Origin of the sequence: Flavobacterium rakeshii (assembly GCF_009741375.1) — a bacterium.
GTDB classification, from domain to species: Bacteria; Bacteroidota; Bacteroidia; order Flavobacteriales; family Flavobacteriaceae; genus Flavobacterium; species Flavobacterium rakeshii.
This window is the reverse complement of record NZ_WOWP01000016.1, coordinates 114,131-171,801: the sequence shown is the minus strand read 5'-3', so window position 1 is coordinate 171,801 and position 57,671 is coordinate 114,131. Positions and strand designations below refer to the sequence as shown.

General features: G+C 37.4%; 58 protein-coding genes (2 of these 58 running past the window's edge). 28 read left to right on the top strand and 30 right to left on the bottom strand.

The genetic code is table 11. From position 1 onward, the window contains the following. The 14 genes from GN157_RS06235 to GN157_RS06170 all read right to left on the bottom strand — a co-directional run. Positions 1 to 33, bottom strand: the 5' portion of a protein-coding gene (locus GN157_RS06235; protein ID WP_157482233.1) for an OmpA family protein. Its footprint begins 1,827 nt before the window's first position; the window shows 33 of its 1,860 coding nt (coding positions 1-33); the start codon lies at positions 31 to 33; its stop codon lies beyond the left edge, outside the window. A 24-nt stretch (positions 34 to 57) separates the two neighbouring features. After that, positions 58 to 993, bottom strand: coding sequence for a PorP/SprF family type IX secretion system membrane protein (locus tag GN157_RS06230; RefSeq protein WP_157482232.1), 936 nt, complete (start codon positions 991 to 993; stop codon positions 58 to 60). Positions 994 to 1,072: 79 nt separating this feature from the next. Then, on the bottom strand, positions 1,073 to 8,161 hold the full coding sequence (locus tag GN157_RS06225; RefSeq protein WP_157482231.1) for a choice-of-anchor J domain-containing protein: 7,089 nt from the start codon (positions 8,159 to 8,161) through the stop codon (positions 1,073 to 1,075). A gap of 167 nt (positions 8,162 to 8,328) precedes the next feature. Continuing rightward, positions 8,329 to 9,453: a tetratricopeptide repeat protein gene (locus GN157_RS06220; protein ID WP_197429407.1), complete on the bottom strand. Its 1,125-nt coding sequence runs from the start codon at positions 9,451 to 9,453 to the stop codon at positions 8,329 to 8,331. Positions 9,454 to 9,484: 31 nt separating this feature from the next. Beyond that, positions 9,485 to 11,065: a helix-turn-helix domain-containing protein gene (locus GN157_RS06215; protein ID WP_157482229.1), complete on the bottom strand. Its 1,581-nt coding sequence runs from the start codon at positions 11,063 to 11,065 to the stop codon at positions 9,485 to 9,487. Positions 11,066 to 11,282: 217 nt separating this feature from the next. After that, a complete protein-coding gene (locus GN157_RS06210; RefSeq protein WP_157482228.1) occupies positions 11,283 to 11,591 on the bottom strand; it encodes a rhodanese-like domain-containing protein in 309 nt (102 codons plus the stop codon). Between the two features lie 8 nt (positions 11,592 to 11,599). Next, positions 11,600 to 12,991 carry an MBL fold metallo-hydrolase gene (locus tag GN157_RS06205; RefSeq protein WP_157482227.1) on the bottom strand — a complete coding sequence of 464 codons (1,392 nt, stop codon included), beginning with the start codon at positions 12,989 to 12,991 and terminating at the stop codon, positions 11,600 to 11,602. Positions 12,992 to 13,081: 90 nt separating this feature from the next. Further along, a complete protein-coding gene (locus GN157_RS06200) occupies positions 13,082 to 13,879 on the bottom strand; it encodes a sulfite exporter TauE/SafE family protein (protein WP_157482226.1) in 798 nt (265 codons plus the stop codon). Positions 13,880 to 13,955: 76 nt separating this feature from the next. Beyond that, positions 13,956 to 14,588 (bottom strand): Crp/Fnr family transcriptional regulator, encoded by a 633-nt coding sequence (locus tag GN157_RS06195; protein ID WP_157482236.1) that lies wholly within the window; start codon positions 14,586 to 14,588, stop codon positions 13,956 to 13,958. 37 nt (positions 14,589 to 14,625) lie between these two features. Then, positions 14,626 to 15,039, bottom strand: coding sequence for a DUF6691 family protein (locus tag GN157_RS06190; RefSeq protein ID WP_157482225.1), 414 nt, complete (start codon positions 15,037 to 15,039; stop codon positions 14,626 to 14,628). 12 nt (positions 15,040 to 15,051) lie between these two features. After that, on the bottom strand, positions 15,052 to 15,609 hold the full coding sequence (locus GN157_RS06185) for a YeeE/YedE family protein (protein ID WP_157482224.1): 558 nt from the start codon (positions 15,607 to 15,609) through the stop codon (positions 15,052 to 15,054). Between the two features lie 133 nt (positions 15,610 to 15,742). Next, a complete protein-coding gene (locus GN157_RS06180; RefSeq protein ID WP_197429406.1) occupies positions 15,743 to 16,651 on the bottom strand; it encodes a leucine-rich repeat domain-containing protein in 909 nt (302 codons plus the stop codon). Between the two features lie 67 nt (positions 16,652 to 16,718). Further along, positions 16,719 to 19,262: an alkaline phosphatase PhoX gene (locus GN157_RS06175; protein WP_157482222.1), complete on the bottom strand. Its 2,544-nt coding sequence runs from the start codon at positions 19,260 to 19,262 to the stop codon at positions 16,719 to 16,721. A 170-nt stretch (positions 19,263 to 19,432) separates the two neighbouring features. Further along, complete coding sequence (locus tag GN157_RS06170; RefSeq protein ID WP_157482221.1) at positions 19,433 to 21,268, bottom strand: cytochrome-c peroxidase; 1,836 nt, start codon at positions 21,266 to 21,268, stop codon at positions 19,433 to 19,435. A 241-nt stretch (positions 21,269 to 21,509) separates the two neighbouring features. Between GN157_RS06170 and GN157_RS06165 the strand changes: the two genes are divergently transcribed. The 10 genes from GN157_RS06165 to GN157_RS06120 all read left to right on the top strand — a co-directional run bounded on the left by GN157_RS06165 (position 21,510) and on the right by GN157_RS06120 (position 28,503). Further along, positions 21,510 to 22,205 carry a sterol desaturase family protein gene (locus GN157_RS06165; protein WP_157482220.1) on the top strand — a complete coding sequence of 232 codons (696 nt, stop codon included), beginning with the start codon at positions 21,510 to 21,512 and terminating at the stop codon, positions 22,203 to 22,205. A 133-nt stretch (positions 22,206 to 22,338) separates the two neighbouring features. After that, positions 22,339 to 22,680 (top strand): hypothetical protein, encoded by a 342-nt coding sequence (locus GN157_RS06160; RefSeq protein WP_157482219.1) that lies wholly within the window; start codon positions 22,339 to 22,341, stop codon positions 22,678 to 22,680. Between the two features lie 48 nt (positions 22,681 to 22,728). Then, on the top strand, positions 22,729 to 23,667 hold the full coding sequence (locus GN157_RS06155; protein WP_157482218.1) for a ring-cleaving dioxygenase: 939 nt from the start codon (positions 22,729 to 22,731) through the stop codon (positions 23,665 to 23,667). 11 nt (positions 23,668 to 23,678) lie between these two features. Continuing rightward, a complete protein-coding gene (locus GN157_RS06150) occupies positions 23,679 to 24,305 on the top strand; it encodes an alpha/beta hydrolase (protein WP_157482217.1) in 627 nt (208 codons plus the stop codon). Continuing rightward, positions 24,305 to 24,661, top strand: coding sequence for a cupin domain-containing protein (locus tag GN157_RS06145; RefSeq protein ID WP_157482216.1), 357 nt, complete (start codon positions 24,305 to 24,307; stop codon positions 24,659 to 24,661). Before GN157_RS06150 ends, GN157_RS06145 begins: the two co-directional genes overlap by 1 nt. Before the next feature lie 78 nt (positions 24,662 to 24,739). After that, entirely contained in the window at positions 24,740 to 26,068 is a 1,329-nt protein-coding gene (locus tag GN157_RS06140) for an AAA family ATPase (protein ID WP_157482215.1), read from the top strand. Then, entirely contained in the window at positions 26,052 to 26,798 is a 747-nt protein-coding gene (locus GN157_RS06135) for an RloB family protein (RefSeq protein WP_157482214.1), read from the top strand. Before GN157_RS06140 ends, GN157_RS06135 begins: the two co-directional genes overlap by 17 nt. A 34-nt stretch (positions 26,799 to 26,832) precedes the next feature. Further along, complete coding sequence (locus GN157_RS06130) at positions 26,833 to 27,729, top strand: pirin family protein (protein WP_157482213.1); 897 nt, start codon at positions 26,833 to 26,835, stop codon at positions 27,727 to 27,729. Positions 27,730 to 27,733: 4 nt separating this feature from the next. Then, positions 27,734 to 28,009, top strand: a complete 276-nt coding sequence (locus GN157_RS06125; protein ID WP_157482212.1) for a GNAT family N-acetyltransferase — start codon at positions 27,734 to 27,736, stop codon at positions 28,007 to 28,009. Positions 28,010 to 28,080: 71 nt separating this feature from the next. Then, complete coding sequence (locus GN157_RS06120) at positions 28,081 to 28,503, top strand: DUF3995 domain-containing protein (protein WP_157482211.1); 423 nt, start codon at positions 28,081 to 28,083, stop codon at positions 28,501 to 28,503. Here GN157_RS06120 and GN157_RS06115 read toward each other — a convergent pair whose 3' ends face one another. Continuing rightward, entirely contained in the window at positions 28,504 to 28,890 is a 387-nt protein-coding gene (locus tag GN157_RS06115; RefSeq protein ID WP_157482210.1) for a rhodanese-like domain-containing protein, read from the bottom strand. It abuts the gene before it with no gap. Between the two features lie 71 nt (positions 28,891 to 28,961). After that, complete coding sequence (locus GN157_RS06110; protein WP_157482209.1) at positions 28,962 to 29,480, bottom strand: thioredoxin family protein; 519 nt, start codon at positions 29,478 to 29,480, stop codon at positions 28,962 to 28,964. A 176-nt stretch (positions 29,481 to 29,656) separates the two neighbouring features. Between GN157_RS06110 and GN157_RS06105 the strand changes: the two genes are divergently transcribed. After that, positions 29,657 to 30,088, top strand: coding sequence for a response regulator (locus GN157_RS06105; protein WP_157482208.1), 432 nt, complete (start codon positions 29,657 to 29,659; stop codon positions 30,086 to 30,088). Positions 30,089 to 30,120: 32 nt separating this feature from the next. Here GN157_RS06105 and GN157_RS06100 read toward each other — a convergent pair whose 3' ends face one another. Genes GN157_RS06100 through GN157_RS06090 form a run of 3 tightly spaced genes read right to left on the bottom strand, consistent with a single transcriptional unit; the run spans position 30,121 to position 31,673 of the window. After that, complete coding sequence (locus GN157_RS06100; protein ID WP_035130569.1) at positions 30,121 to 30,435, bottom strand: rhodanese-like domain-containing protein; 315 nt, start codon at positions 30,433 to 30,435, stop codon at positions 30,121 to 30,123. A 22-nt stretch (positions 30,436 to 30,457) separates the two neighbouring features. Further along, the gene (locus GN157_RS06095; protein WP_157482207.1) at positions 30,458 to 31,078 is read right to left on the bottom strand and encodes a thioredoxin family protein; all 621 of its coding nucleotides are present in this window, start codon (positions 31,076 to 31,078) and stop codon (positions 30,458 to 30,460) included. A 13-nt stretch (positions 31,079 to 31,091) separates the two neighbouring features. Next, complete coding sequence (locus GN157_RS06090; protein ID WP_157482206.1) at positions 31,092 to 31,673, bottom strand: TlpA disulfide reductase family protein; 582 nt, start codon at positions 31,671 to 31,673, stop codon at positions 31,092 to 31,094. Between the two features lie 141 nt (positions 31,674 to 31,814). Here GN157_RS06090 and GN157_RS06085 point away from each other — a divergent pair, with 141 nt between their 5' ends. Genes GN157_RS06085 through GN157_RS06075 form a run of 3 tightly spaced genes read left to right on the top strand, consistent with a single transcriptional unit; the run spans position 31,815 to position 33,522 of the window. Then, positions 31,815 to 32,270: a MarR family winged helix-turn-helix transcriptional regulator gene (locus tag GN157_RS06085; protein ID WP_157482205.1), complete on the top strand. Its 456-nt coding sequence runs from the start codon at positions 31,815 to 31,817 to the stop codon at positions 32,268 to 32,270. Between the two features lie 21 nt (positions 32,271 to 32,291). After that, positions 32,292 to 32,924, top strand: coding sequence for an NAD(P)H-dependent oxidoreductase (locus GN157_RS06080; protein ID WP_157482204.1), 633 nt, complete (start codon positions 32,292 to 32,294; stop codon positions 32,922 to 32,924). 28 nt (positions 32,925 to 32,952) lie between these two features. Continuing rightward, on the top strand, positions 32,953 to 33,522 hold the full coding sequence (locus GN157_RS06075) for a YceI family protein (RefSeq protein WP_157482203.1): 570 nt from the start codon (positions 32,953 to 32,955) through the stop codon (positions 33,520 to 33,522). An 84-nt stretch (positions 33,523 to 33,606) separates the two neighbouring features. Here GN157_RS06075 and cysK read toward each other — a convergent pair whose 3' ends face one another. Next, the gene (cysK, locus tag GN157_RS06070; protein WP_157482202.1) at positions 33,607 to 34,515 is read right to left on the bottom strand and encodes a cysteine synthase A; all 909 of its coding nucleotides are present in this window, start codon (positions 34,513 to 34,515) and stop codon (positions 33,607 to 33,609) included. A 12-nt stretch (positions 34,516 to 34,527) separates the two neighbouring features. Next, positions 34,528 to 35,343: a serine O-acetyltransferase EpsC gene (gene epsC, locus GN157_RS06065; protein WP_157482201.1), complete on the bottom strand. Its 816-nt coding sequence runs from the start codon at positions 35,341 to 35,343 to the stop codon at positions 34,528 to 34,530. A 283-nt stretch (positions 35,344 to 35,626) separates the two neighbouring features. Between epsC and GN157_RS06060 the strand changes: the two genes are divergently transcribed. After that, positions 35,627 to 36,196, top strand: coding sequence for an anthranilate synthase component II (locus tag GN157_RS06060; RefSeq protein WP_157482200.1), 570 nt, complete (start codon positions 35,627 to 35,629; stop codon positions 36,194 to 36,196). On the opposite strand, the gene GN157_RS06055 is transcribed toward GN157_RS06060, so the two are convergent. Together GN157_RS06055 and GN157_RS06050 are read right to left on the bottom strand one after the other, a co-directional pair. Then, a complete protein-coding gene (locus GN157_RS06055; RefSeq protein ID WP_157482199.1) occupies positions 36,193 to 36,825 on the bottom strand; it encodes a hypothetical protein in 633 nt (210 codons plus the stop codon). The two genes, GN157_RS06060 and GN157_RS06055, sit on opposite strands and share 4 nt — an antisense overlap. A 238-nt stretch (positions 36,826 to 37,063) precedes the next feature. Then, positions 37,064 to 37,261 (bottom strand): hypothetical protein, encoded by a 198-nt coding sequence (locus tag GN157_RS06050; protein ID WP_157482198.1) that lies wholly within the window; start codon positions 37,259 to 37,261, stop codon positions 37,064 to 37,066. Positions 37,262 to 37,356: 95 nt separating this feature from the next. On the opposite strand from GN157_RS06050, the gene rmuC reads away from it, so the two are divergent. From rmuC to GN157_RS06025, 5 genes are all read left to right on the top strand, one after another. After that, complete coding sequence (gene rmuC / locus GN157_RS06045; protein ID WP_157482197.1) at positions 37,357 to 38,760, top strand: DNA recombination protein RmuC; 1,404 nt, start codon at positions 37,357 to 37,359, stop codon at positions 38,758 to 38,760. A gap of 16 nt (positions 38,761 to 38,776) precedes the next feature. Further along, positions 38,777 to 39,322 carry an acyl-CoA thioesterase gene (locus GN157_RS06040; protein ID WP_157482196.1) on the top strand — a complete coding sequence of 182 codons (546 nt, stop codon included), beginning with the start codon at positions 38,777 to 38,779 and terminating at the stop codon, positions 39,320 to 39,322. 62 nt (positions 39,323 to 39,384) lie between these two features. Then, positions 39,385 to 40,476: a hypothetical protein gene (locus tag GN157_RS06035; RefSeq protein WP_157482195.1), complete on the top strand. Its 1,092-nt coding sequence runs from the start codon at positions 39,385 to 39,387 to the stop codon at positions 40,474 to 40,476. A gap of 115 nt (positions 40,477 to 40,591) precedes the next feature. Next, positions 40,592 to 41,686 carry a hypothetical protein gene (locus tag GN157_RS06030; RefSeq protein ID WP_157482194.1) on the top strand — a complete coding sequence of 365 codons (1,095 nt, stop codon included), beginning with the start codon at positions 40,592 to 40,594 and terminating at the stop codon, positions 41,684 to 41,686. A gap of 34 nt (positions 41,687 to 41,720) precedes the next feature. After that, positions 41,721 to 43,736, top strand: a complete 2,016-nt coding sequence (locus GN157_RS06025; protein WP_157482193.1) for an FG-GAP-like repeat-containing protein — start codon at positions 41,721 to 41,723, stop codon at positions 43,734 to 43,736. A 95-nt stretch (positions 43,737 to 43,831) separates the two neighbouring features. On the opposite strand, the gene GN157_RS17815 is transcribed toward GN157_RS06025, so the two are convergent. From GN157_RS17815 to rpmH, 5 genes are all read right to left on the bottom strand, one after another. After that, entirely contained in the window at positions 43,832 to 44,413 is a 582-nt protein-coding gene (locus tag GN157_RS17815) for a T9SS type A sorting domain-containing protein (protein WP_197429405.1), read from the bottom strand. A 146-nt stretch (positions 44,414 to 44,559) separates the two neighbouring features. Then, positions 44,560 to 45,531: an ion channel gene (locus tag GN157_RS06015; protein ID WP_157482192.1), complete on the bottom strand. Its 972-nt coding sequence runs from the start codon at positions 45,529 to 45,531 to the stop codon at positions 44,560 to 44,562. A gap of 109 nt (positions 45,532 to 45,640) precedes the next feature. After that, positions 45,641 to 47,683, bottom strand: a complete 2,043-nt coding sequence (locus GN157_RS06010) for a CotH kinase family protein (protein WP_157482191.1) — start codon at positions 47,681 to 47,683, stop codon at positions 45,641 to 45,643. A 160-nt stretch (positions 47,684 to 47,843) separates the two neighbouring features. Next, complete coding sequence (gene carB, locus GN157_RS06005; protein ID WP_157482190.1) at positions 47,844 to 50,696, bottom strand: carbamoyl-phosphate synthase large subunit; 2,853 nt, start codon at positions 50,694 to 50,696, stop codon at positions 47,844 to 47,846. A gap of 172 nt (positions 50,697 to 50,868) precedes the next feature. After that, positions 50,869 to 51,030 (bottom strand): 50S ribosomal protein L34, encoded by a 162-nt coding sequence (rpmH, locus tag GN157_RS06000; RefSeq protein ID WP_026979292.1) that lies wholly within the window; start codon positions 51,028 to 51,030, stop codon positions 50,869 to 50,871. 169 nt (positions 51,031 to 51,199) lie between these two features. Here rpmH and GN157_RS05995 point away from each other — a divergent pair, with 169 nt between their 5' ends. The 5 genes from GN157_RS05995 to GN157_RS05975 all read left to right on the top strand — a co-directional run bounded on the left by GN157_RS05995 (position 51,200) and on the right by GN157_RS05975 (position 54,669). Next, the gene (locus GN157_RS05995) at positions 51,200 to 51,739 is read left to right on the top strand and encodes a hypothetical protein (protein ID WP_035130507.1); all 540 of its coding nucleotides are present in this window, start codon (positions 51,200 to 51,202) and stop codon (positions 51,737 to 51,739) included. Positions 51,740 to 51,832: 93 nt separating this feature from the next. Continuing rightward, a complete protein-coding gene (locus GN157_RS05990) occupies positions 51,833 to 52,294 on the top strand; it encodes a GyrI-like domain-containing protein (protein WP_157482189.1) in 462 nt (153 codons plus the stop codon). 7 nt (positions 52,295 to 52,301) lie between these two features. Beyond that, on the top strand, positions 52,302 to 52,823 hold the full coding sequence (locus tag GN157_RS05985; RefSeq protein ID WP_317163507.1) for a Crp/Fnr family transcriptional regulator: 522 nt from the start codon (positions 52,302 to 52,304) through the stop codon (positions 52,821 to 52,823). Between the two features lie 68 nt (positions 52,824 to 52,891). Beyond that, positions 52,892 to 53,851, top strand: coding sequence for a quinone oxidoreductase family protein (locus GN157_RS05980; RefSeq protein ID WP_157482188.1), 960 nt, complete (start codon positions 52,892 to 52,894; stop codon positions 53,849 to 53,851). 119 nt (positions 53,852 to 53,970) lie between these two features. Continuing rightward, positions 53,971 to 54,669, top strand: coding sequence for a TlpA family protein disulfide reductase (locus GN157_RS05975; RefSeq protein ID WP_035130501.1), 699 nt, complete (start codon positions 53,971 to 53,973; stop codon positions 54,667 to 54,669). 26 nt (positions 54,670 to 54,695) lie between these two features. Here GN157_RS05975 and GN157_RS05970 read toward each other — a convergent pair whose 3' ends face one another. Beyond that, on the bottom strand, positions 54,696 to 55,601 hold the full coding sequence (locus GN157_RS05970) for a lytic transglycosylase domain-containing protein (RefSeq protein WP_157482187.1): 906 nt from the start codon (positions 55,599 to 55,601) through the stop codon (positions 54,696 to 54,698). A 48-nt stretch (positions 55,602 to 55,649) separates the two neighbouring features. Next, a complete protein-coding gene (locus tag GN157_RS05965) occupies positions 55,650 to 56,318 on the bottom strand; it encodes an alpha/beta hydrolase (protein ID WP_157482186.1) in 669 nt (222 codons plus the stop codon). A 118-nt stretch (positions 56,319 to 56,436) separates the two neighbouring features. Here GN157_RS05965 and GN157_RS05960 point away from each other — a divergent pair, with 118 nt between their 5' ends. The 3 genes in view from GN157_RS05960 to GN157_RS05950 are tightly spaced (at most 19 nt apart) and all read left to right on the top strand, a layout consistent with a single transcriptional unit that may run on beyond the window. Next, a complete protein-coding gene (locus GN157_RS05960) occupies positions 56,437 to 57,159 on the top strand; it encodes a pirin family protein (RefSeq protein ID WP_157482185.1) in 723 nt (240 codons plus the stop codon). A 5-nt stretch (positions 57,160 to 57,164) separates the two neighbouring features. Further along, on the top strand, positions 57,165 to 57,452 hold the full coding sequence (locus GN157_RS05955) for a GNAT family N-acetyltransferase (protein ID WP_157482184.1): 288 nt from the start codon (positions 57,165 to 57,167) through the stop codon (positions 57,450 to 57,452). Positions 57,453 to 57,471: 19 nt separating this feature from the next. Then, positions 57,472 to 57,671: the beginning of a 3-ketoacyl-ACP reductase gene (locus GN157_RS05950; protein WP_157482183.1), read on the top strand. Its footprint extends 517 nt past the window's final position; the window shows 200 of its 717 coding nt (coding positions 1-200); its start codon is at positions 57,472 to 57,474; the stop codon falls past the right edge of the window.

Sequence of the window (57,671 nt, the reverse complement as noted above, 5' to 3'; positions counted from 1 at the left end):
TAAAAGCCCTGCTGCGATATATATTTTTTTCATATTAAAAGAGTCTCATTTATCTGGTTAGAAGAATCTTGGTGAAACAGATACTTTTTTCCTTTTGTTCAAATCAAATAAAAGCATTACCTCGTGTGATGCCGGTGTAGTAACATTAAGATCAGACGTTACATGATCGTAAGCATAACCTATCCTGATACTTGGTGTAACAGCATAATTAACCATAACACCAACCGAGTCGTCAAGCCTGTAAGTACCTCCTACTTCAAACTTATCGAAGAACAGGAAGTTTAACGATAAATCAAGTGAAGTAGGCGCTTTGAAAGCCGACTTAAGCATTGCAGAAGGTTTCATTTTTGTGTTAGCCGATAAATTGAACACATAACCTCCTGTTAGGAAATAATGCTGTACTTCAGACCCGAATTGTCTTTCGCTACCGTCTTCTCTAACATCAAGGTGCTTTGTTTTTAACATGTTTGGCACCGAGAAAGCCAGGTAATATTTGTTTGTATAATAAAACAAACCTGTACCTATGTTAAAGTAAGTGTTACTTGTATTTTCTTTAAAAGCAACATCTGATGTTGATGGTACATACCCATCACCAATATCGCTAAACAGTCCTACATTCTGGAAAGTAAGCCCTGCTTTTAAACCTAAGGCAAGCTTGTGCTCTCCTCCTAAATCAAGTGTATAAGAGAAATCTCCGTAGACATTGTTTTCCTCTACCGGACCAATTTTATCGGTTATGGCAGATAGCCCTAAACCTACATTTTTACCCACAGGGCTATGTAATGAAAGTGTTCCTGTTTTTGGAGCCCCTTCGATATCTACCCACTGTGCCCTGTACAGTAATCCTCCGGAAAGACCTTCCTTAGAACCCGCGTAAGCCGGGTTTACCACATTCATATTATACATGTACTGTGTATAATGAGGATCCTGCTGCGCTTTTGCACTAAATACAGCGGCAAAAGCAATAGCCATTGTTATATATATTCTTTTCATTGAAGTGTGTCGATGTGAAATGAAGATTAATAAAAGCCTGCCTGCCTTAAACAGACAGACAGGCTGCCTTTACTAAATATTAATATTCCCTGCTTATGTAAACCCAACCGGTTAATTGCTCACCGTTAGATTTTGTTAGGCTATAGAAATATGTACCGTCAGGAAGGTCGTTACCTTTTTTATCCTGACCATGCCATTGGTTAGTGTATCCGTTACCTTGCTCGAATACCTGCTTACCATAACGGTTGAAGATAACGATCTCACTAACCCCAAGGTCAGTTAAGTCAAATGTATCGTTATCTCCGTCACCGTTTGGAGATATACCACGTGGTATCTGGCACATCATTGTTTCTACTGTGTAAGCTGCCTCACCTGTACATGAACCTGCAGTTACTGTTAGGATAAAGCCTAACGGAAGTTCAAGTGTGCTGTTTGAAGTAAAGTATTCAGACACGTTAAATTCTGCGCTGTCTGAACCTACAGCTATACCGTCTTCATTTCTCCATACATAAGTTACATCGTTACCAAAAGTACCGTTTGCTGCAGTAGCAACCAGCCAGGTGCTGCTGCCTCTACACTCCTGATCTATACCTACCGAAAGATCTCCTACAACAGTTAAAGTTGCAGTATGAGTTCCGCCTACATTACATGTAGCTTCATCGGCCTCAATAGTATAAGTAACTGTATATGTACCGGCTGTACTAGCCATAGTATCAATCTCACCCGTTACAGGGTCAATCACAAGTCCTGCTTCTGCTGTAAACACACCACCGGTTGTGAAGCCTGTTTCGGTTTCCGGCAATACATTTCCATTGTCATAACAGTAAACACTGTTGTAGCTAAATTCAACTACCGGAGTAATTGCACCTACAAGCTCTACGGTAGCTGTATATGTACCGGCAGCTATACAGGTTACAACATCGTTCTCAAAAGTGTACACAATTTCGTGAGTACCTTCGGTAGCAGTTGTAAGATCTACAATACCTGTTTCAGGATCTACAGTAAGTGTTGCAGATGTAAATGTTCCTCCAAAAGTGAAGTCTGCACCAATATTCGGGATTAGCTCATCACCAGAGTTAATACATGAAGGAGAGTCATAACTAAACTCAACCACAGCAGCAACCGGTTCATTGATAACAACATCAATTTGTGCTCTCTGTCCTTCACAACCTTCAGCATTTACATAAGCCACATAGTATGATGTTGTGCCTACATTCTCTGTAGAAGGTACAGGTGCCTCAGTTTCGGCAGTACCCTCAGTTGGTACAGTATACCAGACTAAAGTATAACCTTCAATCTCTGCAGCAGTTAATGCCTCAGCAGTTGCTCCCTGGCAATACTCTACAGGAGAGGTTACCTCAGGAACATCATCAACAGCGATGTTTGTAATCACTAAACTGTTTTCACAGTAACGTGTGTTCCAGTAGAATGTATAATCACCCGAAGCTATAAGTCCGTTAACGGTTGTAGTGCTGTTCGCAGCATCTTCAAACACAACCTCTGTAGGGTTATTTTCATCGGCACTCCACTCACCTACACCTTTTGCTTCAAGTGTAAGAGTATCTTCGGTACAATCTAAAGTTTGAGGCTCTGTAACAATCTCGTTGTTTGCCGTAATGCTTACTGCATCGATAATGTTACCAATTGCGTTGTCTTTAGATCTGAATATAAATCTTGTTACATCCTGTCCTGCAGGAACATTGTATTCACCTTCATATACCGCCCATGTTACTGTACCTGCCTGCTCTACAAGAAGCTCAAACGGACCTGCAGGAGGACCTGCATACAGTTGTACTACTGTACCGTCTGATCTTGAAAGGTGAGCAAAGCTATAGTTATATGTCACTACTTCAGAACTATCGAAGTCCTGGTATGTACCTTTAATATTTACTAAATCATCAGGGTTTGTTGGTTCAGAACTGTCAGCAGACATTAACTGGATTGACTGACCTCCTTCATAAGGGGTATAACCAATTACGCCAAATGTATCACTAAAGAAGATTACATTGTAAAGAGATGTATCTTCCTCTGTAAGGTTGTTTCTCCATCCCGGTACTACATGCTGATCGTAGAAGTTATTGATACCAAAGTTTGCTGAAGGAGTTTCAAATCCGCCATTAACAGCATCTAAAGCACATAAATCCTGCGGAGTAGTTATACACACATCAAAAGTATGCTCGTTTGGAGCCGTACCGTTAAGTGTTAATCTAACTTTATAAGTATCACCTACTATAAGTTCAGAACTGTATGCTGCAACAATAACATTGTTTTCAGAACAAGCCAGTTCTTCAAGCACAGTACCGTTTACATGGTAAAGTGTCATTGTTACATTTGCATGAGGCGGGTTACCACCACTATAGTAGTATGAACCTGAGAAGTTTGTTAAACTAATTGTATGAACTTTAGCAACAGCATCAAACTGTAACCAAACATCACCATCGTTAGCACCTGCACAGGTCATTGGCTCAGGTGATACAGTAGCATTGATAAAGCTTATTTTACTTACTGATTCTTCACAAGTCTCAGTACCGTTTACAGGAACTACAAGTGCTGTATCGGCAGAATCGTTTCTAACAAATTCCTGCGGACCAGACCAGAAGCTCTCATCTCCTTCTCCACACACGGCTCTTACAAAGAACTCATAAGTCCCTTCTTCAGGCATGTTGAAATCGGCTGCCGATGGAGTATATGATGTTGTATTTACTAAAATACCTGATTGTGGTAATGTACCGTTATCTAATGGCTGAAGGTAAACTTCCCATTGTGTTTCGCTACCTCCTGCTGTCCATGAAAGCACACCGTTTGCATCTACAGTAAGTGCTGTAGGCTGCGGACATGTAACTGTACTACATGAAGCAAAACCATTGTAAAGAACAGTGTTCATTTGATCTAGTGGAGACGGGCTTGTCCAGATTGTTGAACCACTCTGCGCTATTGTAATTACTGCACTTGAGCTACTACCCGGAACATACGATCCTAAACCATCCCAGTACACAGAAAATTCAACTCCGTCACATAAGAATACAGGAACCGTAATAGTACCTGCACCCGTACCAGGTAAATCAATAGTAGCTACTACAAGTTCATTCTGGATAATATGAAGCTCTCCAGAGAATCCTCCGGCATCGTTAGTAAGTGTAAATGTATATTCACAAGCTGTGGCAAAAGGACATCGTGTGGTAAATACATAAGGTCCTACCCACTCGCTTTCTTCTGTATCACTACATACTGCTCGTACATAGTACTCGTATTGAGAAGCAGCTGTAAGTCCGTTAACCGTTGTTGGGTTAGCAGTAACTGTAGATAAATATTCCGGATCACCATCTCCTACAGGAGTCCCCATACCTGCCGGTTGCACATAAATATCCCAAGCTGTTTCATCTCCATTCGTATTCCAGGATAATTGTGCAGACACATCGGTAATAAAATTAACCGCAAGGTTATTTGGAGCTGCACATGTAGGAATATCTTCTATAACCACATTGTCAATAAGTAATGTTTGACCTCTGTACCCCAGTGGGCTAGGTTCTCTTTGAGGTATTACCCATGCAATATTAATATCTCCCGTTATACCTGCCGGAAGGTTAAATATCATTTCCTTCCAATATGGATTATTTATAGGAGTTGTATCGTCATCACTATTATATAGTACTGTAGTAAATTCAGACAGTTCGTTACCGTTTACAGAAAGTCTTATTTCTAAATCTTCCTCAAAATACTCGCTGTATGTTCTGTACTGAAATCTTAAACGCTGACCTGCCGTAACAGTAATAGTTGGTGAAATTAAATAATCATCATTATTACCGTTTGAACCTGAGAAAATACCTGCCGAATGAATTCCTTCAAAAGCATCTAATGTAGCATCTAGTGTCCAGGCAAATGAATCAGAGTTTTCGTTTACAGATCTCCAACATTCTTCAGATTCTGATGATGCTTCAAAAGTTTCAAGGAACGGAGTAGTAAAGGCCTCACATAATGTTGTGAAAGTATATGGCCCTACCCATTCACTTTGATCTGTATCATTACAATATGCCCTTACATAATATTCGTAAGTTGTGTTTGGCAATAAGTTATCTGCCGGATAAGCAGTATTGTTACTGGTTTGATCACCGGTATCAGTATCTGCCGGAACACCTGTTCCCTGCTGCTGAACGATTACCTGCCATTCGGTCTCCTGGAATCCCGGAGTCCATGCAAGTACAGCATCTGTTTGAGTTATGTTTGAAGCAGTTAGCTCACCATAGTTAGGCATAGGACAAGCCGGAGCTTCGTCTATCCTTACATCTTCCAGTTGGAATACCGAAGTACCTCCTACTGTTGAGAATGTAGGCGGAACCCTAAACGCAATGTAAACAGGACCGTTTGCATTAATGTAAAGTGATTTCTCAATATAATCAGTATTAGTGAACTCCATTAAAGGCATAATCTCTGTAAAACTCGCAGGATCAGTGTCTGTAGTAGACATTAATACCTGTACCCCAAATCGTGGATTAGGGAAGAAGAATGAGAATGCAGCCCTGTATTTGAATTTAAGCTCTTTAGTTCCAACTACATTAATAGCAGGAGAAATTAACCAATCGTCAAATACCGGTGTCCCAAAAAACGGGTTACCCTGTATTGCAGCCTCTGTAGTAGTAAAATTCCACTGTGCTCCATCTTCATTAGCATCAAGTATAGTCCAGCAGAATTTGTGAGAGTTCTCAGTATCTGCGGTATCAAAGTTCTCAAAATAAGGAGTATCAAATATACCGCACTCTGTAATAAAAACGTACGGACCTACCCAGTTACTCTGGTCGGTATCATTACAGTAAGCCCTTACATACACATCATATTGTGTAGAATGTTCAAGATCTGAAACAGGATAGTTAACATTATTTGTTGTAAGATCGCCCGAATCAGTATCTGCCGGTGCAGCAGTACCGGTAGGCTGTACAATTACTTCCCACTGTGTTTCCTGGAAACCTTGTGTCCATGATAATGTAGCCGATTCTGTAGTGATATCAGCAGCAGCTATATTAAGCGGATCCGGACATGCAGGAACGTCTTCAATAAACACATCGTCTATAGAGATTCTTGTAGCAACACTACCTGTACCCGGAGTCACAACAAACGCAATGTTTACTGCACCCGTTACTGTAGTTGGAATATATATAATTTTTTCTTCAAAACCTGTATTCGTAATTTGAGTTTCCGGCATAATAACAGTAGTGAACTCATCACCACCAATACCTGTAGTAGAAACTTTTATAGAATAACTTGAAATACCATTTGTAGTTCTGTCTTTAAAACGAAGTCTTTTTTGAGCTCCCGTAAAGTTGATTTGAGGAGTAACAAGCATATCGTTATTAAAATCAGCATAAGTACTGGTTTGTAAAGTAGCATAACCGCCAAGGTATGTCCATTTTAAACCATCTGCATTAACATCTACAGATGTCCAGCACACCTGTGGTACACTAGATGAAGTACCTGCAAAGTTTGTAGTATAAGGAGTATCAAACACATCACATTGTGTAGTGAACTTATATGGATTGCTCCACTCACCCGGAGTACCTCCGCATACAGAACGCACATATAAATCGTATGCAGTACCTGCTGTTAAGCCGGTTAATGCATTATCAATATTTGTAGTTGTACTGTTAAGTCCTGATGTTGGTGCAGGCGACCCCGTAGGAACCGCAGCATATTCCCAGTTTGAAACTAAGTTAGCTTCGTTATCCCATGAGAAAGAAACAGAGTTTTGTAACAAATGAGAATACGTAAATGATGCAGGTGGTGCACAGGTAGAAAAATTTGCTGTGAAATCAAAACACACACTTCCACCAGAAGCGTAAGTTGAAGAAATTACAATTACATAGGTTTGCCCCGCCTGTACAAATAAGTTAGAAATGTAAGCCGGAGTTGCTGTAGCAGTTGTTATGGTACCACCTATACATTGTACTCCAACATTGGCACAACTTTCATAAACAAATACTCCCGAAGCTGAATTACCAAAACATCCGGTACCCGAAGCAAAAGGTAATGTAGTTTGCGACAGGGTAAGTAAACCATCCTGAGACGGTGTGAAAGTTAAAAATGCCTTATCACCATTAAGGTAGTTTTGAGTTACTCCTGCAGGCACACAGTCTGTACCTGGTGTAGTATACACTAAATCAGGATTTACATATGCATTAAGGTTTGAAGACAGCGTAAATGTATTACCGTCGTCCGGTATAACAATAGGCGCCTCACAAGATGTACCTAAAATAGCAGTAGTCAGGTCAAACGGACCTGCCCATGTACTTTCTGTAGTGGTACATATAGTTTTAATATATACGTCATAATCAGTTTCTGCTGTAAGTGTACCTGCCGAATATGTATTATCGGTTGGTGTACCTACAGTACCTGGTGTAGCACCATCGGCAACAATCTGGATTTCAAAGTTAGTAGCCGTTGGGTGTGTCCATGTAAGCTCTGCCGTTTCTGTAGTTACAGAAGTAACTGTAAAATCGGCAGCTAAAACAGGATCACATACCTCAGCCGACTGTATACCTATATTATCAAGGTACCAGGTATCGGCATCCGGTGTAGCACCCGGCTGGTCGTTAACCAAAACAAAAGCTATATAAATACTTAAACCGGGAGCAATAGACCCCGGGATGGTTACAACCTTCTCTTCATAAGTTGTAGAAATTTGACTCTCTGTCCACGTGGCTAAAGTAGTTGTAAAACCCGAAATATCGGTTTGACCCGCAGTGGATAGTTTTACCTGGTAAACATTTCCATGTTCTGCCGCATCACCCTGCTTAGTGAAAAAGCGAATCTCACCATTTGCAGGAACGGTAACCAATGGCGTTACCAAATAATATTGTGCCGTGTTACCCGCACCAATGTTCTCGGCTGTCGGATCAATAAAAGCAGCTCCTGTGCTTGAATTGTATCCGTCTGTAGAAATACCAAAAGTAGATGTACCTACTGTGTTGTTTGCCTGTCCCCAAGCTGTAGGTATACCACTTTCAAAATCTTCGGTAGCTAATTGCGCATTTGCATTAATGGCAAATAGGACAAAAAACATCAAAAGGGATACTTTCCCAAAAGTGTTTTTTGGAACTACCGGATGGAAAATCCCCGAGATTAATTTCGGGAACTTAACCAATAATAACCGTGACGTTATTAGTAGTTTTTGATTCATAGTTAATAGTGTTTAGAATAGTTAATAGCTTGTGTTAATCACGTAAACAAATATTAACAAAAAGAAAACACCATTATAATAGTATCCTTTTAGAATTCAGTAATTTACAAAGTAAAAATAAAGAGTTAAAACATTAAAAAACAGCATTTTAACTTAAAAATAAGATTTTACAGAATACCCATCCCTTTTCGGGCTTTTTTAACCTCTTCAAACCTTAATTTAAGGTTATTTAATGATTTTTTAGCTTTTTTATGATAGCGCAAAATAACAAAAACAGCGAGTAAAATAAGTAGTATTATTATACCTGTACAGATGTAATATCTATTGGTAAGATTAGCTGTTTTTTGCTCATAATTTGCAGTAAGTTCATCTATGGAATCACTAATGGATCTTCTCTCAGATTCCTTAATGATGTATTGATTTTCCAGAAACAGTTTACGGTATTCCTTATATTTTTCCCAGTTGTTTACAGCAAGGTAATTATCGGCTAATGCCAAATAAATTCCCCTGTTCAGTATAAGGTCTCCCACGTCTTCTGCTAACTGACGTGCCTCCTCTAAAACCCCTATTGCTTTTTCATATTCTTTCTCGTGGGTATACACTTCCGAAAGTCCTTTTAATGAAAAAGCTTTTAGGCTCTTTGCATTTGTATGTTCGGCATATACTATAGAAAGTTCAAAACTCTCCTTGGCTTCCTCATAACGTTCCAATGCCAAAAAACAATAAGCCCTGTTATATAATGTTATACTGATATTAGGCTGCTCGTTAGTCGTGTTAAGTTTTTTATACTGCTCAATAGCCTTATTGAAAAACGGAATGGCCAGTTCGCAACTCAGGTCCTCTTTATAAACAAGCCCTCTAACCACATTGTTTGTTGCCCTAAGGTATATTGAGTCCTTCACCGGATTAGTATCTAAATACCTGTCATTTTCATCCAGGTATTCCATAGCTTTATCATACACCTTTAACTGCTGATAGATAACCGCAATACTATTTAAAAGATTAGCCTTTAAATTAGGTTCATCCAGTTTTTTAGAAATACTATCAGCTCTCAAACAGTATTTTAATGCCTGCTGATAGTCCCTTTTGGATGAATAAGCATTTGAGATAAGAATAAGTCCCCTTATTTTATCACCCGAACTTTTACTGGCTTCATAAATGGAGTCCCCTATTCGTATGGTCTCATCAGGGTTTTTATAAATGGTAAGTCTGTTAGCCTTTATTATACTGTCTATTTTTCGTGATTGTTGGGCAAAAGCCGATACCGCACTCATTACTATAAGTGCTAACATTATCACTACTCTTTTTAAAACAACTAACATATTAAGCTTTCTTATTATGTATTTCCTTACCCAATAAGTCTATAAAAACAGTTGGGGCAATGCCCGTAATCGATTTAAATACCGTTGCAAAACTACTGTGTGATGAAAAGCCACTCTCTTCTGCCAGGTAACTGATTTTATAATTCAGGTATTCCGGCTCGTTTTTAAGTTTCTCAATTATATAGTTAATGCGGAGCTTATTGATATAAGTATTATAATTATCGTTATAATGCTTATTAATAATCTCCGACAGGTATTTTGTATTAACATCCAGTTGGGCTGCCAGTGTTGCTAGCGACATATCCTTATTAGTAAACTTGGTTGTCCCTTCAAACTTTTTAAGGCTCGCCAGTATATTCTGTTCGGTTTCGGTAGGGATAGAGAGTTTTTTGGGCGCCATTTTCTTTACCTTATCGGTCGACTCTACCAATAGTTTATTGGTCACTTCTAAATAACCTATAATTTCTTTTAATCTTTTCTTTTGCGCCCTGTTTGAAAAATACAACAAACTACCAAATAACAGTATTAAAAATAATAATCCCAGTGCACTGTACATATATAACTTTAGAGTGTTTTCCCTTGAGGTATAGTTTATTGCCTGCTGTTCTCCTATAAGACTATAACATTCGTTCACCGAAGCGATTTCCAAATCGTATACTTTTCTATTATAGCTTAAAAATGCTTTGTTGTACAGATTATGATTCTCTTTATCATTAAGAGCAAGATAATTTAAAGCTAAAAGATTATTGATGTCCTCCAGTGCATAAATATTTTCAAGTTTTTCGGCTTTTTGAAGTGCAATTGTTAAGTTAGCAATAGACTTTGCATAATCCTTATTATGAAACTGAAGTTCTGCCTGTCCCTTTACCAGTGCAATCTCTGTAAGCCTGTTGGTTTTAGAATGATTTTTTAAATAATCATTAAGAGCCTTAACATAATAGTCATTGCTTTTTTCATATTCGTCAAGACCTTTATAAGCAATAGCTTTTACCAAATAAAATTTATCAAGGTAGGAATATGCCTTTATTTCCGGAAAATGATTTTCCTCCAGAGTGTTTAAAACATCCAAACCTTTAGCATATTCATTTTTACCGAAAAGAATAAAAGCTTTTTCAATATCCAGTTTAATTGTAATAAGCGAAGATAATGATGCCTGATCCTGATTTTCGGACAAACTGATAAGACCGGCAGCGTAATTATCAAACTGATTGTATAAACGGAGTGTTCTGGCTAAAAAGATTTGCCTGAAAAGAATCTCTGCCTTTAAGGAGTCGTTTACTTTTTCGCGATACTGATTAGCATTAAAAACATTATTAGCACATTTACTGTACTCCCCTTTAGCTCTGTAAGCATCGGCTTCTATAAGATATGCCTGAACAAATTGAGACGGAGTTTCGGCCTTTTTTAAAAGATGCTGAGTTAACTTAACACTTTCATCAGGACTGTAAAAAGAAAGTTCGATAGCCTTGTTTACAATATGCCTGTCTTTTTCCTGACAAAATAAAGTTTGGGTAAAAACCAGTAGAAGCACCGGCAGTAATACCCTTATATTATTTTTTAGCTTATTGTTTTTACGTTTCATCAATCCCAAACCCTATGATACATCATATAAATCTAATCAAAATTTTTGTAAGATTTATTAGTCGGCACAAATATACTTTTAATACAAAAGATAGCCCTATCTATTTAGTAAAATACAGGTATTATAACAACAAAAGCAAAAAAGGCAGCCTTAACAGCTGCCTTTTCAAATCAATCACAATTTAATCACAATAGTATAAAAATATAACTTAAAACTCTTATACCAGTTCTCCCTTCCAAAGGAGCAAACCTCCTGCAAGGTTTATAGTATTTTTAAACCCTAAACTTTCCATCGACTGGCAAGCCATACCACTCCTGTTTCCGCTTCTGCAATACACGTAGTAGTTTTTGTTACGATCCATTTTTTTTATCTCATCAAAAAAACGTTCTGTTTCAAAAAAGTTTATGCAAACAGCATTAGGCATAGTACCATCGGCACACTCACCCTCTGTCCTTACATCCAGTATAACCGCATTTGGATCCTGAGCTACCAGCTCTTCCCATTCATTTTGCCTTACATTTTTCATACGCTTACTTATTTAGTCACTGTTAGGTTATTGTTCTTTTTCCATTCTGCCATACCTCCCGAAAAGTTTTTGACCTTTACTCCGTTTTTATGAAGTAATGATGCCGCGATAGCGGCCCTGTCCCCACTCTGGCAGTGTATTACTACTTGTTTGTTTTTATCAATTTTATCAAGGTTATCTTTTAAAGTTCCTACAAAAAGATTCTCTGCACCTTCCACATGTCCTGTTTCATATTCGGCAGCTCCCCTTACGTCCAGCACCTGTACGTTTGGTTTACCCAAGTAGGTTTTAAACTCATCGATATCAATCACATCTGCTTTTTCAAGTTCAAAGCCAAAATCATTTACGTTATCTACAAAACCATAAATGTTATCCAGACCAATACGCATCAGTTTTCTGGTCAGGTCGTCCATTTGCGATTCATCGGCTACCAGTATAAACTGTTCGTCATAAGTAAGCATCCATCCGCACCAAGTAGCAAATGAGTTATTACCCTGTATATTTATACTCCCCGGAATAAATCCCTGAGCAAAGTCGGCCTTATTACGGGTATCTATTACTTTAATCCCTTTTTCATAAGCGTCTAAAAATTCGGCTTTAGAAAGTTTTGCATGCTTAGGCACTTCAATAAGTAATGGTCTGTCCACCTTATTAAGCTTTTTCATCATAGCAAAATACTTAGGTGGCTCGGGCTGATCGGCAAGCAGAAAATCAGTAAAACCTTTTTCGTTATCACCGAACTGGAAAGCCCAGTTTCTAATTTTTTCATATCCTACCGTAGAGCTTGGTACTGCTCCAAGAGCCTTACCACATGCCGACCCGGCCCCATGCCCCGGCCATACCTGAATATACTCCGGTAGCGAAGCAAACTTCTCTATGGATTTGTACATCTGCTTAGCTCCCGCATCCTGAGTACCTGCCAGTCCGGCTGCTTTTTCAAGCAAATCGGGTCTGCCTATATCACCTACAAAAACAAAGTCTCCGGTAAATAGCATCACAGGCTCGTTTGTAGCAGGATGATCGGTTAACAAAAAGCTGATACTCTCGGGTGTATGCCCCGGTGTATGGATAACTTCCAGTGTAAGGTTACCTACCTTAATTACATCACCGTTTTTAACCCCTACATGATCAAACTCATACTGCCAGCCTTCACCACCTTCGTCAGACAGGTACATTTTAGCACCTGTTACCTTTGCAAGTTCCCTTGACCCGGTTAGGAAATCGGCATGAATATGGGTTTCTGCAATATGGGTAATGGTCATATTGTTTTGTTTGGCAATTTCAAGATAGGTATCTATATCCCTTTTTGCATCTATTACTATTGCCTCCCCTTTTGCCTGACAGCCTATAAAGTAGCTTGCCTGGGCTAAAGTTTTATCATATACATGTTGAAAATACATAGCTTACTCTTTTATTAATTTATACTCCAAAATTACTTTAACCGTAAATAATGTGCAGTAACAAAAGTTACACAAACCATTTATTTTCAGTTACATAAAAAATTCTTTCAGCAGGATATATATACCCATTGCCAACACAAACCAACCAAACCCCTTTTTAAGGCTCTCACCCGGTATTTTTTTGGAAAGTCCTATCCCGATAAATATCCCGATAACCGACATAAGTGAAAATAATAGTAGAAACGGCCAGTTTATTTCTGCCTGACCCACATCTCCCATAAACCCTGCAAGCGATTGTATGGCAATAATGAAAAGTGAAGTTCCAACTGCCTTTTTCATGGGCATGTGAGCTATAAAAACCAAGGCCGGAATGATAAGGAATCCGCCTCCGGCACCTACCGCACCTGCTAAAACCCCTATAAACACACCCAAAACGACCAGTTTGGTATAGGAAATCTCAACATTAGCGGCAAGGGCACCGGTTTGTCCGGATCGTATCATGCGTACCGATGCTGTAAGCATTACCACAGCAAAGAGTACCATTAACAATAAAGATTTTGTTATTATAAAGGAACTGACTGAAAAAACCACATCGGGTATGGCAGGGATAACAAATGCCCTAACAAGGTATGCCGCTATTAACGACGGAATACCAAACACCCATACTATGGAAAAGTCTACATTTTTCTGAAAAGCGTTTCTAAGTCCCCCAACAAGTGCCGTACTCCCTACTACAAATAAAGAATAGGCTGTTGCTAATACCGGGTTTACCGTAAGTATATAAACCAGTATAGGCACTGTTAATATTGAGCCTCCGCTCCCTATTAATCCCAGAGAAACCCCTACTAAAAGGGCCAAAAAATAGCCTGAAACCATTGTTACATCCATAAGTGTATGCTTTAATAATTTCAGGCTAAATTAGTGCTCAGTTAAGAGCCTTGCAGTAACAAAAGTTACACTGCGGTTATTTATTTAAAAGAACAATATTATTTCTGTTCAGTTTGATTTTACCCTCATTCTCAAAAGCTTTTAAAAGCCTTGAAACCACCACTCTTGAGGTATTAAGCTCATATGCGATTTCCTGATGGGTATTGTTTATAATGTCAGAATTGTTCACCTTAGCTTTTTCATTAAGGTAGTTAAGCAAACGCTCATCCATTTTCATAAAGGCAAGGTTATCTACCGCATTAAGCATTTCACTAAGGCGTTTATTATAACTTGTAAATACAAAGTTGCGCCAGCTTTTATACTTGCCCAGCCATTCTTCCATTTTATTTACCGGAATCATGGCAAGGGAGCCACTGTTTTCGGCAATCGCCCTTATTTCGCTTCGGGTATCTCCCATACAACAGGCAAGCGTCATGGCACAGGTATCACCTTTTTCAAGAAAGTAAAGCAATAAATCGCCCTCATCCCTGTCTTCCCTTAATATTTTGATGGCACCTGTAAGCAATAAAGGCATCCTTCGTATGTATTCCCCAATATCTATAAGTTTATCCCCCTCTTCAAACTCTACAAGGGTAGATACTTCTGCAATTTCTTTTATCAATGCTTCCTCAAATACCGACCCATAGGCCTGTTTTATCAGCTCTTCCATGTTTAATTCCATAAGGTTGATTGGTTAAATATACGAATTAATGTGGCAGCTTATTCTTAATTAGTCCGTATACCCAAGTACCTGCAATGGCTCCTCCTATAACAATAAGTATAGGATAAAAACCGGCTCCTGCCAGTACAAACATAGGCCCCGGGCAGGCACCAGCCAACGCCCAGCCTAACCCAAAAAGGATTCCGCCAAACATATATCTAGAAAAACTCCTGTCTTTAGGCGGAATCATTATAGGGTTGCCAGACATATCTTTCAATCTCTTTCTTTTAATAAGCTGAATCAATAGTACTCCCAGCACTAATGCCGAGCCTATTATTCCATACATATGGAACGATTTGAACTGGAACATCTCATAAATACGAAACCATGAAGCGGCTTCTGATTTAAACATTACTATCCCGAAAAATGTTCCTACAACTAAAAAAACTATATTTCTCATACTCTTATGCCTTTAAAAAATTAATGGGAATAACAGGTGAACCATAATTAGTCCGCCTACAAAAAAGCCTACCACAGCTATTAGTGAAGGTAACTGAAGATTACTTAACCCCGAGATTGCATGACCCGAAGTACAGCCACCGGCATAACGTGCTCCAAAACCTACCAAAAACCCTCCAATAATAAGTATTGCTATTGTTTTTACCGAAGTGAAAGCACCATCACCAAAAAGCTCTGTAGGCACATAGGTTTTACCTGCACTATCAAAACCCAGTGAATGCAGTTGGGTTATCACCTCATCATTAAGCTGAGGCACCTGATTAACCGACAGGAAATTGAAAGCTATAAAGCCTCCTAAAACAGCACCAACCATAATAAGAAGGTTCCATTTTTGTGATCGCCAGTCAAAACAAAAGAAATCACAGGTACTACCGGCACCACACATGGTACACAACGTACGCAGGTTAGACGACATCCCAAAATTCTTTCCTAAAAATAAAAGTAACGCCATTGTTAGCGTAATTAACGGTCCGGCCACATACCACGGCCACGGTTCTAAAATCCAATCCATCGTTTGTTCTTTTTTATGCAAAAAAACAAAATGGATATAAGCCCGTCAGTAGCTTTTGTTACATAACAAAAAAAGCAGCTCAAAAAGCCGCTTTTTTAACGTAAAATAGTATACACCTATTTAAGATAACCTATCAGAAATAGACTTTGCAGTTGGGTAATGCCTTTTTAATCCTTTCTTTTTCCGAATTACTTATGGGATTACCGTTAAGTAGAAGTGTTTTAAGTTCCGTTAGGTTTTCAATTCCTTCCGGTAATGTTTTTAATTTATTGTTAGCAAGCGATAAAAGCCTTAATTCTTTAAGGTTAGTAATACCTTGCGGCAATACTTCCAGTTTATTATTGGCAAGCATTAAAGTACGTAGCTTTTTTTGTTTCTCTATTTCCTGAGCAAGGTAACTAATACTGTTAGATTCCATATTCAGTATCTCGAGATTAGGAAAATTTAGCCAACTCCCGTCAAACTCATGAAACTGATTGAATCCCAACTGTAGGTTTTTCAGTTTTTTAAGTTTCGTGATATTTTGCGGCAGGTAGCTTAACTGGTTATTATCGAGCTCAAGCACCTCAAGATCTTTACAATTCCCTATTCCCTCTGGTATGGAGATAAGTAAATTAAACGAAAGATGCAGGTATTGCAGTTTAGTGAGTGCTTTTATTTCCTGCGGAAGGTAAGATATGCTGTTATCTGAAAAATCAATACGTATAAGCTTTTTAAGATTAGCTATATCCTCCGGCACATACTTAATACCATTAAGTTTAAAGTTAAGTACTTCCAGCTCAGTAAGGGTAAAAATTTCCTTATCCCAGTACTCTAAATTATTCCTCATAAGATTTAAAAACTCTAAATGCTTTAGTTTGCTTAAATCTTTTGGTACATAAAACAGCTTTTGGTCCCTTAAGTTTAACTGTTTTGCCTTTTTATCAGCCAGAGCCTCTTTAACACTATAATAAACAGGTATGTTAATAGGATCGGCATATTGTGCTTTTGCTGCAAAACTGCCGGCTATAAAAAGTAACGCTGCTAAAAATCTTCCTTTCATGTGTGTAAAACTGAAAAAAAGGACCGGCAGCATTTTGCCGGTCCTGTATTATGTTGTGAAAAAAGTATTAGTTTACTTTTATCATTTTGTAAGTACCTGTTTTCTCACCAACTGTAACATTGATGATAAATACCTGCTCACCATTAAGCTGAGTAAGGTTTAGGTCAATTTTTTGAGTTCCGCCAAGAGACTGAGTCTCTTTTACAACTACTTTTCTTCCAAGCATATCATATACTTCAACAAGTACATTGTTACCAGCCTCATCGTTAAGCTCTAAAGTAACCTGACCTTTTGTTGGGTTAGGATAAAGGCTAACAATACCTTTAAGCTGATTTGGAGTATCTATACCTAAAGCTTCTTCTACAATAATGTACTCTTCTTTAAGTTCTGCCTCACTGTCACCAGCTACGTTAGTAGATACAAGAGTTACATTGTAAGTACCAGCCTCAGCATAAGTTACTACCGGGCTAGCATCTGTAGATGTAGCAGGCTCACCACCTTCAAATGTCCACATCCACGAAGTTGGGTTGTTTGTACTAAGGTCAGTAAAGGTTACTACTTCACCTTCTTCAACAGTTACTTCGTTAGCAGAGAAATCTGCAACAGGAGCCTGGATACCAAGCTGAGATCTGTTAGCAATAACTACCGAAGCAGAAGCATTAAAGTTTACTTCACCAAAAGTAGCATCAACCTGAGCTGTATTACCATTATCAGGATGCTGTACAGAGAAGAAACCATATTTAAAATCAGGAGTAAATGTTAAACCTGTTGGCTCAGAACCTGCAGGCATAGAAGAGTGTAGTAACACCTGTGGAGCTCCCTGAGAGTGGTTAGGACGGATTACCCATATGTAGTTTAATCCACCATCCTGAAGTACCCAAAGGTTACCTTTATCATCAAAAGTAAGGTTATCATTACCATCACCCCATTGTTCTGTAACAACTCCGTTTGCAGTTTCGATTTCATAAGACATACCTCCTACAAAAGTTTCAAAATCAGAAACAGTCTCACCGTTATCTGTAAAACGGTATACACGATCTAAACCTTTTGCAGTAAAATAAATTTTACCGTCAATAGGGCTTATTTCACAGTCTTCAACACCTGAAAAAGCTGTTCCGCCTGCAGTAGCAGCGTTTGCTGTTAAGTTATTTCTGTCTTCAGCTGTTTCATTAGCAACTTCAATCCATGTAGCAGTACTTGAAGTAGGTTCATTACTTGAAAGACCGGTATCTAAAGAAAGTACATATACAGTACCTGAAGTAAGATCACCAGGAGTATCGGCAACAAACTTGTAAACACAGTTTGTACCACCATCTTCACCATAGTAAGCAGTAGTTCCATCGGCAGAAACCACAACGTTCTCATGGTTCATTCTACCCATAGCCCAAAGTTTTTCCTGCTTATTATTACCATAGTCTTTTACAGCTGCAGTTACAGGATCAATTTCTACTAACCATCCCACATCCTGGTATCCGTCAGAGTTAGCATCACCACCGGAAGTGTTTTCTTCAGCAGTTATGATAGTTCCCCATGGAGTAACACCACCCGAACAGTTTCTGATAGTAGTTACAAGGTCGTCATTTTGGAATTCAACCGGTTGAGAGTTATCAATAACCCAAAGGTTAGTATCAGTATCAAGGTGCATATCTACAATAGATACACCACCAGGGTTGTTTTCGTGGTTTACCGAAAGGTAACCTTGCTCACTGCTACCTTCAATAGCAATATAACCTGTAAAATCGTGGTTACCCGGTACGTTACCTGAACCATCCATATAAGCATCTCCCTGTTTAAATAATAACTGGAATTTGTGCTCTGTAGGTATAATTAAGTTTGTAGTTTGAGCAGTTGGATCAATAGAAGTAAAACAACCTATGTGACCTTCTTCACAAACAAATTCAGCCGGAGCATCTTTAATATACATATCAAAACCAAGGTCAGAACTCTGTCCGTCACGGTTGTGCATTTCAACAGCGATTCTGTTTACACCTTCGTTAAAGATAGTTTTTGAAAGGTGGAATACCTGGAATCTTTTCTCATCGGCACCATCAACGATACCAGACGAATGAGTAAGGTAGTTAACATCACCTGCAGGCATGTTATCTCTTATTACCTCAACACCGTTAACATATACGATAACACCATCATCTCTTCTGATACCGAATTCTACCATATCAGCAACTTCAGCAAGAGTAACGTTTAAGTCTCTTACAAAGTAACTTGTAATGTATTTATTACCTGAATCAGGACCGTAAGAAATTACAGTTTTAGTAGCATCTCCATATCCTAGTGGTCCCTGACCTGTAGCCCACGCAGAAACATCATAAGTAGTCTCTGCCCATGTTGTAGCATCAAGGCTTGTACCTAAGTCAAAATAAGCCCACTCTGAATCTTTAGAAAGAGGGTAGTTTGCAGGCGTTAAAGGAGGTAGCATAGCAGCAGCTTTTACAGCTGTAGATTTTTTAGCAGCAACTTCTTTTTTAGCCGGAGTTGCCTTAGCTTCGGGTGCAGAAGCCGGGGCTGTCGCAGAGATAGGCTCTACATTAAAGCTGATTACTGCAAAACTCCATAGAGAGAACAGTAAACAAAGGGAAAGTAAACTTTTTTTCATTCTGTTTATATAGTTTTTGTTTTTACCCTACAAAACTACCTTCAGCATGTTTCCTTTACCTCAATTCACCTTTAAGGTTCATTTAAACTAGTGTTACCTAGTTTAAAAAACAATTAACAATAAAATGAAATTAAGCAACTATGTTTATTTAATGTAAACTTCAACCATGTCTATCTGACTGATGACAAATCAGTAAGCGATTTCAGGAAAGCAATAAGGTCGCTTTTCTCTTCATCGGTTAGATTTAAAGCATCAGGCGAGAGGGTTTGATTGCTTACTCCAAGCCCTACTCCTTCTCCGCCTCCGTTATCATAAAAGTCGATAACTTCTTCAAGAGTACTGTAAGCCCCGTTATGAAAATAAGGCCCTGTAACCTCTATATTCCTTATGGTTGTGGTTTTAAACGAACGCTCAAATATCCAAGCCTGTTCTGATTGTATTTTGTTATCATTCCTCCCCATATCCATATCCAGTCTTGGTGCTTTTTTTGGATCATCCAGCACACCCAGTATCTCACTTTCGTTCTCGTTATAAAAAGGAGGCACAAGTCCGCTAAAGGTTGGCATAAAGTGGCAGGTAGCACAGTTTGCTTTTCCGGCAAACAGGTTAAAACCTCTTTTTACCTCAGCAGGTATATCTGCCTGTTCTCCCCTTATGTATTTATCAAACTGACTACTAAACGACTGTAGTGACATTACATAAGAAACCAAAGCCTTTGAGAAATTTTCTCTCGTTACAGCATCTTTACCAAATACAGCTTTAAACTTATCAGCATAAGTCTCGTCAGCTTTAAGCTTACTAAGAATATCACTGTAAGCGGTATTGAATTCGTCATGATTAAAAATAACGTGTTCTGCCTGCTGTTCAAGGCTAAACGCCCTAAGGTCATAAAAATACCTATCCGCATACACTGCGTTTAATAATGTTGGAGCATTACGTAAAACTGTTTTTCCCTGTATGTTGCTTAGTGATTTCGGAACACCGTCGGTAAAACCCTTATCAGGATTATGGCAGCTTGCACAGCTTAATTTTCCTTCGTTACTAACTATAGGGTCATAAAACAATGTTTTACCCAGCTCCCTAAGCTCTTTACTATCGTCTCCCTTTTTAAGTTCGGTAAAATAGTACGGGTTTAAAAAATCGGCTGCAAAAATTGAAGTACTCTCAGGGTTCCAGCCCGATGTATACTTAAGGTAATCAGGGTTAACAGCACCTTCCAGTTCTCCCAGTTTTTTATACAAAGGGTCTACAAATGACTTAAGAAAAGTAAGTCTGTCAAAATCTTCAAAAGAAACCGGATTATTCAAATAAGCTATTGCCTCTTCAAACAAGTGTATCACCTCATTTTTAGCTACAGTATTACCATTGTAGTTATCTTTAAAAAAAGTAAGCATGCCCTGAAAAGATGATTGCACCTCTTCCAGCCCGTTTAACGACCCCGGAGTATCAAAACCAGTTACTCCCATACTGAAATCCCTAATAAGCTGCTGCCTCATGGCAGTAACATTATACTGGTTATTGAATTCCTGACCGGTAATGCTGCTATATAAAACAGCATATTTCATCCTTATGGTTTTTGATAATGATGCTATCTGGTTTCTTTCTGCCTCTGCCTCATCAGAGAAAACAAGTTCATCCAAAACCTGCAATCCTTCAGGACTAACAACTTTTGGCATTGTACCTTCTTTTTCAATATGCATTAACGGTGCTCCGTTAATGTGGCTCTTTATATATTCGGCATAGTAAAAGGCTAAAAAGAACTCAACCTTTTTGTAAGATAAACGGGTGTTTTTTACAGCTAATTGTACCGAATCCAGACTGGTTTTACCATACCTGAAATCATTTGTGGTTTTATCAAGCTTTTCTAACGAAAGGTTAAACTGCGAAAAATAATTGCTTAATACCTCCGGAGGTGCCGAGCCGGTATTTCGGGTAAATGAAATAATGGTAAATGAACCTGCCAGTACCACTACAGCTGCAACAATTTTTTTATAGGAACCTATCATCTCTTAAAAATACTTTATTCAAAAAGCAAACTTACTTAGCCCAACACCTATACACATTACCGACAGATTAAGAAATGATTAAACTAAAACCAAAAACAGTTACAGAAACAAGGGTTTTCAACAGGTAACTGTTTACAAACAGGGGCTTTTTTACCTTTTTTAGAGTAAAACAAACTGATAAATTTAGTAACTTGTGTGTTGAAAGTTCATTTATCATCAATCCATCAAAAAAATCACAACCATGTCTGAATCAACCAAAATAAGACGCCCAAGACCAAAACATAAAGGCAGTGCCACGCTGTTTAAAAATCCGGTACTGGAAAAACTAACACGTACTCACATTGCCATGCCTCTTAGTATTTTCACTATTATATCGGCTTTACTAATATATTATGGTATAATTGAAAAAGGGTTTACCACTCCGCAAATCATATTATTATTCTTTGCCGGGATGTTTGTTTTCACCTTTATAGAGTATATAGTACACCGTTACCTTTATCATATTAAGGAAGGAGATCATAACCATGAGGTTACTACCGAAAGCTTTAGCTATAAAGTACACGGGGTACACCATGACTACCCTAAAGACAAACAAAGGCTTGCTATGCCTCCTATTATTGCACTTGTACTGGCTACCTTTTTCTTCCTTGTATACAGAGCCATGATGGGCGATTATGTTTTTGGGTTCCTTGCCGGTTTCCTTATGGGCTATACTATTTATTTATGTATCCATTACAGCGTACATATTTTTACGGTACCTAACAACTTCCTTAAAACACTATGGCATCACCATGCCGTACACCATTACAGGCAGCCAGACAAAGCCTTTGGGGTATCTTCTCCGCTTTGGGATTATATTTTCGGCACCATGCCTAACTTTATCAATCAGGAAAAGGAAACGACCAAATCAGGTGAGTTTATAGACGACCGAAAATAATTACTACATACAACATTATACAAAAGGCAGCCAAATGGCTGCTTTTTGCATTTATATACTTTCTTGTCCCAGTTCAATGCACAGGGTAACTGTTTAACGGAACTTCGTAATGTAAAATCAAAGCAGCATTACAATGGAAACGATAAACATATTATATATAGGAAAACACCCTGAAATTATGGAAACGGTTGTAAGGCTCATTAATAAAAATGAACTATGGACCGGATTAGGAACTACCGATGAAAACGAGGCTGTAGCCCTATTTAAAAACAACAGTATTTGCCTTGTATTGTTAGGATGCGGAATTGACGAACAAACCGAAATTTCACTAAGGTTATTTTTTACACAACACAACCCTAAAACAAAAATCATTCAGCATTATGGCGGGGGAAGCGGATTATTATATAATGAAATTCAGGCAGCTTTAAACAATGACCCTGAGATAATTAACTTCTTGTCCCAGTTCAATGCATAACTTTTAAACCAATTGTAATTTTACATAACAATTAAAAAAACATATATCATGGAAAATAAAATATTAGGCTTACACCATATCACTGCGATAGCAGGAGACGCTAAACGTAATTTTGACTTTTATTCTAAAGTTCTTGGTTTACGCTTCATTAAAAAAACCGTAAACTTTGACGACCCGGGCACTTACCACTTTTATTTTGGAGACGAAATAGGCAGTGCAGGTACTATATTAACCTTCTTCCCTTGGGGAGCAGGTATACCACAGGGCCGAAGAGGTTCGGGTATGGCAACAGAGATTGGTTACTCCGTTCCTAAAGGCAGCCTTGAAAAATGGGTAGAACGCTTTGAAAAATACAATGTAATTTATAATAAACCTGCCGAAAGGTTTGGGGAAAGGTATTTAACCTTCATTGATCCTGACGGATTAAAACTGGAACTTATAGAATCGGCCACTCCAGATAATCGTAAACCATGGGAGACCGACGAGGTTAAAGCAGACATTGCTACCAGAGGATTCCACAACGTGACACTTACCTTAAACAACATGACAGGCACAGCCGCTGTATTAACCGAAATATTTGGTTACAAACTGGTAAGTCAGGATGTTAACCGCTACCGTTTTGTTACCAATGCTGTAGAGAACGCTGCTATAGTTGACATTGTTGAACTGAAAGAAGAAAAACGCGGACATGTGGCAAACGGTACTGTTCACCATGTTGCCTTTAGGGTAAAAGACGATGAAACCTTAATGAAATTCAGGGAGAAAGTATTTGCTGCCGGGCTTAACATTACCCCGCAAATAGACCGTAACTACTTCCACTCTTTATACTTTAGAGAACCGGGTGGAGTGCTATTTGAAATTGCTACCGATAACCCTGGCTTTACAGTAGATGAAAAACTGGAAGACTTAGGTAAAGGCCTTAAGTTACCGAAACAATATGAATCACGCAGAAGTGAACTTGAAGCTCATTTAGCACCTATTAACTAATACTTTTTAAAATGAAATTTGAACCATTAAAATATATATATCAGTCATCCGGAAATGCAGCAGCCTATACACTATTGCTGCTGCACGGCACCGGTGGCAACGAGAAAGACCTTATCCCTTTGGCTAAAGACTTTGGCGACCGCTTTAATATTCTTAGTCTTAGAGGGAATGTAAGCGAACACGGTATGCCGCGCTTTTTTAAACGCCTTGGCATGGGAGTATTTGATGAAAAAGACCTTGATTTTCGTACCGATGAAATGGTATCTTTTATAGAATTTATATCCGATAAGGAAGGATTTGATATTACCAAACTCATTGCTTTAGGCTACTCTAATGGAGCCAACATTGCAGGATCAACACTAATTAAGTACCCAGAGTTTTTGGCAGGAGCTATTTTATACAGACCCATGCAACCGTTTAAAGAAGTAAAATCCATTGGTACTGATACCGGTGTACCTGTATTTTTCAGTTCGGGAAGGCTGGATCCTACCATTAATCCAAACGAAACGGCAGAATATCTGGACAAATTAAAAGAGTTAAGTTTTACTGTAGAGCATCATGATTTACTTACAGGGCATAACCTTACCCAAAACGATATTGAACTTACTGCCGAATGGCTTAACACAAATTTTGCCTGATGGAAGCTTTTAACATAACACGAATACACACTGATGCTAACGGAGACAGTCGTTTTGAGTCTGTCTCCGTTACTTTAAACGATGCCGGGGAAATAGGTTTCCTTTCGGAAGCACAAAAGGTCGGTACTGTTCAGTTTAGGAAAGTTGCCCCAACCTACGATTATGATTTCCATAATGCTCCAAACAGGCAGTACATTATTCTTATAGATGGGGTGATTGAAATAGAGAACTCATTAGGTGAAAAAAGATACTTTAAGGGCGGAGATATCCTGTTAATGGAAGACACAGAAGGTAAAGGGCATAAAACCCGTAATATTACAAACGAAGTACGCTCATCCCTGTTTATAAAGCTATAAAGCGCTTTTCTGTAAAGATACAGACAAAAAAGTGTTTTATAATTCATTTTTATGTATTTTTGATCAAAAAAACAAGACATGTTAGTACAATTCTCTATACAAAACTTCAAAACTTTTAGAAAAAAATCTACTATAAGTTTTGTTGCCTCTAATTATGATAAAATAGATTTAGAAGAGAGCAATGTAGTAAATATAGAAAACTTTCAATATCGATTACTAAAAAGTGCTGTAATCTATGGCTCAAATGCTAGTGGTAAAACAAAATTTTTAGATGCTGCTGCATTTTTAAGATGGTTTATAATAAACTCTTCAACAAAAACTCAAGAAGGAGATAAAATAAATGTACAACCGTTTGCTTTTAATACTCATACAGAAAAAAAACCTTCAGAATTTGAAATTATATTTATAATAGACGATACTCAATATAGATATGGTTTTGAAGCGAACAAGAAAAAGATTATTTCTGAATGGCTATATCAAAAAAAATTAAATTTAAAACCAAAAGAGGTCGAACTTTTCTATAGAGAGAAGTCAACATTCACTTTCCATAAATTATTTAAAAAATTTGAATTACTCCAAAAAGAAGGAGATATCATTAGAGACAATGCTCTAATCCTGTCTTTAGCAAATCAATTTAAAGTTAAAGTTGCTAGAAAACTTGTCAAATACTTTGAAGATTTATCATTTTTATTAGGTAATGAACCAAATTATTATGAAGGATTTTCTTTAAATCAAATTGCTGAAAAAAGTGAAATTGGAATAAAAATTATTGAAACGATAAAAAGATTTGATATAGGTATTAGTGATATTAATGTCAAAGAAATACATATTGATAATGATAAATACAATAACCTGCCTAAAGAAATCCTAAATAAATTCATAGAATTAAAAAAGAAAGAAAAAGAAATTCAAATAATAGAAACTGAAGCTATTCATAAAAAATATGATATAGATTATAATTTTGTATCTTCGGAAGCCTACGATTTTGACAACACTGAATCAGCAGGCACTCAAAAACTATTAGCATTACTAGGACCTATTTTTGAGTCTTTAACTAATGGTTCTTCTCTATTTATTGATGAACTAGATTCTCGCTTACATCCTAATATTGTTTCTCATCTTATTAAATTATTTAACTCTTCCGAAAGTAATCCAAAAAATGCTCAATTAATTTTTAATACACATAATAGTAACCTTTTAAACGAAAATATTTTCAGACGAGATCAAATATGGTTTGTTCAAAAAAATAGATATGGAGAGGCTGAAATATATTCTTTAGCAGATATAAAAATTAGAAAGAATAGTAATTTTGAAGAAAAATATTTACAAGGCAGTTATGGAGGCGTACCATATATAGAAAATTTGTCTGATTTATTTAATTCTCCTGAAAATGAAAATGAAAAATAAAAAGCAGGAGCAAGAGCTTAAGAAGAAACAACATAAAGCTCAATTAAAACAAAAGAAAAATAAAGAAGCTATTTTAGATCGAACTAATGATACTCGAAATGAAAAATTAAAAATTTTAATTACATGTGAAGGTAAAAATACTGAAAAAGATTATTTTAATCAACTAAGAATAGCCTCAATGCAAGTGGAAGTTATTGGTATTGGTGACAATACTATTTCTTTAGTAAAAAAAACTATAAATATACGTGATTCAAAAAAAATAAAATATGATGAAGTTTGGTGTGTTTTTGATGCTGATCCCAAACCTGACAATCCAAAACAATTACAAAACTTTAATGAAGCAATATGGCTAGCTGAAAAAAATAATATAAATGTCGCATACTCTCACCAAGCATTTGAATATTGGTTACTCCTACATTTTAATGACTATCAAGGAGAGCCTATGGATAGAAAATTATATAAGCAAAAACTGAATGAATTTCTAAAGCCATACAACTTAAAATATGATAGTAGTAATGATAAAAGGGGAAAAAGTATTAGCTCAGAAATGTTTGATATACTAATGGCAAAGGTAAATGGAAAAAGGAGAGTTTGTCATGCTATAGAAAGAGCTGAAAAAATATCCAAAACATTTTCTGATAATAATCCTGCTAAAAATGAATCCTCCACAAAAGTTTTTTTATTAATGAAAAAGTTGTTGGGTATTGATGAGGAAAATACTTGTAAATAACTATCAACTAAAAATATAGCTAATTAATCTCATCATGTCAAACATTAACCTCATTATAGAAGAACGTCCCAGCGACATAGGCAACTTTTTGGTAGGAAGGCTTTTACCTTTTAAAGATAAAAGGACAGTAGGGCCTTTTGCTTTTATAGACCACATGGGACCTGTAGCGCTTAAGGACAACGAAAATATGGATGTGGGGCCGCATCCTCACATTGGGCTTTCTACCCTAACCTACCTGTTTGAAGGCAGTATTATGCACAAGGACAGTTTGGGATCTGAAGTGGAAATAAAACCCGGACAGGTAAACTGGATGACTGCCGGAAAAGGTATAGTACACTCTGAACGTACCCCTGATTACCTGAGACATTCTGACAAGAGCCTTCACGGATTACAGATTTGGGTAGCCCTGCCAAAGGAATTTGAACAAATGGATCCGTCTTTCGTACATGTGGAAGAAGACCAGCTACCTACATGGCAGGAAGATAGCGTTGATTTCAAACTGATTGCCGGAGAGGCTTTCGGAAAAAAATCGCCTGTACCGGTGTACAGCAAACTGTACTTTATAGAAATTAAAAGTAAAACAAAACAAAAGCTTAGCATAGGTAAAAACCTGTATGGCGAAAGCGGATTATACATACTGGAAGGGAGTATAGAAAGCGACGGAAACACCTTTGAACCAAAACAGTTATTGGTAGCTAAAGAAGCCTCGCTGTGTGAATTCACAATTAATGAAAACAGTACGGTGTATATTTTTGGCGGAGAACCTTTCCCTGAGCCAAGGCATATATACTGGAACTTTGTAGCGACATCATATGAACTTATTGAAGATGCCAAACAAAGATGGCTGGATCAAACCTTCCCTAAAATAGAAGGAGAAACGGGATTTGTACCCCTGCCTCCACAAAACACTAACTTTAAACCAAAACACTAACCCCATGGAAATAAAACATTATGATGATGGCAAAAAAGGCCACTTTAAAGCTTTAGAAGGCGATGTACAGGCTGGTATAATGACCTATGTATGGGCAGGAGATAAATTTATCATTGAGCATACCATAGGTAACCCTGACTTTAAAGGTATAGGTAAAAAATTACTGGACGAGGCCGTGACATTTGCAAGGAATAACAACAGCAAAATAATTCCTCTATGTCCTTTTGCTAAAAGAATGTTTGATAAACACGAGGAGATTCGTGATGTTTTAGCACAGTAAAATATTTTCAATACGATTTAAAATCATTACGATTTAAAGCGGTAACTTTATAGGAACCAAACTTAATCGTAATGATTTTTCCTGTTTTAATAAATACCTCCATATTTATATTTCTGTCGTTTTTACATGTGTATTGGGCTATGGGAGGCACCCGTGGTACTAATGCTGTAATACCTGTACTGGAAGGAGATGACAAACCCTTTGAACCCGGACCTTTAATGACGCTCGCCGTTGCAGCCGGATTGGGTTTATTCGCCTTTATAATGATAGGCAACCTGGATATTTTTAAAGCTTATGTAAGCCTGACCTTTTTTAAATATGCAACACTCGTAATAGGGATAATATTTACTTTAAGAGCTATTGGCGATTTTAAATATATAGGCTTCTTTAAAAAAACAACGGGTACCCTCTTTGCTAAGAACGATACCCGTTATTATTCACCTTTATGTTTGGCAATAGCATTTTTCTGCTATCTTATTTTCCTTATAGGCTAATTATTTCTTTACCGGCTCTCCTGCCTCATTCCAGGCATCCATACCACCATCAAGCTCTACAATGTGCTTAAAGCCTTTTTCGTGCATAATTTCAACTGCTTCGGCACTACGTCCTCCGGCTTTACAGTATACATATACCGTTTCCTCCTTATCCAGTTTATCAATACGCTGTTCAAAGTCCTTATCATACAGGTGGATGTTAACAGCTCCGTCTATATACCCCGACTTATATTCTCCCGGAGTACGTACATCAATAAGCTGACCTTTTTCTGCTTCTACCTTATGAGCAAACTCTGTAGGAGAAACCAGTTCGGTTCCATCCTTCTTTTGTGCCTGGCAGGAAACAAGTGTAATTAATAGTGCTGTGATATAAAATAGTTTTTTCATGCTTAAAATTTTAGTGTGTATGCAAAGTTAAGGGTAAACTTAAACAATGAAACGTTACATCCCAGAAACACTTATTTCTTAATCGTAAAAACCTGTGAAATTACGTCAAGCTGTGCTTTTGTTAGCTTAGACGTTTTTTTAAGCTTAGTTACAAACTCCCCTACTTCCTCAGCCGTTGCCGGGCAACCCAGGTTCTCCCCTTTGCTGTTAAACGCATCGGCAAGTACAGTACCATCGGTATCCAGTATCACCCAAAAAGGTATCCCTACACCCGATGCTTTGTATTTTGTTAAAAGATCGGCAGCGCCCGGATTTTCAAGATTCTTATTCTTTGGCGACTCCTGTACCGTTAAAAAAGTAGTAACATAATTATTATCAAAAAGTTTTTTGCATAAGGAACTCTGCATGTTCTTTTCCATCTTTTTACACCAGCCACACCAAGAGGCATGGAATATTACAAATACTTTTTTATTTTCTTTTTTAGCCTGTGTATAAGCCGTTTGTAAAACCGTAGAAGCATCCTCCTGAGCATGCGCCACGGTTAAACTTCCTAACAGGAAGAGACATAGTAAAATTGATTTTATTTTCATTTTTCAGTTGGATTACAAAGTTGTATGCCTGTGCAATTTAAGTAAATATAAGTAATTACTTATATCTCAAACGTTAGAATGATAAAAAACATGCTTAATATTATAACACAAAAGCCTTTAATAATTACTATCTATGCATAGTAAAAACCAAACCAAAACAGCAAGGAGAATCCACCATGAAAAAACATAGGGATATTTTAATTATTGAAGATGATGAGGACGACAGGGAAATTTTACAGGAAATATTCAGGGATCTTGGATATAAAAACAAACTGGTATTTTTCCATGACGGCGTAGAAGCTCTTGATTATTTAAGAAGACCTGAAGTAGAGCCTTTTATAGTAATTTCCGACATTAATATGCCTAAACTGGGCGGTTTTGAATTAAGGGAATTAATACTACAGGAAGAGATTTTTATGGATAAAGACATACCTTATGTTTTTATCTCTAACGCTCAGGATGAGCATTCTGTAAGGCAGGCTAATAAGCTTTCCATTCAGGATTACATCCACAAAGGAAGTGACTACAACAGCTATAAGGAACGTATAAAAAACCTAATTGATTACTGGAGGGAAAACATTAACTCGTTTACCTCATCGGGAAAATAAAAAAGAGAGCCGTTTGGCTCTCTTTTTTTATTTTATTCAGGCTCATTTACCGGACCATCCCACTGGGTAATACCCCCAATAAGGTTATAGGCCGTTTCAAAACCCAACTGATTCATAATACTGCAGGCCTGTGCACTTCGCCCTCCGGCTGCACAATACACATAGTAGTTTTTAGATTTATCAAGCTCCTCAACGGCATAAATAAATCCCTGACCTTTATAGATATCTATATTAATGGCTCCCGGTATAATACCGCGATTCCATTCGTCTTCAGTACGGACATCCAGAATAACGGCATTTTCGTCTTCCTGTGCTTTGTCCCACCATTCCTGTTGTGATAAGTTCATTCTGTTATTTTTGGCAAAGGTATTATGCTTTTATTGAACAGCCAATAGCCTTAGTTTCTTTTACACTAACTTCTTTTCCTTTTAAAAGTGAGTTTACTGCATCTTCAACATACTTTTTAGTAACGGCAGCCTCATCTTCATAGTTGTCATCTATAGCACCTATGTATTTAACTACATTACCTTTAGCTGTTTTTTGTAGTACATAAACGTGTGGTGTTTTTGTAGCACCATACTGCGGGTATATTTTTTGTCCTTCGTCTAAAAGATATGGGAATGTAAACCCTTTTTCTTTTGCTCTAACCTGCATATTTTCAAAACTATCGTCTTTTAGTTTCTCAGGATTATTAGGATTAATGGCAATTACCGGATATCCCTGTTTTTTGTATTTCTTGTCAAGCGCTACTATTCTATCCTCATACGCCTTTGCATAAGGGCAGTGATTACAGGTAAACACTACAATGTAACCTTTAGCATCTTTAAAGTCTTTTAGTGATACTCTTTTACCGTCAATGTTTTTAAGACTGAAATCGGTCGCTACATCACCCACTTTATATCCGTTTACAACGTTGTCCGACTTACTAACTGTAAAGGCAAACAGTACTCCTATTATGGCAAATGCGCCTAAAAATTTTATTGCTTTCATGATTTATGATTTATTATGGTTTGATAAAATTATTTAATTCTTTTTCCAGCTCACTATAAGTAAACGACTGCTCGTAAAACTTACGCTCATCTTTATTGTAAATAATGGTTGCCGGTAATGCCCCGCTCCATGTGGTATCTATTTTCCTTATCCATGTATCGGCATCAGGATCACGAAGCATAACCACATCGCTTTGAAGCTTTTTATTCTTAATAAAAGGGATAAGCCTGCTCTCAACCGACTTATGCATATCCAAGCTTACCAACAGTACTTTTACCTTATCGTTTTTATACTTTTCATTTAGTTGTTCAAAATAAGGTAATTCCTCTACACAGGGTACACACCAGGTAGCCCAAAAATTGACCACATAAGTAGTATCGTTACTTTTGGTAAGAAAGTATTCAAGTCCGTCATATTTATACGCATTTACGGTAACACTATCCTTAGTATACACATGCATGGGGGTTGGCATTTTTTCCTCGGTAACTGCTTCCGTAGTCTCTTTTACCTCCTCTTCACCTTCTTTTTCTTTCTTTTCATTACAGGAATACAACAAAAATATTGCCGCAAATCCTGCTAATAGCATTTTTTTCATGAATGTCAATTTACGTTAAGGCCAATAAAATTAAGGCAAAAAAGGCTATTCATTTACCGTTAACAAATTTTTAACACAACATTTGTATATACAAATATAAAATATACTACATTTGTACATACAAATATTGTAGATACAATTATGAAGATAGAAGAAGTTATTAAAGCAACAGTACCTATGAGTCTTCCTAAGAAGATTATTCTGAATATTATGTATACCCAAAACGTAATAGGTGAAAACTTTAATGAAATTGTTAAGGCTCATGATTTATCACCTGAACAATATAATGTTTTAAGGATACTAAGGGGACAAAAAGGCAAACCTGCAAACATGTGTGTAATACAGGAACGTATGGTTGCCAAAACCAGCAATACTACCCGACTGGTAGACAAGTTACTGCTAAAAGAACTGGTAACACGTGAAGTTTGCCCTGATAACAGACGGAAAATGGAAGTCGCTATAACCCAAAAAGGACTGGATTTACTAAAAGAACTGGATCCTGTTATAGACAGCCATGAAGAAAAGTTTACTAAAAACCTGACTGTTGAAGAGCAGGAAACACTAAATACATTATTAGAAAAATACCGAAACGCATAATCAAATTAGAGTATAAAAATCATGGAAAATTATATTGAAAGTTTAAACTGGCGTTATGCCACAAAAAAATACGACCCTTCAAAAAAAGTATCGGCTCAGGATCTTGAAACACTAAAAGAAGCAGTACAGCTAAGTGTTTCATCAATGGGATTACAGCCGTACAAAGTACTTATCATTGAAAACCCTGAAGTACGCCAAAAGCTTAAAGCTGCCGGTTACAATCAGGATGGTATTACCGAATCTTCTCAACTGTTTGTTTTTGCTTATGAGAAAAATGTAAGCGAAAAACATGTAGATGCTTATATGGATAACATAAGTAAAGTAAGAGAAATTGAAAAAGAGTCCCTAAAACCGTTTGAAGATACAATTAATGGTTTCATTAATAACCAAACAGAAGAAGGCAAAAACACATGGGCTGCAAAACAGACTTACATTGCGCTTTCTACTTTAATCAACACTGCTGCATTACTTAAAATTGATGCTACCCCTATGGAAGGTTTCAATGCTCAGCAATTTGACGAGATACTGGGCTTAGACAAACTTGGTCTTAGCACAGCAGTTATTGCAGCAGTAGGTTACCGCCATGAAGAAGACGGTTTCCAACACTTTAAAAAGGTTAGAAAACCTCAAAATGAATTATTTATCACTATCTAATATTCTAAATTCAATTAATTAAAAAAAAATGAAAAATTTCAAAACAATTGTAGTTGCGCTAGTAGTAGCTCTTGGAACCATAACAGCATCTGCTCAGGACAAGAAAATCAACACTTCATCAAGTAAAATAAGCTGGGTAGGTAAAAAAGTTACAGGTCAGCACGAAGGTGTTATCAGCCTTAAAGATGGTGTACTTAATTTTAAAAAAGGTAAACTTACAGGTGGTAACTTTACTGTAGACATGACTTCTATCACTGTTACAGATCTTAAAGCTGGTGAAGGTAAAGAGAAACTTGAAGGTCACTTAAAAGCTGCAGACTTTTTTGGTACTGACAAGCATGCTACTTCTAAATTAGTATTCAAATCAGTTAAAGTAAAATCAGGTAACGTTTACACTGTAAATGCTGATTTAACAATCAAAAACATCACTAAACCAGTTACTTTTGATTTAACTGTAAACAACAATTCTGCAACTACAGCGTTTAATGTAGACAGAACTAAGTATGGTATTGAGTACAAGTCAGGAAGTATTTTTGACGGTCTTGGTGACAACATGATTTACGACGAATTTGAACTTACTGTAAATCTTAAGTTCTAATAATTAGAGTTTAAATTGAAATAAAAATCCCCGATGGTTTCCATCGGGGATTTTCTTTTTAACCAAAATTAATGTTAGCAATTCTTAAAACAATCCTTCAATAGAGAGGTAACGCTCTCCTGTATCATAATTAAAGGTAAGTACTGTAGCTCCGTCAGGAATTTCAGCCAGCTTTTTGTTTACAGCCGCTAATGATGCTCCTGTTGAGATACCTGCAAGTATACCTTCTGTTTTTGCAACATTTCGGGCAAAATCAAATGCCTCATCTTTCCCTACTGTAATTACACCGTCAATAAGGTCGTTTCTGTAAATAGAAGGTACAAACCCTGCCCCTATTCCCTGTAAAGGGTGAAGCCCCGGGTCACCACCACTTAATACCGGAGAAGCTTCTGGCTCAACGGCAAACACTTTAAGGTTAGGGAATTTTTGCTTTAAAATATCGGCAACTCCCGTTATGTGTCCGCCCGTACCTACACCCGTTATCAGGTAGTCAATCCCTTCAGGGAAATCGGCAAGGATTTCCTGAGCGGTGGTTTTACGGTGAATATCAACATTCGCCTGATTATCAAACTGACTTGGCGACCATGCGTTTAGCGTAGACTCTGTTAACTCCCTTGCCTTTTCAATAGCCCCTTTCATACCCTTTTCACGTGGGGTAAGTTCAAACTCGGCACCATAAATAGACATTAGTTTCCTGCGTTCCACGCTCATTGACTCAGGCATTACAAGAATAAGCTTATATCCTTTTACTGCCGCTACAAATGCCAGCCCAATACCCGTGTTACCCGAAGTAGGCTCAATAATAACACTATCCGGCTTTAAAAGTCCCTTAGCCTCGGCGTCTTCAATCATTGCCAGTGCAATCCTGTCTTTAATACTGTTCCCCGGATTATTGCGTTCCAGCTTAATCCAAACGTTTTTACCTTTAAATAGCTTATTAAGTTGTACGTGAGGTGTATTACCTATAGTTTCTAAAATATTATTAGCTTTCATATCTATGCTGTTTTATATTACAAAATTTAATGGTTCAGGAAATGTTTCCTTAGATTTTATTGTTATTTCACTTTTATGATATACCAGAGAATGTGAAGGAATGGAATTAGTAAGCCAAACGTTACCTCCTATTACAGAATCGTTACCCACTACTGTATTTCCTCCTAAAATGGTGGCATTGGCATAAATGGTAACATTGTCACCAATTGTAGGGTGTCGCTTTACCGATGCTTCCTCCTTGTGCACACTAAGCGCACCAAGTGTTACTCCCTGATATATTTTTACGTCATCACCTATTACTGATGTTTCCCCTATCACGATACCTGTACCGTGGTCTATAAAAAAACGATCACCTATAGTAGCTCCGGGATGTATATCAATACCGGTTTTACCGTGTACATATTCACTTATAAGCCTGGGTAATACCGGTACATCATTAATCCAAAGCTCATGTGCAACACGATAAATCGCTATTGCAAAAAAACCCGGATAGGCCACCAATACTTCGGTTCTTGACTTGGCTGCAGGATCAAAAGCAAAAATTGCCTTCAGGCTATCTTCCATTTTTTGATGCAGCACTACCACCTTTTCCTTAAGATGGTTTATTAACGGTTGTATTCTCTCTTCCTGCAGCCCCGAAAGGCAAAGCAGATCAGATAGTACTCCGTCCAGCTCTTTTTCTTTATTTAAAAAGAAATCATAATCGGTAAACTGCGGCCCTATGCAAAACAGCCACTGAAAAAACTCTTCTGTCCAGTACCCTGTTTTCTGTTTATCGGGCAACACCCCCGATTTCAAATAATTTGCGGTATAAACGGGATGCTTCATATATTAGTTATTAAAAGGCTATAAATAAAAAAGGCTCCTCGTGGTAACGAGGAGCCTTTAACTGTTTACTGTTTAGGAATGAACCTAATTTTTGTGCACAGTTAATGCATCCCCGTATAAAAGGAAACACATACACTCCGTACACTTGTTTGTTAAAACTGCCATATATTCTTTTGTGCATAACAAATATAATTAAATATTTTCATTAGTCTACTACTTTAGTAGATTTTTAAGATTATTTTTTTTCGGTTCACTTTCATACATTTGCACACCTGCATTAAATATGAAAAAAGTACTTGTAATAGATAACTACGACAGCTTTACGTATAACCTGGTACACTATCTGGAAAGTTTGGATTGTGAGGTTACCGTTATAAGGAACGACGAACTCCTTCTTGAAGATGTTGACGATTTTAATAAAATCCTTTTATCACCCGGTCCGGGTCTCCCTGCCAATGCCGGATTACTGGAAAGTATCATAAAAAAATATGCTCCTTCTAAAAGTATACTGGGCGTTTGTTTAGGGCAACAGGCTATTGGCGAAGTTTTTGGCGGAAAGCTCATAAACCTCGATACAGTATACCACGGCGTAGCCACTACAATAACTATTATAGCAGAAGACGAACCCCTTTTTAAAGGGCTTGATAAAAAAATTTGTGTGGGGCGCTACCATTCCTGGTGCGTGGATAAAGAAGATTTTCCTGAAACATTGGAAATAACTTCCCTGGATGAAAACGGACAGATAATGTCACTACGTCACAAGGGGTATGACGTGAGGGGCGTGCAATTCCATCCTGAATCGGTACTGACTCCTAACGGGAAAACAATACTTAAAAACTGGTTAGAGATTTAATTAGGAATCTGCCTTAACCTTAAGCTAATTATAATCGCAAATATCAGGACACCTAATCCAAAAATTATTCGACCATGCTTTCTTTCAACGTCTGTGTAACTAAATACACTTATACCTCCGGGCATTTGCTTTTGGGAATTCCACATTAAAAAGCCAATCACTATACCGGCTACACCTCCTAAAAGTGCTAAAACATATCCGGCAAGAATATACACTATCTGGTTTGTTTTTGGCTTAGCTGTGTTTTTAGCTTTTTCCTGTTTTATACTATACAGGGTATCGGCATCAGTGGGCATACCTTTTTCATGAAGTATCTTTTTAGCAAGCATAAAATCAAAGTCACTCCAAACGTCCTTATTAACCAGGATGTCGTACAACTGCGGAGTTGAGTAAGAGTATAAACAATAGTCACCTGCTACCTCCCCTACCATTTGCTCGGTTTTTTCTTCCAGCAACCTTGTAGCATTTTTAAGATCGGTAGTAATTACCTTAACCTCAAAATCACCAACAGGAGAGTCGTGATTATCGTTTAAAAAGCTTCTTATTTCATTTTTGCACAAAAAGCGCTTCAGTTCTTTTGCCTGATCGAAATCAGGAAAAGTCTTTAAAGTAGTAAAAGTTCTTTTCATTTGGTTTATATAGATGGTGGTTTTCCAAATATAGGAAAAACCTCCTAAAAACCTCATTTACATATCAGATAACCAATAATTTAAAGAAAACTTATAGATAAGTTTTAACAAAACCTTTATATATGCGGATTTCCGTAAAGTAAAAATTACTAAAAAGACAACAAAAAAACTTTAACAATTATTTTGTATTTAAAATAGTACTAAAATATACTTCTCTAAACAACTAATAAATTGACTTTTAAGACATATATAAATTAAATCGGAACAGAAAGGAAATAGCCTTAACTATAATGCCTATACAAAACATAGTAAACCCGTTTAGAAAAGCTTTGTTATCTGCCAGATAACATTCTATATTATTTTTTAGCAGGAACTCTTTAAGTTCACGAGTCTGAACCACATCAGGAAACTTTTTAAAGGTCACTATTTCACTCATTATTGTTAGTTTGTAAAAACAACTATAACAGTATTTTTTTGTGTAGTGCCTTGCAATATTTTCCTTAATTTTACCCTTAAGCAAATACACTACAAATGCCCGATACTATTACATTACTATTCGCCTTTATTATTGCCTTAGCTTTAGGAATTTACTTAGGAAGGATTTTATTTTCTTCAAAATCATCTTCAGACAAAAAAGTACTCGAAGAGCGTAACAATAGCCTTATGCTTACCATTGAACAGCTTAAACAGCAGGCCGTAAACGAAAAAGGTGTTTTAGAAAAACAGATTACCCAGATAATTACCGAACGTGACGATTTAAGAACGGCTAAAGATGCCCTTACCGTACAGCTTACCAAAAAGGAAACCGACTTTGATAACCTTATGGAGCGCATGCGCGAACAAAGAAAGGAAACCGAAGAGCTAAGGGAAAAATTCACTAAAGAATTTGAGAATCTTGCCAATAAGATACTGGAAGAAAAATCCAATAAATTTACCGAACAGAATAAGGAAAATCTTAAAAATATACTTTCCCCATTACAGGAAAAGATCCATCTGTTTGAGAAAAAAGTGGAAGATACCCATAAAGAAAGTATTGACTACCATGCCGCACTGCGCCAACAAATATTAGGGCTTCGTGAAATGAACGAGCAAATGAGCCGTGAAACGCTTAACCTTACCAAGGCACTTAAAGGTGACTCTAAAATGCAGGGTAACTGGGGCGAACTTATATTGGAACGCGTACTGGAAAAATCAGGGCTTGAAAAAGGACGTGAGTATGAGGTACAGCAAAGTCATGTTAATGAAGAAGGAAACAGAATTCAGCCTGATGTGGTTATAAACCTTCCTGATGGTAAGAAAATGATTGTTGACTCTAAAGTTTCACTTGTAGCTTACGAGCGTTATGTAAATGAAGAAGATGAAACTCTAAGAATTGTTCATCTAAAAGAGCACGTAAGTTCTATCAAAAGACATGTAGACCAGTTAAGTGACAAAAATTATCATGACATTTATAAAATGGAAAGCCCTGATTTTGTGTTGCTTTTCATCCCTATAGAACCTGCTTTTGCTATAGCACTTAACGAAGACACAACTTTATACAACAAGGCTTTTGAACGTAATATAGTAATCGTTACTCCAAGTACCTTACTGGCAACCCTACGTACTATAGACAGTATGTGGACCAACCAAAAGCAACAGGAAAATGCTTATGAAATTGCAAGACAGGCAGGAGCGCTTTACGATAAGTTTGAAGGTTTTGTGGGCGACCTTATTATGGTAGGAAAACGTATGGACGAAGGTAAAAAAGCCTACGAAGGTGCTATGAATAAACTGGTTAATGGTCGCGGAAACATAATTACCAGTATTGAAAAACTTAAAAAAATGGGAGCCAAAGCTAAAAAAGCGCTTCCTGAAAATATTGTAAACAGGGCACTGCTCGCTGCAAATGAAAATGATATTGATGAAGACGATAATAACGAACTGCCTAACTTGTAACTAATACCCTTTTATTATGAATACCAAGCCAAGAAAGGTAAGCACCTCTAAGGTTACTATATCAGAACTGATGTTACCCTCACACTCTAACTTTAGCGGAAAGATACACGGTGGCTATATATTAATGCTAATGGACCAAATTGCTTTTGCATGCGCCTCTAAATATTCAGGTCGCTATTGTGTAACCGCATCGGTAGATACGGTAGACTTTCTAAATCCAATCGAAATTGGCGAATTGGTTACCATGAAGGCATCGGTAAACTATGTTGGGAATAGTTCTATGGTTGTAGGCATCAGGGTAACTGCACAAAACATACAAACCGGAGTTGTTAAACACTGTAACTCATCTTACTTTACCATGGTAGCTAAAGATGATGAAGGTAAAAATGTAAAAGTACCTACATTAATACTTTCAGACCTTGAAGAAGTAAGACGTTTTTATAATTCGGTTAAACGTGTAGCGCTTAAAAAAGAAAGAAACCTGCACAGGGAAACTTTTGACCACACCTCGGCAGAAGCTCTTGAAGGATTAAATCAGTACAACATTAAACTTGAGTTATAAAGATGTTTTTTTAAAGTTTTATATATATTTGTTATCCTTTTAACAATTATAAGATATAACGAATGAAAAAACAATACTTTTTATCTTTAGCAATAGTTTCTTTATTACTTAGTTTTTTTATTTCATGCGGATCAGACGATAGTGATAACTATTCTGAGATACCGGAAGAATCTCCTGTAGTTTTTGACATTACAACTGTACCATATCCTAAATTATCAGATTACAATTTCTTTGAAGGCGATATGAAAAATCTTGAGCCTGTTTATGGTGTGTTACCCTACGATCTAAACAGCTCATTGTTTACAGACTATGCTCTTAAAAAGCGTTTTGTATGGATGCCTGATAATACTCCTGCCAGTTATACTAGTGACGGTGCTGTTTTAGATTTTCCAACAGGAACTATATTAATTAAGAACTTTTATTATGAAAATGTAGGCGCAGAAAACGTTACAAGAATTTTAGAATCCCGCTTACTTATTAAAAAACAATCTGGATGGATATTTGCCAATTATGTATGGAATGGTGACCAAACTGAAGCTTACCTCGATATGGAAGGAAGTACTGTAAGAATGTCATGGAATCATAATGGTACAACTAAAACAATAAATTATAAAATACCCTCGGAAGCAGATTGTGCACTTTGCCATACTTTTAATGAACAGTCGAGCCCAATAGGCCCTAAACCGCAAAACCTTAATAAAGCATACCATTATAATGAGGGAGTTAAAAATCAAATTACTAAATGGATTGAGACTGGTTATTTAAACTCTGCTCCTTCACAAATAACATCAACAGTAAATTGGAAAGATAATACACAACCTCTTGAGCTAAGAGTACGCTCTTATCTCGATATTAACTGTGCACATTGCCATACTGAAGGTACGTACTGCGGATATACGCCTATGAATTTTGCCTTTAACCAAACCAGTGACCCTATTAACTTAGGCATATGTATACCTCCAAGTGATTTTGCTACAAATGGCGAACCTTATCTTATTTCCGGGCAAAATATTGAAGAATCTCTTATTTACTTTAGGATGAACAATAACATTCCTACGGAAATGATGCCTTTGAGAGGTCGTACAATTGTTGATCAAGAAGCTTTATTAATGATGAAGGAGTGGATAAACTCTCTTGAAACAAGCTGTCCTTAGTGTTACATTTATAACACTAAAAATCAAATACATAAGTTTTAACACAGTTCCATAAAAGGGTAAATGTTTTATTATATATTTGTTATATTATTGTAAAAATAATTAACACAACCATATGAAAAAACATATTTCACTAAAAATATACCTATACTTATATTTAATTATTGCTTTTTCATCATGCGGAAAAGATGATTCAGAAGAATACTCAATAATACCCACCCCTTCTCCTGTTGTCCTCGATCTTGAAGCAGTTCCTTATCCTAAACTTTCGGACTATAACTTTTTTGACGGCGAGATAAAAAACCTCAATCCTGTTAAAGGTGTAGTTCCTTACGACCTTAACAGCACACTTTTTACAGACTATGCATTAAAAAAGCGATTTGTATGGATGCCTGAAAATGTAAAGGCTTCATATGTTTCAGACGATGATATACTAAACTTTCCTGACGGGGCTGTACTCATAAAAAACTTTTACTACAACAATATACAGCCTGATAATAGTACCCGTATTATAGAAACCAGGCTAATGATAAAAAAAGGAGGCAAATGGATTTTTGCTAACTATGTTTGGAACAATGAACAAACAGAGGCCTTATATAACATGAACGGAGGTTTTACTAATATTACCTGGCTACAGGATAGCGAAATAAAAACTACTAATTACCGCATCCCTTCAAAATTAGAATGTTACACCTGCCATAAATCTCAACAGGATTCGGTACCAATAGGTCCTAAACCACAAAATTTAAACAAACTGTTTGATTATAGTGATGGTACAAAAAACCAATTAAACAAATGGATTGAACATGGTTATCTTGAAAATAATTTACCACAAAACATTACTGCCAGCATAGACTGGACAGATGAAACCCAACCCTTGGAATTAAGAGTTCGCTCTTATCTTGACATTAACTGTGCCCATTGCCATCGTGAAGGGTCACATTGTGATTATCGTCCTATAAGGCTTGCCTTTAGTGAAACTATTACCCCTTCTAACCTTGGTATATGTGTGGAACCACAGGAATTTATAAACAATTCACTTAAACATATAATATCTCAGGGCAGTACAGAAAAATCTGAAATGTATTACAGGTTAAATTCTGTAATGGAAAACGAAAGAATGCCCCTTTTAGGAAGAACCATACAACACACAGAAGCGCTTGAACTTATGGAAGAATGGATTAACAGCATGGAAGAACCATGCCCGTAAAAAATGAAAACAAACCAATAACCAAACTAAGCTTATGAAAAGAATTGTTACTCTATTATTAGTTATTACAGGCTGCCACAGTATGTACGCACAGCAAAGCTGTAACAATGCAATTGCCGTTACAGAAGGGCAATACTCCGTTACATTTAGTAATGAAAGTGAAATACCTCAAAATTGCATAGATAACGAAACAGGGACTCAAGGAGCATGGTACATGTACACGGCTACCGAAGATCATAAAGTTACAATAAACACTAAGGTCCCTGAACTACTTTTTTATGACACCAGAGTAATGGTATATACCGGTGACTGTAACAACTTAACCTGTATTGCAGGTGATGATGATAGTGGCGGCTATCAAACATCTCTGGTTACTTTTAATACTTTAGCCGGTACTACTTATTATTTTGCATTTGACAATAAGTGGAGCTCAGATGATTTCGATTTTACACTAACATTTGATTATCCTTTTTTATACAGTTCGTATGATATAGAACTTGCCGGTAATTATAAGTTTTGTGTTGTAGATATTAATGGAGATTATCTTGATGATATTGTTTCTCCTTCAAATAATTCTGTCAATGTATTATATCAGTCAAGTAATGATTCTGGATTTACACCAGCTACATTAACAGCACCAAATACTAATAATATTCCTTCCTGGAGTATGGCTGCCGGCGATTTTGATAAAAACGGATATAATGATTTATTGTACGGAAACAGTGTAGGAGCCGCAATAATACTTGCTAATGAAGACGGAACGGCTTTCTCTGATATTATTGAGTCGCCCTCAACCTTTTATCTGTTTTCACAAAGAACAAATTTTGTAGATATTAATAATGATGGTAACCTGGATGCTTTTGTTTGCCATGATGTTGAGCCTAACGTTTATTTTCTTAATGATGGCGAGGGAGGTCACGAATTTATTCAGGGAGGACTTGGCGATTATCCCGAAGGAGGAAATTATGGTTCCATTTGGATTGATTATGATAATGATGGTGACCAGGATTTATTTATTGCAAAATGTAGGGGTGGAGGAAATCCTGCCGCAATGAATGAACTGCATCGCAATGACGGAGATATGACCTTTACTACTGTAGCCAGTAATGATACAAATGAATCTAACATGGCCGATATGGTACAAACATGGTCATCTGCATGGGCTGATTATGATAATGATGGAGATATGGATGTTCTTATAGGTGCGAGTTCGTTTGTAAGTGGTCACCATAAACTGATGCTTAATAATGGAGATGGTACATTTACCGATGTAACAGCCGGAAGTGGTTATGAATCTTTTAATCAGTTAAGTATCGAACATGTAGCCCATGATTTTGATAACGATGGATTTGTAGATGTTTTTGGCGGAGGAGAGATAATAATGAAAAACAATGGTGACTTAACCTTTACACCGGTAGTTATACCAGCCACAAATGGTCCTATAGGCGATTTAAACAATGATGGTTTTTTAGATATATTAAACGGAAACACGGTTTACTTTAACACACCTAACAACAATAATTGGCTAAAAATTACTTTACGTGGAGTAGAAAGTAATGCAAACGGTATTGGAGCAAGAGTTGAAATTTATACAGAAGGTAGTGAATGGGGTAGTCAAATTAGAGATGTGCGAAGTGGTGACGGTTTTAGATACATGAGCTCTTTAAATGTTCATTTTGGACTGGGACTAACCCAAACGGTAGATCAATTGGTTATCAAGTGGCCATCTGGAATTATTGATGTAATAAACAACCCAGAAATAAACCAAACTACCCATGTAACCGAAGGAGAAGCTATATTAAATATTACAGATGCTGAAAACAGCCTGTTTAAACTATATCCTAACCCAGCTAAAGACTACATACAGGTAGAAGCAAAAAATATTGAAATAAAAAGAGCGCTTATTTACACAATAAACGGCAGAATTGTAAGCGATAGCCAAATCACTAATAATACTATTTCGATTAAAGAACTTGCTCAGGGTACTTATGCCGTAATTCTTCAGGACAACACAGGAAAATACCATACTTCAAAAATCATTAAAGAATAATTCTATTTGATTTCTGTAAAAAGAGAAAGCCTGTCTAATTAGACAGGCTTTCTCACACACACATTTTTAATATAGCTAAAAACTGATATTTTAAATTATTGCTTAACTACTGATATGGTTTTAGTTTGCCCTGAAACTGTAACCTTAACGAAATAAGTACCGGCATTGTAGTTTTGCATATAAATTTTGCTGTTTGAATTACCCGCATTATCAGCTGTCATTACAAGCTTACCACTCATATCATATACCGTGATATTATCTATAACATCTGCTGCATTTATAGTTAAAATATCAGTAGTTGGGTTTGGGTAATATTCAAATGTTACTTTACTAACATCGTTAACACCTAAAACCTCTTCTACGGTAATAGTACCATTCATTCCGGGGTGAACATTACACTGGTAGGTATTAGCTCCTATCTCAGTAAAAGTATAACTGTAGGTTTCTCCAACACCAGAAATAGTACCACTATCAAAAGTCTCTGTACTGCCGGCTGTAGAACTAACCGTATGTGGCAGGGTATCACTCCATGTCCACTCTACTGTATCTCCCTGATCTATGGTTAATGAAGCATCCTGATTGCTGATACCCATAGCCCAGTTATCAATATGGTGAGTAGTTTGTGCCGAAAGGCCAATTGTTGCAAATAATGCTGATAAAAGTAAAATTCTTTTCATACGTTTTGCTTTAGGTTGTTAAAACTTAATTTACTGTAGTTTATATTATAACTTAATTTACCTCTACAAAGTAACTTTATAAAAACCTAAAACGTTTTACCTATTTAGTATACGACAGAAAAGACTTAGTAAATAACCAATTTGATTTAGTATTTGTTTAATTCCATTTTATTAAACTTATTGATCTTATCAAGATGCAGTACAGTTGTAGTATTATCGTCGTTCTCGTTGTACATAATCTCAAATTTAGCTCCATACACTATCTCATCAAACAAATAAGATGTAGTGGTTGCCACAGTAGAACTGAACAAATCATCAAATGTCTTAATGTAAACTATAATTTCACCTTCTGCACCGGCAAAATCATCTTTGGTAAAACCATAAAACGGACTATTCTCATCTATAGGATGCACCAGTGTCCAGCTTAAGGTAAGCGAATTGATTTTTTGTAATTCAAGATTAAGGGTATAAAACTTAGTAACCATAATACCATTCTCATTAACACTCATACCCATTGTCATACGGGCCTCAGCATCTATAAGATTAGTGTTCTTAAATGGTGCCAGCCTTACCATAAGGGCATTTATATTTTTATATGGAGTGATAAGTGCATTTTGAGAAAACCTTAAAAAAGCCTTTGGCCTACTAAAGCGACCATAAAACAAACCTGTAGCAATGGCAAAGCTAAGCAGCCCGGTTAAAGCCTCGGTAGCAGCGAGAGCACTGGTAAAAAATCCGTTTGGACTAATATGCCCGTACCCCACAGTAGTAAAGGTTTGCGCACTAAAAAAATAAGCCTTACCAAATTTAGCCCATTCACTACCTATATTCCCTACTCCGTCAAGATACTCTAATCCTATTATATAATACAAGCTGGCGAATATAAAGTTTATACCTGCATAAAAAGTAAAAAGCACTGCTATAAACTTCCAGCCGCTCATGTTAAGCATCATGTGATACCAACTAATACGGTTTAAAAATGAGATTCCTCTTTTCTCAATATTAGCCGTACCGTCTTTATTAATAAAGCGTCCGCCATAAGACGATGGGTTACTGCTAAATCCGGTATTGCTGTCAGTCTTCGCTTTTGTATTTATTATTCCTTTAAAAACATTCATTGGGCTATGGTAAAATTGATTTATCAAATATAAAGATTCATTTTTTCATTAATAAAATAAAAAGTCCGCCTTTACAAGCGGACTTCCCTAAACATATATGGATTAAAACTTACTGTTTAATCACTTTTTTACTGGCTGTTCCATAAGCTGTGGTAATAGTAACAATATAGATGCCCAACTGATACTGGCTAAAATCTACCTCTATATTAACACCGTTTGTATTCATTGCTTTAATCTGTTTGCCGTAAACATCATAAACAGCAACAGCATCAATATTTTCGGCTGCCTGGATAGTAAGTACATTATTTACAGGGTTAGGATACAATATAAGCTGCGAAGCCATAACATAATCTGAAACCGAAAGCGAGCTTTCCTCAACTGCTGTCCAGCTTGACGCTAAACTGTTATCTAACGAAATATCTGTAAGCAGTAGGTAACTTCCGTTTCCATCGGCATCCGGCCACGGACTATCATCTTCATATTCAACATCGTCAATAACATTTCCAAAACCATCGGCAAGTACCAGTCGCTGCGTACTGTTAGACAGGTTACGCTCAAACTTACCATAAGGAGCAAAACCATATCTTGCTTCAAAAACTTCAGGATTACTGGCGATAAATATCCCCTGTCCTGCTTCCAATGTGGCATTTACCGGGAACTGATATGAAATACCCAATTCACGCAGATACACCCCTGTAAGATTTACAGTTTCGTTGCCCGTATTTTTAATTTCTATAAATTCCTGATCGTCAGACTCCGGAAATTCATCCGACTCTCCCGGATGGTAATTTATCCTGTTTATAACCAACTGTGGCAAATCAGGGTCATTACAGGCTGTAAATGTCCCTACATGATCTGTCATCCAGTTAATCCTATCGGCAATAAAAGCTTTAAGCGCAGTAATCTCTGCTGCATGGTTAGGCACAGTACCCCAGCGTTGCTGTTCCCTAGCTGCTGCTTCGCTAATAAGGTCTACCGTTTCATCTATGTAATTGCTTAGACTATCATAATTTAAAACATTACCGGTAGCGGTAAGCGAATTCCAGCGTTTAGAGAGGTAACATTTAAACTCGGTATTGGCAAATAACTGTTTCCAAAAACGTGGCCCTTCATTATCGCCGTTATCAAACTGCCAAATATCGGTATGACTTCTGTCTCCAAACTCATCATGACCAAAGCTCAGGTTAAAGTCCCACACAGGCCCTGCCCTTAGCTTACCTCCCCTGTCTTTGTGAAAATAAGTGCTTATCTGGTAAGCATCCACATTTGAAGAAAGCTCGTTCAATATCATAAAATCAACAAAAGTAGGCACATCAATTACAGAAGGATATCCCGTAATCAAATCAGAATCACTATTGTTAGCTGCCGTTTCCAGAGCCGTAAACTGTGAATGTATATAAGTATCCTGCTCTACGGTAACATCTTCCGGTTTAGGAAGCGCATGGATAAAATCGGTACTTTGTGCGTCAGACTGCATTACCCATGCCACAGGGTCGCCCCCTGTAGTTTTATCGGCTTTGGTAATATAACCTCCGGTTAGATTAGTGCCCGATATATCGCCTTCACTTATATCTTCAATATTAATCCTTTTAGAATCGTCTTTTAGTTTCTCCTGTAACACATACAATCCGCGGTAATTACCATCTATCACTACTTCACAATATTGTGTACGCGATGCATACTGCCCCATTTGGCGGGACATGTTATATACAAGGTAATCCCTCATAAGAGTTGCATCAAACGCCAGTCCGTTTAATATCCAGTCGTTTTCACTAGGCATGCCCAGTATACTTACATTCTGTTTATCTCCATTAGCATCATAAGTTGTCCAGCCATATTGCTTTTTAGGAAGATTTTGAGAAGTAGAACCTCTTAATTCAATTTTAATACGGGCATCATAATCCAGAAAATCGGCATTATCCTGATCGGTCATATAGTTACGGGTACCGTCGGGATGAAAAATAATTTTCATATCGGCCCATACTTTAGGTTCATCCGGTATGTCTGTCGGTTGTCCGGTGTCGGGGTTAATATCGGTATTAATAATAACGATAGGAAGGTTACTGTCTGTAAAAGTAACCTGGGCAAATGCCATTGCGGGCAGCAATAGCACAAAAGCAAATAAATGCTTGAGCGTAATTTTTAAATTCATGTTTTAACTAGTTGGTTTCGTGTATTTTTAACAAATATATCATAATAACTTAACCACAATTAAACACTCGAATTATTTCTACAAAAAAGCAGTGGTAAAAAAGGCGACATTCAATAAAAAAGCCCGCTAAAAGCGGGCTTTTAATATATTAAGCTAATAATTATCTGCTCAAGTACATTTTCCTTCTTGAGTACAGTTCATAAAACTGATCGTCTTTAAGATCTTCAATGAACAGGATGCTTTCACCTGTAGACTTCATTTCAGGCCCAAGTTTTTTGTTTACACCAGGAAACTTGTTGAAAGAGAATACCGGTTGTTTGATAGCATATCCGTTAAGCTGAGGGTTGAAAGTAAAGTCTTTTACTTTTTTCTCTCCAAGCATAACTTTAGTTGCATAGTTTACATAAGGCTCACCGTAAGCTTTTGCGATAAACGGAACCGTTCTCGATGCTCTTGGGTTTGCTTCGATAATGTATACTGTATCATCTTTAATAGCAAACTGTATGTTGATTAGACCTACTGTTTTAAGTGCTACTGCAATTTTCTTAGTATGGTCTTTTATCTGTTGCATTACAAACTCTCCAAGGTTAAACGGAGGTAGTGTTGCGTTACTGTCACCAGAGTGTACACCACAAGGCTCAATGTGCTCCATGATACCGATGATGTAAACATCTTCACCATCACAAATCGCATCGGCTTCTGCTTCGATAGCACCATCAAGGTAGTGGTCTAACAAAAGTTTGTTACCCGGGATACTCTTAAGCAGGTCGATAACGTGCTCTTCAAGTTCTTTTTTGTTGATAACGATTTTCATACCCTGACCACCAAGTACGTAAGAAGGTCTTACAAGTAGCGGGAAATCTAGCGTATCTGCAAGTTTAGAAGCCTCTTCTGCACTTTCTGCCACACCAAACTTAGGGAATGGAATTTTAAGATCAGAAAGTAGTTCAGAGAAACGTCCTCTGTCTTCAGCAAGGTCAAGTGCTTCGTAGCTAGTACCTAATATTTTTATACCGTATCTGTCAAGTTTCTCAGCAAGTTTAAGAGCTGTTTGCCCACCAAGCTGTACAATTACACCTTCCGGTTTTTCATGACGGATAATGTCATAAATGTGTTCCCAGAATACAGGCTCAAAGTATAACTTATCAGCCGTATCGAAGTCGGTAGAAACCGTTTCAGGGTTACAGTTAATCATGATTGTTTCATAACCACACTCTGAAGCGGCAAGTACACCGTGTACACAAGAGTAGTCAAACTCAATACCCTGACCAATTCTGTTAGGTCCTGATCCAAGTACAATAACCTTTTTCTTATCTGTTACAGCACTTTCATTGTCTACAAATCTTGTACCGTCTGCCTTTTGGATTTCAGCTTCAAACGTTGAGTAGTAGTAAGGCGTTCTTGCCTTAAACTCTGCCGCACAGGTATCAACCAGTTTATAAACACGGTTAACTCCCATATCGTTACGCTTGTTGTAAACTTCACTCTCAAGACATCCTACCATGTGAGCAATTTGTCTGTCTGCAAAACCTTTTTGTTTCGCTTCAAGAAGAAGCTCTTTCGGTAACGTATCTATAGTATAGGTAGAAATTTCTTTCTCCAGGATGTAAAGCTCCTCATATTGTTTAAGGAACCACATATCGATATTAGTAATCTCGTTGATTCGGCTTAACGGAATACCCATCTGGATTGCATCATAGATTACGAATACTCTATCCCAGCTGGCATGAGTAAGTTTATCTATAATCTGCTCGTAGTTAGTATATCCTTTACCGTCGGCACCAAGACCGTTTCTCTTAATTTCAAGAGACTGTGTAGCTTTGTGAAGTGCTTCCTGGAATGAACGACCAATACCCATAACCTCACCTACTGATTTCATTTGAAGACCAAGTCTTCTGTCAGCACCGTCAAACTTATCAAAGTTCCAACGAGGTATTTTTACGATTACGTAGTCAAGTGTTGGCTCAAAGTAAGCTGAAGTTGACTTGGTAATCTGGTTCATTAGTTCGTCAAGGTGATAACCTAAAGCCAGTTTAGAAGCGATTTTTGCAATTGGGTAACCTGTTGCTTTTGAAGCCAGTGCAGATGAACGTGATACACGAGGGTTAATCTCAATAGCCACGATATCTTCTTTCTCATCAGGGCTTACGGCAAACTGCACGTTACAACCACCCGCAAAGTTACCTATACTTCTCATCATCTTGATTGCCATATCCCTCATTCTCTGATAAGTACTATCAGAAAGGGTCATAGCCGGAGCAACAGTAATACTGTCTCCTGTGTGGATACCCATTGGGTCCATGTTCTCAATAGAACAGATGATAACTACATTGTCATTTTTATCACGAAGAAGCTCAAGCTCATACTCTTTCCATCCGAAAAGTGCTTTATCAATAAGAACCTCGTGTATTGGTGAAGCTTCAAGACCGCGTGTAAGCAGTTCATCAAACTCCTCTTCTTTATATACGAAAGCTGCACCTGTACCACCCAGTGTAAATGAAGGGCGAATTACAAGCGGGAATCCAAACTCCTGTGCAATTTCTTTACCTTTAAGGAAAGAGTTTGCTGTTTTAGCCGGAGCTGCAGGAATCTCAATTCTTTCAAGAAGCTGTTTAAATTGCTCCCTGTCTTCTGTAATGTTGATTGCGTTAATATCTACACCTATCAGCCTTACATTAAAATCTTCCCAAATCCCTTTTTCCTCTGCCTCAAGACAAAGGTTAAGAGCTGTTTGACCTCCCATTGTCGGCAATACAGCATCGATATTCGGGTGAGCCTTTAAAATTTCAATAATAGATTTAGTGTTAAGAGGCTTAAGGTACACATGATCGGCCATAGATGGGTCGGTCATGATTGTTGCAGGATTAGAGTTAATCAGGATAACCTCAATCCCTTCTTCCTTTAAAGATCGTGCTGCCTGTGATCCGGCATAGTCAAATTCGCAGGCCTGTCCGATGATAATTGGACCCGAACCTATAATTAAAACTGATTTAATAGAAGTGTCTTTCGGCATTGTATATATTAAGTAGTTGTAGTTTATAGTTCTCTCCTTGAGAAACTTTGCAAAGTTACTATTTATATTTTAAAAAAATCCCCCTGCATTTGGGGGCAAAATTTTACTTAGGCATAAAAAAAGGCGTTACCCTTAAAAAGTAACACCTTTATATATGTTCTAAATACAAACATTATTTCTTATGTCTTGGTTCGCTGGACACAGTTAATTTATGTCTTCCTTTAGCTCTTCTGCGAGCAAGCACTTTTCTACCGTTGGCAGAAGCCATTCTTTCCATGAAACCGTGCTTATTTCTTCTTTTTCTCTTTGATGGTTGAAACGTTCTCTTACTCATTGTAATGTATCTTTAAATCTTTATTGAAATATCTTCTCGAGCTTTCAGAAATCTGATATCCTAAAACCGCGTGCAAATATACGAAGACTTTTTTTTCCTGCAAGTAGTTTTATAAAATTATTTTTAATTCATTTTCTTACCTTTGCAGTCACAAAATTAAAAAAATATCATGTTCAACAAAAACATTAAGCTGGTAATTACAGCCCTGTTAATTTTTACTGCTGTATGGCAGTTCACCGAAAAGAATATAGGTAACGGTATTTTCCTTATTTTACTTTCGTTGATTTTTGTGTTATTATACTTCAAAAACGAAATAATAATTTTAGCTTTCCTTAAACTTAGAAAGCAGGATTTTGACGGAGCTAAAAAATGGCTGGATAAAATAAAGAACCCTGAAGCATCTTTAGTAAGAAAACAACAGGGATACTACAACTACCTTAACGGACTTATGGTTTCACAAACAAACCTTAATGCTGCCGAGAAGTACCTTAAAAAAGCTGTTGAGCTTGGACTTAGCATGGATCAGGATCTTGCCATGGCAAAACTTAACCTTGCCGGTATAGCTATGAGTAAAAACAGAAAGATGGAAGCCGAAAAACTTTTGGCAGAAGCTAAAAAACTGGACAAGCAAGGTATGCTGAAAGATCAAATCACTATGATGAAACAGCAAATGAAGCGCGGACCGGTACAGCAAATGAGAAGATATTAAAATCTACACCCATAATATTAAAACCACCCTTTCGGGTGTTTTTTTTTATTTCAATACATTATTTTTACAATCAAATAATATCATCAATCAAAAATGGAAATCAAAAACACATCATTCAAACTGGCAGGGCTAAAGCTCGGCTTTAAAACCACAAACGAAAACAACAAAGCCATGGAAGATTGTGGCGCACTATGGCAACACTTCGGCGGAAGCTTTATTGGTAACAAACTGCCACAAAAACTTAGTAACGATGTTTATGCGGTATACTTTGACTACGAAGGTGACCATACAAATCCCTATGCTTACTTTATAGGATACCGCATTCCGGAAGATGCCGAAATTCCAAGCGGGGTTGACACCATAACCATCCCTTCCCAACACTACGAAACGGTTACCGCAAAAGGACAAATGCCCAATTGTGTAGCCGACACCTGGAGAGAAATATGGAAAAAAGACGACAGCGACAGGGCTTACGGTTTCGACTTTGAGGTTTACGGAGCTAAGGCTGCCGACTGGAATAATGCAGAAATAGATATTTACCTGTCTGTAAAATAACAATACTATCAATACTTTACAACTCATAGCAGCATACGATTTAGAGGAAATAACCGTCCCTCCCAAAACCATTTTACTTAATGAAGGGGAAAAATCGCATGCTGTTTATTTTGTAAAGTCGGGCTGTTTAAGGATGTGGTTTAACAATAACGGCAACGAAATAACCACTCAGTTCTTTTTTGAAGGAAAAGCAATCGCTTCTATGGAGAGCCTTTTAAAAAATGAAAAAAGTGATTTCACTCTCGAGTCCATTGAACAATGCACTTTGTTTGTAATGCCTAAAAATCAGTTTAAGGAATTACTGGAATGCGATACCGAGTTTAAAAAGTGGTTTGACCAACTTATCCTAAATCGGTTTTTCTACTACTCCAAACACCTAATAACTTATTTAAAAGATAAACCACAGGACAGGTACAACGAGTTATTAGAAAAACACCCTCATATCTTACAGCGCGTACCTCAGCACTATATCGCCTCTTATTTAGGCATCACCCCGGTTTCCCTAAGCCGCATACGAAATCGCAAATAACCCATTTCTTAACAATTGTTATCGCCAACCATTAGCAATACTGCGAACTTTGCTTAAAAATAATAAACATGAAAGCAGCAGTATTATATGAACTGGGAACACTACCTAAGTACGACAATTTAGAAGTCCCAACCCCACAAAACGACAATGATGTTTTAATGATTGTAAAAGCAGCATCCATAAAACAGCTTGACAGAATGAAAGCAGCAGGCAAACATTATACCTCCTACCCTTCCCTACCTACAGCCGTTGGAATAGACGGAGCCGGTATACTTGAAAACGGCACCCGCATTTACGCCTGGGGCAAAACAGGAATGATTGCCGAAAAAGCACTTGTAATTAAAAACCAGTGGACAGTTTTACCTGATAGTATAGATTATGAAACCGCAGCTGTTTTACCCAATGCATTATTAGGGTCGGACGCGGCATTACTATACAGAGGCAACATACAACCGGGACACACTGTATTGATTAACGGAGCCACCGGCGTTACAGGGAAAATAGCAGTACAAATGGCAAAACACCGTGGTGCTGTAAAAGTGATTGCCACAGGCCGTAACGAAAAGATTCTTGAACAATTAAAATCAATGGGAGCCGATATAGTAATTAACCTAAGTAATAATGAAAACGATATTGCAACCCAATTAGAACAAATATGCAAATCTACCCCTATTGATATAGTATTGGATTATTTATGGGGATCTCCGCTCGAAACAATAATCAAGGTAATAGGTAAAATGCCTCCACATAAAACCAAAATAGTAACAGTTGGGCAAATGGCAGGTGCAAATATTAACCTCCCTTCCTCAGTATTACGCAGCACACAAATAGAAATAGCAGGCTCAGGTATTGGCAGTATCTCCCCAAAGGAACTTAATGATTATATGCAAAAAGTAGTACCACAAGCTTTCCAACTGGCATCAGAAGGCAAGCTCACAATAGATTTTGAAACTGTAGAATTAAAGGATATCGAAAAAATATGGAACGAAAAAGAGCCTCCGGGATCTCGTTTTGTAGTCAAAATTTAACACGTATACTCTTAAACCTGTAGTTCAGCTGATTTTTATGCCGTTTGCACATTCTCGTTAACAAAATATGTTTTTAGGTAAATTTTAACTATTTTTATACAATAAAATAGTTAAAATTTATGAAAAGAATATTACTACTTGCAGTAATCATACTTTTCCCGCTCCTGTTACACAGTCAGAGCGATAGTCTCTATTTTTCTGATGCCATCAAAATAGACCTTAAAAAGTACAAAAGAGAAAGTGCACTAGCCTACCGCAAAGGTGATTTTGAAAAGGGAAAATTCCTTTTTGACTCACTGGTAGAAAACAGACTTGTAGGCACACGGTTTGATGAGTTTGTTTTCAAAAAAGTACGTGGCGGAAAACTAAAGCTAAACAAAATCAAGAAGCCTATTGTATTAATAACCTATGCTTCATGGTGTGTTACAAGCCCCGGAGAAATTCCTGCTTTAAACAAGCTAGCAAAAAAATACGGACGGGATGTACAGTTTGTAGTTGTTTTTTGGAACAAAAGGCGCGATATGAAAAAAGTTGCCCGCAAGTTTAGCCATAATGTTATCGTTTGCTATGCCCATGAGACTTACAAACACGACGAATCGGCCATTGCATCCATCAAGCACACCTTGGGCTTCCCAACCAGTTTTTATCTTGATGACACTAAAAAAATTGTCGACATAAGGCGATGCGGCATTAAGCTATCACCTAAAAGAACTACTTACAGAAAAGCCTACGCACTAAACTACAACGCTTACCTTGACGGATTATCGACCATAATAATGGGCAAGGAACTTAAAAAAGAATCACTTGCAGGAAAATAAAAAAGGCGCCATTGGCGCCTTTTCTTTTAATACCCTTCGGTAGGGATATCTACAATATATTTTTTTCCGCTTTTTACATCGAGTTTCCTGTCTCGCATCCACGGGTTGTGCAGTTTAAGCACTTTATAGTTAATACCCTGCTCTTTAGCAAAAACAGCCAAATCAGGAATTGAAGAAGTTACCTCTACCTGCCTTACCGGAATTACCGGATACATATCACTTGGCAGCAACCTGAAATTATACTTCAACGGATCACTCATAATCTCTTTAAGCGCCAGTATCCTGAAAACATAACGTGATGTTTCTTCTGTAAGTAACAGGTCATAGTAGTTATCTGCCTGCTGAAAATCAATTTGCCTGCTCACACCGGCAACACCACCATTGTAAGAAGCCGCAGCAAGTGTCCACGAACCCAGTCTGGCTTTCGCAGAAACCAAGTATCTACAAGCCGCCTCTGTAGACTTTTCAAGATGGTAACGCTCGTCTACATAATCGTTTATTTCTAAATCATACTCACGCCCTGTAGCCGGCATAAATTGCCACACCCCTCTTGCGCCTGCAGGAGAAACCGCATTTACCAGTCCGCTTTCAATAACCGCCAGATATTTAAAATCATCCGGCACACCATATTTTTTCAATATAGGCTCAATTACAGGGAAAGCCCTGTAAGCTCTTTTAATAACCAACTGGGTAGAAGCATGCAGATTGGCATTAACCATAAGCTCCCTGTCCAGTCTTTCATGAACATCAATAATATTTAAAGGCACAGCTTCACCGGCAAAATCTGCCTGAGCCGGAAAAGGATATACAAACTCAGTAGCAGTTTCCTGCGGTACTGATTTTTCTGTCTTATTATCTGTTGCGGTATGTATGGCCGCCCCTCCCACTACTATCACCGAAGCTATAACTCCGGCTTTCTTCATCCAGTCCATTTTAGTTAGTTTTATATTGTTTTTAATTATTAAGTAAAATTACAAAAATCATTCCTTTTCTCCTTCAATAAGGCGGGGCAGGTTTTCGTTAAGCCACTTATATTTATTTACAATCATAATATGTGTACCGCCTTTAACAGGTATAAAATTATGAATGTAATGAGCAGGGAAAACCTCATCGGCAGTACCGTGTACATGCACTACCTTTTCATCTATCTCTGTCCTGCTCCATGTTATTACAGTTTCAAACGCCCAATCGAGATATTTCTTATCCCTAAATGACATATATTTTTCATACAAATTAAGTTTTCTGGTAATCATATTATTACCAAAAGAAACTTTAGCGAGCCAGTCTACCTTTTGCATAAGCGTAGTAGGAAATACTCTGTAAGCTCTAGTCATTTTTGCAAAACGCATTCGTCTCGGAAACTGAAGGCTCGACCTAACGCTCGATATAATAATCACTTTCCTTGCATTAATAATTCTCGAAATTTCCTGTACCAGTATTCCGCCAAAAGACACTCCAATAAGCACCGGGTTTTCGTGTTTTATATTGGCAGCCACTCTTTTAGCATAATCGGTAAGTGGCTCATGTGGCTCCGGCATTATCCACTCTAAGTAATACATTTCGAACCTGTCTTCAGGCAGTTTTATGTTTTCAAAAATCTTTGGACTTGCAGCCAGTCCGGGCATAAAATATACAGGAATCTTCTCCATTCATTGAGTTTTAACGCTTAAATAACCCCGTTTATCAAATTTTATTACGAAATTTGTATAAAATTAAAGTTTTTATCCATTCACCGGAGTACACACCGTTTTAATTTATCAATAATTTATGAGGCATAGGCTTTTTCCGAAAAACAAAAGAGGAACTGCAAATCATGGCTGGCTAAAAGCCAACTTCTCTTTTTCTTTTGGCAACTATTATAATCCTGATATGGTTCAGTTTGGTATGTTACGCGTATTGAACGACGATACTATTGCAGGAGGTACCGGATTTGGCACCCACCCTCATGATAATATGGAAATTATAACCATTCCGCTTGAAGGTGGGCTTACCCATAGAGACAGTATGGGTAACCAGGAAACCGTAAGGTTTGGCGAAGTGCAGGTTATGAGCGCAGGAACCGGTATACAGCATAGCGAAATGAATGCAAGTGAGACCGAAGAAGCCAAAACACTGCAATTATGGATTTTTCCCGAAAAAGATAATGTTACTCCCCGTTACGACCAAAAGGGGTTTAATTTGGAAGCCAATAAAAATTCATTTGTTACAGTGGTGTCGCCAGAGGATAAAAACGACGGAAATGCATTATGGATTTACCAACAGGCATTTTTAAGCCTGGGCATTTTTGAGGCCGGCACAACCATTACTTATGATTTGAAAATCCCCGAAAACGGAGTATATCTTTTTCTTATAGAAGGAGAAATTGAAATTAATAATGAAACCATTAGGGAGCGTGATGCCTATGGTATTGTAGAGTTTGAAAACTTTGAAATCAAAACAAACAAGCAGTCCAAGATACTGGTAATCGAGGTTCCCATGAAGTTTAACTAAAAGCCATGGAAATTAAAGACAACGAATTCTCAAGACAATTTGAAACAACGGTAAACGACAACATGATGTCAGTTGAATATTCCAGACAGGAACGCAAAATTTTCCTAACGAAAATTAACGTGCCGGAAGGAATTGATGAAGATGATGAGATTGTTTCAGATTTTTTAAAAGAAATCTTAGCGATTGCTGAAGAAAAAAGATTGAGGGTAGTACCTACATATCCAAAAATTGCAGCTTTTTTCAAAAAGAACCCGGGGTACAAGGAAATGCTTCCTCCAGGAATAAGGATCTAAACATCTATTAACTAATATAATGCAAAACTTAAACAACAGGAATGCGCTTATTACAGGTGCAGGGAAAGGTATTGGCAAAGCTGTAGCACTTGCTCTGGCTGCCGAAGGGGTAAATGTAGCCTTATTGGCACGCACTAAAACCGACTTAGAGCAGGTAGCTAAAGAAATTGAGCCTTATGGTGTAAAAACGGTTATAGTTACTGCCGATATTGCCGATAT

What these genes read in the sequence shown, in the direction of transcription:
- GN157_RS06230 (WP_157482232.1), bottom strand. Translation starts at nt 993, where the DNA reads ATGAAAAGAATATATATAACAATGGCTATTGCTTTTGCCGCTGTATTT.
- GN157_RS06225 (WP_157482231.1), bottom strand. Translation starts at nt 8,161, where the DNA reads ATGAATCAAAAACTACTAATAACGTCACGGTTATTATTGGTTAAGTTC.
- GN157_RS06220 (WP_197429407.1), bottom strand. Translation starts at nt 9,453, where the DNA reads ATGTTAGCACTTATAGTAATGAGTGCGGTATCGGCTTTTGCCCAACAA.
- GN157_RS06215 (WP_157482229.1), bottom strand. Translation starts at nt 11,065, where the DNA reads ATGAAACGTAAAAACAATAAGCTAAAAAATAATATAAGGGTATTACTG.
- GN157_RS06210 (WP_157482228.1), bottom strand. Translation starts at nt 11,591, where the DNA reads ATGAAAAATGTAAGGCAAAATGAATGGGAAGAGCTGGTAGCTCAGGAT.
- GN157_RS06205 (WP_157482227.1), bottom strand. Translation starts at nt 12,991, where the DNA reads ATGTATTTTCAACATGTATATGATAAAACTTTAGCCCAGGCAAGCTAC.
- GN157_RS06200 (WP_157482226.1), bottom strand. Translation starts at nt 13,879, where the DNA reads ATGGATGTAACAATGGTTTCAGGCTATTTTTTGGCCCTTTTAGTAGGG.
- GN157_RS06195 (WP_157482236.1), bottom strand. Translation starts at nt 14,588, where the DNA reads ATGGAAGAGCTGATAAAACAGGCCTATGGGTCGGTATTTGAGGAAGCA.
- GN157_RS06190 (WP_157482225.1), bottom strand. Translation starts at nt 15,039, where the DNA reads ATGAGAAATATAGTTTTTTTAGTTGTAGGAACATTTTTCGGGATAGTA.
- GN157_RS06185 (WP_157482224.1), bottom strand. Translation starts at nt 15,609, where the DNA reads ATGGATTGGATTTTAGAACCGTGGCCGTGGTATGTGGCCGGACCGTTA.
- GN157_RS06180 (WP_197429406.1), bottom strand. Translation starts at nt 16,651, where the DNA reads ATGAAAGGAAGATTTTTAGCAGCGTTACTTTTTATAGCCGGCAGTTTT.
- GN157_RS06175 (WP_157482222.1), bottom strand. Translation starts at nt 19,262, where the DNA reads ATGAAAAAAAGTTTACTTTCCCTTTGTTTACTGTTCTCTCTATGGAGT.
- GN157_RS06170 (WP_157482221.1), bottom strand. Translation starts at nt 21,268, where the DNA reads ATGATAGGTTCCTATAAAAAAATTGTTGCAGCTGTAGTGGTACTGGCA.
- GN157_RS06165 (WP_157482220.1), top strand. Translation starts at nt 21,510, where the DNA reads ATGTCTGAATCAACCAAAATAAGACGCCCAAGACCAAAACATAAAGGC.
- GN157_RS06160 (WP_157482219.1), top strand. Translation starts at nt 22,339, where the DNA reads ATGGAAACGATAAACATATTATATATAGGAAAACACCCTGAAATTATG.
- GN157_RS06155 (WP_157482218.1), top strand. Translation starts at nt 22,729, where the DNA reads ATGGAAAATAAAATATTAGGCTTACACCATATCACTGCGATAGCAGGA.
- GN157_RS06150 (WP_157482217.1), top strand. Translation starts at nt 23,679, where the DNA reads ATGAAATTTGAACCATTAAAATATATATATCAGTCATCCGGAAATGCA.
- GN157_RS06145 (WP_157482216.1), top strand. Translation starts at nt 24,305, where the DNA reads ATGGAAGCTTTTAACATAACACGAATACACACTGATGCTAACGGAGAC.
- GN157_RS06140 (WP_157482215.1), top strand. Translation starts at nt 24,740, where the DNA reads ATGTTAGTACAATTCTCTATACAAAACTTCAAAACTTTTAGAAAAAAA.
- GN157_RS06135 (WP_157482214.1), top strand. Translation starts at nt 26,052, where the DNA reads ATGAAAATGAAAAATAAAAAGCAGGAGCAAGAGCTTAAGAAGAAACAA.
- GN157_RS06130 (WP_157482213.1), top strand. Translation starts at nt 26,833, where the DNA reads ATGTCAAACATTAACCTCATTATAGAAGAACGTCCCAGCGACATAGGC.
- GN157_RS06125 (WP_157482212.1), top strand. Translation starts at nt 27,734, where the DNA reads ATGGAAATAAAACATTATGATGATGGCAAAAAAGGCCACTTTAAAGCT.
- GN157_RS06120 (WP_157482211.1), top strand. Translation starts at nt 28,081, where the DNA reads ATGATTTTTCCTGTTTTAATAAATACCTCCATATTTATATTTCTGTCG.
- GN157_RS06115 (WP_157482210.1), bottom strand. Translation starts at nt 28,890, where the DNA reads ATGAAAAAACTATTTTATATCACAGCACTATTAATTACACTTGTTTCC.
- GN157_RS06110 (WP_157482209.1), bottom strand. Translation starts at nt 29,480, where the DNA reads ATGAAAATAAAATCAATTTTACTATGTCTCTTCCTGTTAGGAAGTTTA.
- GN157_RS06105 (WP_157482208.1), top strand. Translation starts at nt 29,657, where the DNA reads ATGAAAAAACATAGGGATATTTTAATTATTGAAGATGATGAGGACGAC.
- GN157_RS06100 (WP_035130569.1), bottom strand. Translation starts at nt 30,435, where the DNA reads ATGAACTTATCACAACAGGAATGGTGGGACAAAGCACAGGAAGACGAA.
- GN157_RS06095 (WP_157482207.1), bottom strand. Translation starts at nt 31,078, where the DNA reads ATGAAAGCAATAAAATTTTTAGGCGCATTTGCCATAATAGGAGTACTG.
- GN157_RS06090 (WP_157482206.1), bottom strand. Translation starts at nt 31,673, where the DNA reads ATGAAAAAAATGCTATTAGCAGGATTTGCGGCAATATTTTTGTTGTAT.
- GN157_RS06085 (WP_157482205.1), top strand. Translation starts at nt 31,815, where the DNA reads ATGAAGATAGAAGAAGTTATTAAAGCAACAGTACCTATGAGTCTTCCT.
- GN157_RS06080 (WP_157482204.1), top strand. Translation starts at nt 32,292, where the DNA reads ATGGAAAATTATATTGAAAGTTTAAACTGGCGTTATGCCACAAAAAAA.
- GN157_RS06075 (WP_157482203.1), top strand. Translation starts at nt 32,953, where the DNA reads ATGAAAAATTTCAAAACAATTGTAGTTGCGCTAGTAGTAGCTCTTGGA.
- cysK (WP_157482202.1), bottom strand. Translation starts at nt 34,515, where the DNA reads ATGAAAGCTAATAATATTTTAGAAACTATAGGTAATACACCTCACGTA.
- epsC (WP_157482201.1), bottom strand. Translation starts at nt 35,343, where the DNA reads ATGAAGCATCCCGTTTATACCGCAAATTATTTGAAATCGGGGGTGTTG.
- GN157_RS06060 (WP_157482200.1), top strand. Translation starts at nt 35,627, where the DNA reads ATGAAAAAAGTACTTGTAATAGATAACTACGACAGCTTTACGTATAAC.
- GN157_RS06055 (WP_157482199.1), bottom strand. Translation starts at nt 36,825, where the DNA reads ATGAAAAGAACTTTTACTACTTTAAAGACTTTTCCTGATTTCGATCAG.
- GN157_RS06050 (WP_157482198.1), bottom strand. Translation starts at nt 37,261, where the DNA reads ATGAGTGAAATAGTGACCTTTAAAAAGTTTCCTGATGTGGTTCAGACT.
- rmuC (WP_157482197.1), top strand. Translation starts at nt 37,357, where the DNA reads ATGCCCGATACTATTACATTACTATTCGCCTTTATTATTGCCTTAGCT.
- GN157_RS06040 (WP_157482196.1), top strand. Translation starts at nt 38,777, where the DNA reads ATGAATACCAAGCCAAGAAAGGTAAGCACCTCTAAGGTTACTATATCA.
- GN157_RS06035 (WP_157482195.1), top strand. Translation starts at nt 39,385, where the DNA reads ATGAAAAAACAATACTTTTTATCTTTAGCAATAGTTTCTTTATTACTT.
- GN157_RS06030 (WP_157482194.1), top strand. Translation starts at nt 40,592, where the DNA reads ATGAAAAAACATATTTCACTAAAAATATACCTATACTTATATTTAATT.
- GN157_RS06025 (WP_157482193.1), top strand. Translation starts at nt 41,721, where the DNA reads ATGAAAAGAATTGTTACTCTATTATTAGTTATTACAGGCTGCCACAGT.
- GN157_RS17815 (WP_197429405.1), bottom strand. Translation starts at nt 44,413, where the DNA reads ATGAAAAGAATTTTACTTTTATCAGCATTATTTGCAACAATTGGCCTT.
- GN157_RS06015 (WP_157482192.1), bottom strand. Translation starts at nt 45,531, where the DNA reads ATGAATGTTTTTAAAGGAATAATAAATACAAAAGCGAAGACTGACAGC.
- GN157_RS06010 (WP_157482191.1), bottom strand. Translation starts at nt 47,683, where the DNA reads ATGAATTTAAAAATTACGCTCAAGCATTTATTTGCTTTTGTGCTATTG.
- carB (WP_157482190.1), bottom strand. Translation starts at nt 50,696, where the DNA reads ATGCCGAAAGACACTTCTATTAAATCAGTTTTAATTATAGGTTCGGGT.
- rpmH (WP_026979292.1), bottom strand. Translation starts at nt 51,030, where the DNA reads ATGAGTAAGAGAACGTTTCAACCATCAAAGAGAAAAAGAAGAAATAAG.
- GN157_RS05995 (WP_035130507.1), top strand. Translation starts at nt 51,200, where the DNA reads ATGTTCAACAAAAACATTAAGCTGGTAATTACAGCCCTGTTAATTTTT.
- GN157_RS05990 (WP_157482189.1), top strand. Translation starts at nt 51,833, where the DNA reads ATGGAAATCAAAAACACATCATTCAAACTGGCAGGGCTAAAGCTCGGC.
- GN157_RS05980 (WP_157482188.1), top strand. Translation starts at nt 52,892, where the DNA reads ATGAAAGCAGCAGTATTATATGAACTGGGAACACTACCTAAGTACGAC.
- GN157_RS05975 (WP_035130501.1), top strand. Translation starts at nt 53,971, where the DNA reads ATGAAAAGAATATTACTACTTGCAGTAATCATACTTTTCCCGCTCCTG.
- GN157_RS05970 (WP_157482187.1), bottom strand. Translation starts at nt 55,601, where the DNA reads ATGGACTGGATGAAGAAAGCCGGAGTTATAGCTTCGGTGATAGTAGTG.
- GN157_RS05965 (WP_157482186.1), bottom strand. Translation starts at nt 56,318, where the DNA reads ATGGAGAAGATTCCTGTATATTTTATGCCCGGACTGGCTGCAAGTCCA.
- GN157_RS05960 (WP_157482185.1), top strand. Translation starts at nt 56,437, where the DNA reads ATGAGGCATAGGCTTTTTCCGAAAAACAAAAGAGGAACTGCAAATCAT.
- GN157_RS05955 (WP_157482184.1), top strand. Translation starts at nt 57,165, where the DNA reads ATGGAAATTAAAGACAACGAATTCTCAAGACAATTTGAAACAACGGTA.